Here is a 57,671-nt window from a genome sequence, read left to right as displayed (position 1 = left end):
GACGGCAGCCACTCCATGAGCAGCTCCACGAAGCGATCGGGGTACTGCTGATGAAGGTAATGTGTGGCTCCGGGCCACACTTCGATGGCGGAGCCGTGCGGCCAGTTCATCGTCCGTGCGAAATCCGCGGCGTACTCGGTCGAGTACAGGCTGAGGCACGGCTTCGTCAGCTTCGGCAGGAAGGCGCTGGTCGCGGCGCGTGCACCGATGCTTCCGGGCGCCAGGTACATCGACTCGTACAGGCCGGCCAGCACGGGTCCCGGCGTACGCGCCATCTGTGCCCGGACCACCTCATGGAGGGCATTGCCGGCGAGGGCCTGGTCGACGAACTCCAGGCCGGCCTCGGTGCCCCGTCGCCGAAGCTCCGCGAGTACGTCGGGACAGCGCGCGACCTCGGCGTCATCGGCGCCGTACGCCGGGTCGATGACGCAGATCGCTCGCACCAGCTCGGGAAACCGGACCGCGAGCCGGGCGACGACCTGCCCACCCATCGAGTGGCCGACGGCAACCACCGGTCCCCCACCGGCGGCGACCGCCGCGAGGTCGTCCACCAGCCGGTCGATCGTGAGATCGCCGACGGCCGCCGCCTCGCCATGGCCCGCCAGATCCGGCACCAGTACGTCGGCCCATGGCGCCACCAGCTCGTCGATGTCGCCCCATGACCGGCGATCTGCTCCCCAGCCGTGGACGAACAGAAGCCGGGGCCTGGTCATCGGCGCCGGCTTCTTCGGGCGGCCGCGGTGGACTCCCGGATGACAAGCGACGGCGTCGCGACCGACGTCGGAATCTCGCGGTCACCGGCCAGCAGGCGGGCGAGCGCGTCGAAGGAGCGGGCTCCGAGGTCATTGAAGTCCTGGCGGACCGTGGTGAGCGCCGGGCGCAGCATCTCGACGAAGGGCTGGTCGTCGAAACCTGCGACCGAGACATCCTCCGGCACCTGGACACCGTGGTCGAACAAAGCACGCAGAACTCCGGCGGCGATGTCGTCGCTGCCGCACAGCACGGCCGTCACATCGCGTCGTTCGGCGATCTGCCGGCCCCACGCGTAACCACTGCGGGGTTCCCACTCCGCGTGCATGATCTCGGGGATCTGCGCCCCGGCGGCCTTCAGGGCGGCTCGCCATCCCTCGGTCCGGCCGGAGTGCTTGCCCATCGTCGGACCCGCGACATGATGCACCGTGCGGTGCCCGAGCCCCAGCAGGTACGACGTGACCTCGCGACCACCCGCACGCTCGTCGATCAACGCGTACGCCCGGGGACCGGTCCGGCGCGAACCACCTCCGGCGACCACGGTCGGAACGGAGGCGGGCATCGCCTCGATCGCGGCCAGTCCGGGCCGGTCGAACTCGAGAATGATGGTGCCGGCCACCGGCTGGACCAGCAGCTGGTCGATCGCCGCCGACACCACCTCGGGATCGGCCGAGTCGATGACCGCGATCCCGACGTCCATCGACACCTTCCGCGCCGCGTGCTCGATCCCCTCGATGGTCCGCGCGTACCCGTAGCTCGACGTCGCTCCGGCGATCACCGAGACCAGCGACCGCCGGCCGGAGACCAGCATCCGGGCCGCGCCGTTCGGCCGGTAGCCGATCTTGTCGATGGCGCGCCGGACCCGCTGCTCCACCTCCGCGCTGACCGGCTTGGCGCCGGTCAGGACCCGCGAGACCGTCGGCACCGACACCCCTGCAAGCCGCGCGACGTCGCCGAGCACAGGTGCGCGCTTGCTCCGAGAATTCGTCGCCATGCAGGGATGATAGCGATTTCCTTCGCGCTCGCTGACCACCGCCTGGCAACCGCCGGTCCGAACTGTGAGGCGGTAACACCATGAATGCTCCGATCTTCCAGTGGGGCACCGACGCTCTGCGACTGCACATCACGCACGGCGAACACGAGCCACCACGCCTGCTCGCGGTGACGACCGCCGACGACCCGGACCTCGATCCGGCCGCCTACCGACGTGCCGCACTTCCGGTCGTCGAGCTGGCCGTGGCCGGCAGCGGCAGGCACGGTACGTCGGGTAAGCGCCACGTCGACGGACTGGCTGGGCAACGTCTCCGGCTGGTCACCTGGCAGCAACACGTGGAGGCCGGGGTCCACCGGCTGCGTCTCGATCTGGCCGATCACGAGCACGGTCTCGAGGTGAAGGTCCACTACTCGATCGCCGATGACGCGCCTGCTCTGCACACCTGGGTGGAGGTCGGTACGACGGAGAGCGTCGTACTGGACTATGTCTCCAGTCTGACCTTGTCGGGCCTCGGTCTGGGGCGACGGTGGGAGGACGAGTTCGCGCTGTGGCAGGCCGCGAATCCTTGGAGCGGTGAGTTCCGCTGGCGCCGAGCCACCCTGGCCGAGCTCGGCCTGTACGACGTGGGCATGGTCGCGTACGACCAGACCGGCTCGAAGAACCGCGTCTGTGCGACGAGCACCGGCAGCTGGTCCACCTCCGAGCGGTTGCCGATGGGCATCCTGGAGGACCTGCGCACCGGGCGGATGCTCGGCTGGCAGATCGAGCACAACGGTGCCTGGCACTACGAGCTCGGCGATCGCTACGACTCGGTATATCTGACCGCCTCGGGTCCTGCCGCCGCCGAGCACCAGTGGTCGCAGCGCCTGGAGCCCGGTGAGACCTTCCGGACCGCCCCGGCGACCGTTGTGATCGGCAACGATCTCGAAGAGGTGGCGACGGCGCTCACCGCCCATCGCCGGCGGATCCGCCGGCCGCACGCCGAGGCCCCGATCATCTACAACGACTTCCTCAACGGGCTGATGGCCGATCCGACCACCGCGCGCGAGCTGCCGCTGATCGCGGCCGCCGCGGACCTCGGTGCGGAGGTCTTCTGTATCGACGCCGGCTGGTACGACGACGAAGGCGGTGGCTGGTGGGATTCGGTCGGCGAGTGGAAGCCGTCGGTCAACCGCTTCCCGGACGGCGGTCTCGCCGCGGTGATCGACGAGATCCGTGCGGCCGGCCTGCGCCCCGGACTGTGGCTGGAGCCGGAGGTCGTCGGTGTCCGGAGTCCGATCGCTCGCTCACTGCCCGATGCGGCGTTCTTCCAGCGCGACGGACAGCGACTGACCGAGTGGGGTCGCCATTAGCTCGACCTTCGCCATCCGGCGGCCCGGGCGCATCTGGACCAGGTGGTCGATCGGCTGGTGACGGAGTTCGGCCTTGCCTACCTGAAGCTCGACTACAACATCGACATCGGCGCCGGAACAGACCTGGCGGGCAGCGTCGGCGGCGGGTTGCTCGAGCACAACCGGGCCTTCCTGAGCTGGGTCGGCGAGGTGATGGACCGCCATCCGGGGCTGACGATCGAGGGCTGCTCGGCAGGTGGGAGCCGGCTGGACGGCGCCTCCGGTGCGACCTTCCCGATCCAGTCGCTGACCGACCAGCAGAACTTCCGGCTGATGCCGCCGATCGCCGCTGCGTCGTCCTTGGCCATCACCCCGGAACAGGCCGGCGTCTGGTCGTCCGTCGACGGTTCGATGACGGATGAGGAACTCGCGTTCTCGCTCATCACCAGCCTCTTGTTCCGGGTCCATCTGGCCGGCCGGATCGATACGCTGTCAACCGCTCAGCGCAGCGTAGTACGTGCGGCCCTGCTGACCTATCGCGGACTGCGCACCACCCTCTCGACCGGTACGCCGTGGTGGCCGCTCGGACTCCCCGGCTGGCGCGACGAGTGGGTGGCGGTCGGCCGCCGTACCGATGCCGAACTGCTGCTGGCCGTCTGGCGGCGCGACGGCGACGCCAAGGTCACCATTCCCCTCGACGCGGCGCGGGAGGTCGAGGTCCGGTACCCGAGCTGGGGCGGCGAACTCGCCGAGGTCGTGACGGATGCCCAGGGACAGCACGCGCTCGAGATCGCCCTTCCCGCAAGTCACTCTGCCCGGCTGATCCGCCTTCACTGATCGGAGTTTCATCGTGCCCAACCCAGCGAGATGGCTGGCCGCCCTGTCGGTCCTGGCCGGCCTCATCATCGCCTCCCCCACCGCCGATGCCGTGCAGCAGGTCACCTATCCGGCGGTGGTGCTGAACGAGGTCACCAGTAGTGCCGGATTCGTCCATCCGGGCATCGGCGTCAGTGCGCAGAACCTGGTGAACGCGCGTCAGCAGGTGCTCGCCGGCGTCGAGCCCTGGGCGTCGTACTACGCGGCGATGGTCGAAACCAGGTTCGCATCGCGGACCGTTCGCTCTGCCAACCAGGGTGCCCAGCTCGATTTCCCCGCCAATGACGCGTTCAACTCGCAGGCGATCCAGTCGAAGTTCATCGAGGACGCGTTCGCCGCCTACACCCAGGCCATTCTGTACGTCATCACCGGCGACCCCGTGTACCGGGAGAACGCCCTGCGGATCATCCGGATCTGGAGCCATCTGGATCCGGCGAAGTTCGCGGTCTATCCGGATGCGCGGATCCACAGCCCGATCCCGTTGATGCGTCTGCTGACGGCCGCCGAGCTCATCCGCTACTCGAGCGTCAACCCGGGTGAGTCCGGCTACGACATCGCGTGGCACGACTCCGATACCACCAACCTCAGCACGAACCTCGTCGTACCGCTGACGGACACCTTCCTGCACCACAACGACTACTTCATGAACCAGCAGGCCTTCGCGAACGTCGGCGCGCTGGCCGGTTACATCTTCACCGACAATCTCCCGCGGTACCGCGAAGGGGTCGAGTGGTTCACGGTCAACTCCACCGCCCCGAACCCGCACACCAACGGCGCACTGGCGTCGTACTTCCGCCGGATCGACAAGCGCGATCCGCTGAACCACTTCGGTTATTCGTTCGTGCAGGTGCAGGAGATGGGGCGCGACCAGGCCCACGCGTGGGACGGCGTCAACGCGTTGACCACAACGGCCCGGATGCTCACCGTGCAGGGCACCCGGCTCGACCCGGCGCACGGGACCGTGTCGACCAGCCGCAACGCAGTGTCGCCGTACCGGTTCGGAGACAACCGGCTGCTCGCCGGTAACGAGGCGTTCTTCGCCTATATGCGGGGCAAGGACATTCCCTGGATCGACACCACGGGCGGACCCGGGAAGCTGTCCGAGGCCTATCGTGGCCGCCAGTTCGAGCCGAGCGACGAGCTGTACGACATCTACAAGTACAGCCTGGGAGTCGACGTCGAACGACAGGCTCCGAACGTCGCGGCGATGCACCTACAGGCTGATGGACCCAAGTTCTTCTGGGGGACGTCGGCGTACAACTTCTGGAACAGCAATCCCGACTACAACCCGGACTACTGGCTCTCCCTCCCGGCGGCCGTCGGCGGACACTCGCGGCCGGTCCAGGCTGACCCGTTGATCCAGGTCGAGGACCGTAGTCTCGCGCTCGACCACCGCTCGGCAGTGCTCCACGAGCCGGACCTCGGCTTCGTGCGAATGCATGCCTCGGGCAACAAGGGCACCACGATCGCCGTCCGGACCCTCCTGTACGACAACCGGAACGGCTACAGCCCGGTCGGGCTCCGGATCCGCACCAAGGGCCGAGCGACTCTGCAGATCAGGAAGGATCGTTCCCTCGCGCCGTACCACTCCTTGACGCTGCCGGACACCCACGGCGAGTGGCGCTACCTGACCTACGACATGGACTACGCCGTCCTCCCGGGCAGCAGCGGCGGCGAGAACCTCGCGTACTTCACAGTCGTCGGCTCGCCGAAGGTCGACGTCGACCTCGATCACGTCGACCTCCAGGCCAGGATCCGGCTCAGCCCGCCGGTGTTCGCCGACGGCCGCCGGGTCACGATCATCGGTGTCGCCGGCGCCCAGCTCGAGCGATCGTTGGCCGCGACCGACAAGCCGGGCGAGACCGTGAGCTATGAAGCGCAGTCGGCTCCCGCCGGTGCGACGTTCGACACCGCGACTGGCGCGCTGCAGTGGACGCCCACCGCCCAGCAGGTCCGGACCCACGCCACCTTCGTGGTGGCATCCGACGGTACGACGAACGCAGTGCTCGACGTCACCCTCGTGATCGCGCCGGACCGTCGGCGCGCGGTCACGGCTGCCCTTGAGGGGTTCAATCCAGATGAGACTTACGTCAAGGCGACTTTCGACGAGCTCAGTAGCACCAGGACCGCGGTCGAGGCCTCGATCGAGACGGCCGACGACCAGACCTTCCTCGCAAGCCTCAGCACGCTACAGAAGGCGGTGTCGAAGCTACGGATCCTCAACCCGCACCTGACGGATGGCTCCCTGGACTATCCACTGCTGGTCAGCTCGTCCCTGCCCGCCACCGCGGTCGCGAATCTGATCGACGACGACATCAACAGCTTCTCGGGCGATCTCCGGGCGCCGTTCATGCTCGACTTCGGTGCCGGCTTCGCGGTTCGGGCGGATGCCTTCGGTCTGCAGGCCCGGTACAACTTCGGAAATCGGTCCCAGGGCGCGAACGTCTACGGCTCGAACGACGGTACGACCTGGGCGCTGCTGAGCTCACGGGAGACCACCGACACCACCGCCCAGGGCTTCGCGATGGAGACGATCCCCGTCCGCGACGGCCTCCAGGACAAGACCTTCCGGTTCTTCAAGGTGCAGGTCGACCATCCCGGCGTACCCACCGATCCGGCGTACCCGGGTCTTTCGTCCTTCAGTGAGCTGAGGATCCACGGCGTCCGCCTCGAAACGGCGCAAGCGATCTCGGCGGCAACGCTCTCCACGAGTAATCCCGACTCTGCGAAGGCGATCAACGGAGACACCGTCACCCTCGCCCTCGTGGCCACGCAGCCGCTCAGCACCGTCAGTGTCGCGATCGAAGGCGTCGATGCAAAGGTCACCAGCAACGACAGCCGGCACTGGCGGGCCGAAGCAGTGCTCCCTGAGAACGTCGACTACGGGCGCCCGCTGCGATTCGCCGCCGACTACACGACCGGCGACGGCCGTCCGGGCGCGACTGTCTACCAGACCACCAACGGGTCGACGCTCGAGCTGTGGAACAACCACGTTCAGATCGTCGCGATCGACCGGTCCTGGGTGAACGCGTCCACACCCGCGTGGCCCGGCACCGGAACCACGGCCGACAACGGCTGGCGAATGTTCGACGGCAACCTCGCTACCGCCACCGACACCACCAGCGCGAACGGATGGGTGACGGTTGCTCCCAGCAACGGGTCCCGGCTGGAACTCGACGCGATCCGGGTGCGACCCCGCGCGGCGTACCCTGCGCGGGCCAACGGCACCACGGTGCAAGGCTCGAGCGACGGCGGTGTCACCTGGCAGACGCTGGCCACGATCAACGCAGTGACCTCCGACCAGCAGTGGTACACATTCCCGCTTCCACAGCACATGTCGGTTCCGCTGGTCCGCATCCTCGATGATCACGGCGGCAACACCAATCTCGCCGAGGTGCAGTTCCTGCAGTTCCAGGAGCTACCTCGGTAGACCGTCCGATAGCACCTCCCCACCGAAGGAGACGCCACATGAAGGAGATCAAGCGACGCACGATTCTGACCACAGCCGCCGGGCTGGCCGCCACCGGCATGGCGGCCACGGCCGGCCTCGGCCCGCTCGGCCGGCCGGCAGACGCGGCACCGGCCATGTTCACCCATCCGGGTAGCCTGCACAACTGGGGCGACCTGAACCGAGCCAAGGTACGCGTTGCCGCCGGCAACGATCCGTGGCTGGCCGGCTGGAAGCGTCTGACCGCCAACTCGCACGCGCAATCGTCCTGGCGACCGAACCCACAGGCCACCATCATCCGTGGTGGCACCGGCGAGAACTACGGCATTCTCTACAACGACGTGCACGCCGCCTACCAGAACGCACTGCGCTGGTGGGTCCAAGGTTCGAGCGCGCACGGCGATTGTGCGCGCGACATCCTCAACGCGTGGTCAGCGTCGCTCACCACGGTGACAGGTAACGCAGACCGGTTCCTGGCGGCCGGCATCTACGGTTATCAGTTCGCAGCAGTCGCCGAACTCATGCGCGGCTACTCAGGCTTCGACCTGGCCCGGTTCAAGACGATGATGAACAGGGTCTTCTATCCGCTGAACAACCAGTTTCTGCTCAATCACAACGACGCCTGCATCACCAACTACTGGTCCAACTGGGACCTGTGCAACATGAACTCCATCCTCGCGATCGGGATCCTGTGCGACGACGCCGCGAAGTACGACCAAGCGGTGAACTATTTCAAGACCGGCGCCGGGAACGGCTCGATCCGGCACGCGATCCCGTTCGTGTACGCCGGTCAGGGCCTCGCGCAGTACCAGGAGTCCGGGCGCGATCAAGGCCACACCATGATGGGCATCGGGCAACTGGGCGCCTTCTGCGAGATGGCATGGAATCAAGGCGAAGACCTCTACGGCTACGACGACAACCGGTTCCTGAAGGCCGCGGAGTACGTCGCCAAGTACAACCTCGGTCAGGACGTCCCGTTCACCAAATACACCTGGGGCAGCGGCCAGAACTGCGCCTACAACGAACACACGGTGATCTCCACCGCGAGTCGCGGCCAACTCAGGCCGGTCTGGGAGATCCTGCACTTCCACTACACCCGGCGCAAGAACCTCACCACGCCGTACATCTCCGCCATGGCCGCGAAGCTTCGCCCCGAAGGAGGCGGCGGCGACTACGGCTCCACCAGCGGCGGTTTCGACCAGACCGGCTTCGGCACCCTCACCTACGCGAAGTAGCTGTCGTGCTCGGCCTGGCCAGGGTCAGGCCGAGCATGGAGACGATGGCGCCGGCGGTGAGGAGGGTGGCCATCGGTACGGCGGTGTGTTCGCCGCCTAGTCCGGCGATCGGTGCGATGGTTCCGGCGGCGACCCATTGGACGAAGCCCAGTACGGCGGATCCGGTGCCGGGGCGATCGGAGACGGCTGCGGACGCCAGAGCACCGCCGTTGGGGATCATCAGGCCTTGGGCAGTCATCAGGACGAAGAAGCACCCGAGCGCGAGGATCAGTGGTGTGCCGAGCCACACTGCACCGGCCAGCATCGCGACTCCCGCGGCGAGAGCGGCGAGCTGGCCGGTCAGGATGAGCTTGCGGGTGGAGACCCTTCCAGCGAGCCGGGCCGCGATCAGCGCCGCGACGGTCATCCCGGTGGCGTTGGCGGCGAAGTCGACGGAATACGCGATCGGAGAGAGCCCGTTCATGGATTGCAGGACGAACGCGGATGTGGCGACGTACGCGAACAGCGCACCCATCGCGGCCCCGGCGACCACCAGGTAGCCGACGTACTCCCGGTTGGCCAGAACGATCCGCCCGACGGCGAGAAAGTTGCCCAGCCCGCCGGCGTGCCGGCGTTCGCGCGGGAGCGATTCGGGCACGGCGACCAGGACCGCCACCGTCATCGCAAGACCGAGCAATGCGACGAGCCAGAACGAGACCCGCCAGTGCGACAGTTGCAAGATGAGTCCACCGAGCAGCGGACCGACGATCGGCGCGATGCCACCGACCGCGGCGATGACGTTCAGTACCCGGACCAGCCGTACGCCGGTGGCCAGGTCGACGATGATCGCCCGCCCGATCACCATCGCCCAGCCGCCGGCAAAGCCCTGGACGAGCCGGGCCACCGTCATCACCGCGATGGTCGGCGCGAGCGCGCACACGATCGAGGCCGCGGTCACGACCATGAGTGCCGCGAGCAACGGGATCCTGCGGCCGCGTTGATCCGAGACCGGTCCGCCGATCAACTGGCCGAGCGCCATACCGACGAAGAACGTGGTCAGCGTGAGCTGGACTTGCGTCGCAGTACTGGACAGGTCGGCTGCGACCTGGGGGAACGCAGGGACGTACATGTCGGTGGCCAGCGGCGCGATCGCGGTCAAGAACACCACGGTCGCGACCAGCCCGACGGTCAGCCGTGCCTGCGCCAGCGACCGGGCGACGTCGGCCGGCAGTGGTACCTATTGCATCAAGCCTTCTCAGGTCGCGGAGGAATCAGGACTGGAGCTGAACTTTGATGGACCCGTCCATGCTGGCGATGCGCTCAGCGGCGTCACCTTCCAGGCGGCCCAGGACGACGATGCCGTCGTAGTACGACTGGTCGCCGTAGTACAGAACGAGATTGTTGCCTGGGGCGTAGTACCCGACGTCGCCGACGTCGGGGTCCGCGCCGGCCGGCTGACCGTCCAGGGACAACGGAGCGGGAAGTGGACCTGTCTTCTCTACGGCACCGTGATCGCTCATCTCGACGGTGAGCGGAAGTTGCGCGGCCAGATCGCGAGCGGCGGCGCTGTCGTCGAGCGTGGCCTGGAAGTGCTGATCGCCGATCGTGATGCGAAGTCTCATTCGGTCCTCTTCGGTGGTACGCGGGTGCTGTGAGCTGGGCCGGACGGATTGCTGACCGCCGGATGGCGAGCCCGACTGCTGGTCGGCGTAAGCGCCGTTTCCGCAGGCCGCCGATAGCAGCACGACAGCCGAGATCAGTACGACGGTGACACTGCGAATCACCTTCGTGGGCTCCTTCTGATCGGGAATCCCTCCACATTTCGAGTGAACCCGCCGGCTTGCTGAGGAAGAAGTCACTGTGGATGGGTGTACTGACAGGGCACCCCACGCCTACGACGATGTCGAGATCTTCGCGGTGCAACAGCTACGGACTGACGATCGACCACATCGGCGGTCGAGATCGTGCTGGCCGAGGGTCGTTCCACCGGATCGACGCCGACCACGAGCCCGACCTGTTCTGAGCGGTCCACGGCGCCGGCGGGAACAGCAGTGACCGAGAAGATGATCAAGTCCGGCAAGACTTGATGATGCAGTTCCGCTCGGCGGGCGGCGCGGTCAACAACGTACCGGCGGAAGCTACGGCGTACGCGCATCGCAGCCACAACTCTCCGTCGTCAGCGCTACCTTCCCGGACTGGACGTCGTACCAGGACCAGCTGTGGAGCGAGCTTTACCCGCACCTCGACGGCATGTACGTGAGCTTCGAAACCGCCACCGCCCTGGACGTGACCACGGAGGACATCGCCACGGCGGTGGCGTCGGTGATCCGGCCGCAGCAGCGGCTGGTGTCCCTGGTGCTGGACGGGATGCGCGAGCGTGGCTGGGGCAGGATCCTCGCGGTTTCGGCCACGAACATCGTGGAGCCGCTGCCCGCGTTGACGCTGTCGAACATCGCTCGCCCCGCGCTCGCCGGCTACCTCAAAAGCCTCGCAACGCAGGTCGCACCGGACGGCGTCACCGTGAACCTCCTGCTGGCCGGCGGTTCCGGACCGCCCGCCGGGAGACCGTCGAAGCGACCAAGGCCGCCCGGACCGGCCGGCCCGCCGCCGAGATCCAGGCCGACGAAGCCGCCGAGGTCCCGATGCGCCGCTTCGGCACCGTCCCCGAGTTCGCCGCCATAGGCGCCTTCCTCTGCAGCGACCTCTCCTCCTACCTCACCGGCACCGCTATTCCCCTGCGACGGCGGCCTACTCCACACCCTCTAAAGCTACGAACCCCAGGTCGGCGCTGAGGTGCATGCCGTTCCAGTACGGATCGCTGCCGGCGCTGTTGCACGTGGTGATCTCGCCACCGACCTGGCTCGACGCCGGGCCCGTCAGGCCGTGCGTCGGCGGTAGGCCGCGATTCGGGTCCGGTTCTGGCAGGTGACGGAGCAGAAGCGGCGATGGGCCCGCGCCGAGACGTCGACGTAGACATCGGCGCAGTTGTCTGCCGCGCAGAGTCCGATCCGGCTCGAGTCATGCTCAGCGAGTTGCTTTCGCAGGGCCAACGCTGCCGCGGCGAGTACTCCGTCGCGTGCGTCGTCGACGTACCAAGCGGCTCTGGATCGGCTTCCGGTCAACTCAACCGTCGGACGAACGCCGGTCCGCTCAAGGAGGCCGGCAAGCGCACGGATACGGTGGAGCGGATCGGGATCCGCGAACACCGGGAACAACGCGTCCGCTGCTCGTTGCAAGGTCTTCGAATCGGCGGCAGCCCACGCCGGCAGCAGCTCGTCCGGAGCCGCGGGGAAGTCGTCACGACGTCCGGCCTCGCGCGGGACCGTGCCCCAGCCATTCACCACCACCACTACGGCAGCGATGTCCAGCCGATCAATGACCACGATGCCAATGTAACGCCATCGCCTCCCCCGCGGTCCCACCGCAGGTTGCCGACGTCCCACTCGCACCTGTAACGTCGTGAACGAGTTCGTGGCGTTACAGCGACGAAAGGGTGAGCTTCGAAATGCGAGCCGGCTATCGGGAATGGATGGGTCTGGCGGTCCTGGCGCTGCCGTGCATGGTGGTGTCGATGGACGCCACGGTGCTGAACCTGGCGATTCCGGAGCTCACTGCCGACCTTCTGCCGAGCGGCTCGGAGCAGCTGTGGATCGTCGACAGCTACGCGTTCCTGGTCGCCGGTCTCCTGATGACGATGGGCATGATGGGCGACCGGGTCGGGCGACGCCGGATGCTGCTCGTCGGCGCAGCGATGTTCGCAGCCGCCTCAAGCCTGGGCGCGTTCGCCACCAGTCCCGGTCAGCTGATCGCCTCGCGCATCGTTCTCGGTGCCGCCGGCGCGATGCTGGCACCGTCCACACTCTCCCTGATCCGGACCATGTTCGCCGATCCGGATCAACGCAGAGTGGCGCTGGGCATCTGGACCGGAAGCTTTGCGTTGGGCGGTCTGGCCGGTCCGCTGGTGGGCGGTCTCCTCCTCGAGCGGTTCTGGTGGGGCTCGGTCTTCCTGGTCGCCGTACCGGTGATGCTCCTTCTCCTCGGGGCCGGCCCCTTCCTGCTGCCGGAGTACCGCGGCGCCGAAGCGCGGCGAGTGGACATCACCAGCGCCGCTCTTTCCCTGGCCGCCGTACTGGCGTTCGTCTATGGCCTGAAGAGGATTGCGGAGAACGGCCTACAACCGGCGTACGGCGCTGCGGTGGTGCTGGGAGTTGGAGCGGCAGTCTGGTTCGTCCGTCGGCAGCGACGACTGACCCATCCCGTGGTTGACCTCGGACTCCTTCGCGCAAGCTCCTTCAGTGCGCCGCTACTGATCCTCGGCGCGATCTTCTTCGTCCTTTACGGCACCCAGTTCATCACTGCCCAGTACCTCCAACTGGTCGCAGGGCTGACTCCGCTGACGGCGGGTCTGCTGACCCTGCCGGGGACAGTCGCCTATTTGGTGGGATCGCTGGCAGCTCCTGCGGTGACCCGGCGGCTCAGTACTGCGCAGGGGATGGTCGGCAGTCTGCTGATAGCGGCCGGCGGGTTCGGGCTGTTGACCCAGATGGGGCCCGACCGGCTCTGGGTCGTGGTCACCGGCTTCGTGGTCCTGTCCATCGGCTTGGCGGGTGTGTATCTGATCTCTACCGACCTGACGGTCTCCGCTGCGCCTTCTGCACAAGGGGGCACGACGTCCGCGTTGCTCGAGACAAGCGCAAACCTCGGTGGTGCGCTGGGCATCGCGGGCCTCGGCAGTACGACGCTGCTCGCCTACCGGCACGCCATGCCGGGATCCAACCCGTACGACCTTCCTCCCGACGTCTGGGAAGCAGCGCGCCGCACGATCGGTGGCGCCGCCGCAGCGGCCGACCGCGCCCCCGACGCGGCTGGCCGTCAACTGCTGAGTGCCGCACACCAAGCATTCACCCGCGGCTATCGCCTGGCAGAACTGGTCGGCACGACCCTGCTGCTCCTCACGGCCGCCGCGGCCGCCCTCGCCCTCCGCAACCGCCGCACCGGCTGATGGCGAGGGCGGCCAGTTGCTCGTAGTGCGCCCGCGGCAGCCGCCGCTGGCTCCGATCCGGGGCGTCCGTCTGCCAGTCGAGTACCTGGACGGCCACGTGGTTCGCGCCTGCCTGGTGGTGTTCGGCAATTCGCCTCGCAATGGCGTCCGGATCACCCCAGGCCACCACTGCGTCGATCAGCCGGTCACTGCCGCCGCCAGCCAGGTCCTCGTCCGTGAACCCGAGCCGCCGAAGGTTCCCCGAGTAGCCGCGCTTGGTCAGGTAGAACTCCAAGGCCTGCCGCGCGATGGCCCGTGCCGTGGCGGGGTCCGGCTCCAGTACCACCTTCACCTCGGGAGCAAGCAACGGCCGGTCGCCGAGGATCTCGCGAGCCTGCGCCGTGTGCTCCGCAGTACCGAGGAAGGGGTGGGCTCCGCGCGATCGAGCCGCCGCCAGACCCAGCATGCGGGGCCCGACCGCCGCCACGATCCGGGCGTGGTCGGCGACTCCTGCCGCATCCAGCCGATCCAGGTACCGGGTCAGCTCACGATACGGCGAGAGCGCCCACTGTGCCGTCTCTCGGGGCCCGTTCCCCAGCCCGAGCAGGAACCTGCCCGGGTGGTCGCCTTCGACCTGCCGGTAGACGGTCGCGACGTCGTCGGCCGCGTGTACCCAGATATTGACGATCCCGGTCGCCACGGTGAGCCGCTCGGTCGCTGCCAGCAGTCGGGCCGCGGTCTGGAGCATCCCCGGCCCGTTCGCGACCCATAGCGTCCCGAAGCCCAGCTCCTCCAGGTCGGCGGCCGTATCGGGCAGCTGATCACTCTCCTGCTCCTACAGCCACCAAGGCGCCCAGACCCCTACTGTCCCCAACTCGTGCTCCGGCATGGCTGAATGCTAGGCATCGAAGACCTCCAGGTCAGTATCCACTTTCCGGACAGTGGCCGTTCGGTACGCCGGGCCGTGGTTCTCACGGCTACCGGGGGGCGAGGAGATCGAGTAGGAGGGACAGCGGTGCCCAGCCGCCGCGGCCCCGACGGGTGACGGCGTACGCGCGCATCCGTGGCTCGGGGTCGCGCAAGCGGCGGAGAGAGACGCCTGTCGTTTTCGGGTAAGCAGCGGGGAGGAGTGCGACGCCGAGGCCGGCGATGATCATCTCCTGGACAAGTTGAAGGCTGTCTGCCCGTTGGCTGATGCGCGGTTCGAACCCGGCCAACGCCGCGACGGTGCGAATGACTTGTCCATCGGCGGTATTGCGGGAGTTGACGATCCAATCGGACTCGGCGGAGGCGGCGAAGACGTCAGCCGCCTTAGCGGTCGTACGCCGTGAGCGCGACGGTACGGCGAGGCTCCAACTGGTCTCCCAGAGGGGGGTTGCCTCGAAGGCTGGATCGACCGAGGCCGGCGCGAGGTTGTAGTCGTAGGTCAACACCAGGTCGACCTGGTCACGCTCCAGCAAGGCGAGTGCCTCGGGCGGTTCCTGTTCCTGGATCTCCAGGCGGACATCGGGATGCCCGGCCGCGAGCTGAGGCACGACGGGAAGCAAAGAGTCCCGGATCGCTGTGTGGAACGCCGCGATGCGGACTGTCCCCGTGGGCTCGGCCGTGGGATCGAGGTCGGCACGGGCCGCTTCGTGCGCCGCGATGATGTGCACCGCGTGTCCCGCCAGACGGCGGCCTGCCGGAGTAAGCCTGACGCGCCGACCGTCGGGCTCGAGGAGTGGTGTCCCGACGTCTTTGGCAAGTGCAGCGATCTGCTGTGAAACGGTCGAGGTGGTGACCCCGAGCGTCTCGGCGACCAAGTGCATAGAGCCCAATCGGGAGAGTGCCAGGAGCAGTTCGAGACGTCGTACGTCCACCGCCTTATTGTTCATCCATCACGAACGATAAGTCCACCGTTCTCACGTGGACGTGAATGGAAAGCGGCGCTTCACTGAGGACATGCGCTCAGGTGACAGTCGAACCGGAATGACGTTCGCGGTTCTGTCGATGACGATGGTCCAGCTCGGCCTGGTCGCCTCCATCGGACTTTTCGACCGACTTGGTGCAGAGGGTGCTGCCTGGCTGAGACTCGTGTGGGCAGGCTTGATCTTCCTCGTGGTCTGTCGCCCCAGAGCCAGCTCGTTCGATCGCGCGTCGTTCCTGGCCGCGGCCGGCCTGGGTGTGGTGACCGCTGGGGTGACCCTGCTCTTCATGGCCGCGGCGGCTCGGCTGCCGCTCGGCACCGCCAGCGCGCTGGAATTCCTCGGCCCCTTGGCGGTTGCCGTACTTCGCGGTCGCGGGCAACTTGTCTGGCCCGGGTTGGCGTTCGTCGGAGTGCTCTTGCTCACGCAGCCGTGGCACGGTTCGATCAGTGGCGTCGGGGTCCTCTTTGCCCTGGGGGCCGCTTGCTGCTGGGCGGCGTACATCATCCTCACCCAGCATGTCGGCAGCAAGGTGAGCGGTCTGCAAGGCATGGCCGTCTCGCTGCCGGTCGCCGCAGTGATCGCCACGATGGTCGCCGGGCCGAGCACTGTCCCGCACCTGACCTGGCAGCTCGTCGGCATCGGCTTCGGTCTCGCGCTCCTGCTGCCGGTGATCCCGTTCAGCCTCGAATATCTCGCCCTTCGACGGCTGCCCGCGGGCGTCTTCGGCACTCTCATGAGTCTCGAGCCGGCGCTGGCCCTCCTGATCGGCTGGATCCTGCTCGCCCAGTCACCGAGTGTCCTCCAGACGGTTGGCATCGCCTCGGTCGTCACCGCCGGCATCGGAGCCGAGAGAGCCGCGCCCGCAACCGTTTCGATCTACACCTGAGGCGATCAACACCATCGAAAACCATCGCTTTTCTCGATGCGCCGATCGACCCTAGGGTCGGAAGCATGACGCAGCCGACACCGAACAGCCGGCTGAGTGAAGGGAAGACCCGATGACCACGATGACCACCGACGAGTGGCGTACCTTCGTCACCGCGGGCACCAGGCTCGCCCACCTCTGCATCACCCGCGCCGACGGCCGGCCGCACGTGACCCCGGTCTGCTTCGTACTCGACGGCGACGAACTCGCCTTCGCCCTCTCGCCGGGCAGCGTCAAAGGCAAGAGCATGGCGCGCGACCCCCGCGTCGCGGTCTGCATGAGCGACGAGCAGCAGCCCTACAGCTTCGTCACCCTGGAAGGCGAAGCCCGGATCTCCGCCGAGCCGGACCGGATCAAGCACGTCGCCACCGCGATCGCCAACCGCTACTACCCCGACCAGCCCGCGGCCGAGCTCGCCGAGTCATTCCTCCATGGAGGCTTCACCGCGGTACACATCGCCATCACCAACGTGATAGCCCGCTCCAACCTCGGCTGACACCTCGATCGCAATCGCGTTGACGCGCCCTTATAGATAAGCTATTTGAGCTCGGCCGAGGTCTTTCAGACCAGACAATTGACCACAGCGATGAGGAGGGGCTTTCCGATCAAGAAAGTCCTCTGAAGACCGGATGATCGTCTCCCGGTCAGCCGAACAGCCGGGACAGCTCGGTGGTCACCGTTTTCTCGGCCTTCTTGATCTCGGCTGCGGGATCCGCGCCCTTGCGGATCACGTTCGTCGTCAGGTCGTTGAAGGCGGTGATCATCTTCGGGGTCCACGCCGGCAGGTCGACGATGCCGTGGTCCCGGTTCAGCTTGACAACTTCGGCGGCCGCACCCTGCTGGAGCTTGGTCGCTCTCGCGGCCAGTGACTTCCGCGGCGGGATGTGGAAGCCGTAGTTCAGGTTCCAGTCCTCCTGGAACTCGAGGTTGTCCACCCAAAGGAATTTCACGAGAGCCTTGGCGTCGTCGATGTTCGGGCTCTTCGCGGAGACGAACTGTGTCCAGCCGCCGGACGGCAGCGCGGGCCGTCCCTGTACGTCGAGCTTCGGGTAGGCGAAGACACCGAAGTCGTCACCGAGCGCCTTCTGGATCGCCGGCATCGCCCACAGACCGCACCACTGGATCGCGGTCAACCCCTGGATGAACGCGCTCGGATCGGCCCAGTCGGTCGGTGCGCCCAGTAGCAACGACTTGCTGGTGTAGAGCTCGCGCAGCTTGGCGAATGCCTGCGCCGCACGGGCGCCGGTGAACCCGGGTTCGTTGTCCTCCCCAAGGTAGGCGCCACCGGACGACCACAGAGCCGGACCGCCGATGATCACGCCACCGTCGTTTCCGACGAAGATCCCCTTCACCTTGTCCGTGGTCAGCGCCTTACCCGCCGCGATCAGGTCATCGACGGTCTCCGGCGGCTTGATGCCGGCTTTGTCATACCTCAGGTCGTTCGGATTGAAGTCCGCTCCTGCGTCCCCGAGGATGTCGAACATGCTCTTGCGGTGCCGACGTTCAGCTGGCTCTCGAAGATGTCCGGACCGCTACTCGATAGCAGCCGGAGGCGAGCTTGCTGCCGTAGTCACCAGGGATCCACTGCACAGCAACGTTCGCGGCGGCGTAGGCCTTGGCGTACTTCAGCGCAGCTTCTCTCGTACCGTTCTCGCCGTACTGGTGATACCACTGCGCTAGCTTCACATTCGATGTGCCGCCGTCACCTCCACCCGACGGCCGGCCTGTATTGCTACCGCAGGAAGTCAGTGCGAGAAGAGCGGCCAGGCCGCCGGTTCGCTTGAGCAGATCGCGCCGGGACATCTCAGACATGACACCTCCAGGAGTCACATCACACCATTTACTTCACAGCCTCAAGTATTGAGGATCCTGGAGACCGTACAACGCATCCGCGCACCAGAACAGAGCTCTCCGGCGACCGGTTCCGCGACGGCGGCATGTACCGCTCGGCACACCCATCAAGTGCAGTCATTTGACGTATGCGATGCCGCTCCCATCCTCCGTCTTGCCCATTTAGGCTTCGTTGCCATGAGCATCTCTGCTGCGGTTGAGGTCAGTGACGGTGTGTTCGCCTACATCCAGCCGGACGGCAGTTGGTGGATCAACAACGCCGGCTTCCTGGTCGGGAAGCGTGGTGTGGTCAGCATCGACACCTGCGCCACCGAAGCCCGCACCCGCGACTACCAGGCGACGATCGCGAAGTACACCGACCAGCCGGTGCGCACCATCGTCAACACCCACCACCACGGCGACCACACCTTCGGCAACGGCCTCTTCACCGGCGCGACCATCGTCGCCCACGAACGACTCCGCGCGGAGATGGCAGCCTTCGGCCCGCCGGTCCCGCTCCCGTTCTGGACCCCGATCGAATGGGGAAACCTCGACCTCACCCTCCCCGACCTCACCTTCACCGACCGCATCACTGTGTGGAGCGACGACCTGGCCTGCGAGGTCCGGTACGTCGGTCAGCCGGCCCACACGACGAACGACTCCATCGTCTGGATCCCCGAACGCTCGGTCCTCTTCACCGGCGACCTCCTCTTCAACGGCGGCACCCCCTTCCTGCTGATGGGCTCGATCGCCGGCTCCATCGACGTCCTCGAGAACGTCCTCAAACCACTGGGCGCTCAAACCATCGTCCCCGGCCACGGCGACATCGCCGGCCCGGACCTCATCGACGACGTCCTCGGCTACCTCCGCTTCATCCAAGAAACAGCCCGTACTGCGAAGTCGACCGGCCTCACGCCGCTAGAAGCAGCCCGCAACACCGACCTCGGCCAGTACGCCGACCTGCTGGACCCCGAGCGCCTGGTCGGCAATCTCCACCGCGCCTACTCCGAACTCGACGGCGCCCCCAACGGCACCCCCATCGACGTCATCGCCGCCCTCACCGACATGGTTGCCTACAACAACGGCAAACCCCTGACCTCCCACGCCTGATCCCCTCTCGGGCCTACCACCATCGCGCCAGCCTCACGCTGGAACCGGCGATCGTTGCGACATAGCAGCCGTGACGTGGCACCGGGCTACGGTCTACGGTCATTCGACGGATACCCGGGGCGGTCCGTCCAAGGTCAGTCTGGTGCTCGGACACGACCACTATGCGGTGGAATTCGGCCACCACAGTCGCCAGTTCCCCGGCCGCTAAGGAGAAGACCATGACAGACCTCCTCGACAAGACGCTGCAGGCCTACGGCGGTTACGACCGGTGGAAGGAGCTGACGTCGGTCACCGCGCACAAGCGCTTCGGCGGTGCCATCTGGGACATCAAGCAGGTCCCCGGCATCGTCGACGACGGCGACATCACAGTGTGGATCAAGGAGCAACGCACCTCGCTGTGGCCGTTCACCGGGCGCACCCTGAAAAGCGCCTACACGCCGCTTCGGGTCGGCATCGAAACCACCGGCGGCGACGTCGTCGAAGCACTCGACGACCCTCGCTCCTCGTTCGCCGGGCACACCCTCGAAACGCCCTGGACGCCACTACAGTTGGCGTACTTCACCGGATACGCCATGTGGACCTACACCGCCGAACCGTTCAACCTCACCTTCCCCGGCGTCTACACGGAGGAAGGTGAGCGGTGGTCCGAGAACGGCCGGCGCTGGCGACGGCTGAACGTGAGTTATCCCGACACCGTCGCCACCCACAGCCCGCACCAGGTGCTCTACATCGACGACGACGGGCTCATCCAGCGCCGCGACTACCAGGTCGACATCGCCGGCGGCTCACCCGGCGCCCACTACGTCTCGGACTTCGAAGAGATCGACGGCATCGTCGTACCACGCACCCGGATGATCTACGTCCGCGACGAAGACAACCACCCGATCCCCGAGCAACTCGTCGTGTCCATCGAGCTGACCGACCTCAAGCTCGCCTGAACCCCAAGTCGCTCCGCCTCCTCCGAACGGCCCAGGACAAGGCGGAGCGACCAGAGCGCGGCCCGGTACTACTCAGCCAGGAAGTTGTTCACCTGGGTGACGAAAGCTGTCGCGTGCTGGAAGAGGAAACCGTGCCCTGCGTCGCTGTAGAGCACGAGGACGGCGTTGTCGAGGTGCTGGACGGCGACATAGGAGGCCAGGGCGGGCAGCATCACGTCCAGTACGCCGTTGGCATAGAGAACGGGCTGCTTGATGCTCTCAAGGTCTGCCTGCGTCTGTTCGAACGGGATCGACTGGAGCTTCGCTACCGCGACAAGCTGACCCTTGCCCGCGGCATCCGAGACCGCACGAACCCCGGAGGCGAGCCTCGGAGCGACGTTGGTGAGGTGATCCCGGCCGGCCGCACGTCCGCGATCGGTCTCGGGGAAGAACAGGTACAGCACGTCCTCGTCTTCTCCGCCGCCCGGCTTGGCCATGATCTGGCGGACCTTGTCGCTCATGGCCGGTGCGCCAGGCACAGGGCTGCCCGGGCTGCTGCCCGCCACGATCAGTTTGCGGACCAGACCCGGACTGCGCCGGGTGACGTACTGCGCCACGATGCCACCCAGGGACCAACCAAGCAGGTCCACCTGATCCAGTCCCAGTGCCTGGATGAACTCGATGGCTCCGTCAGCGAACTGCTCGACCGAATCGCCCGGCTCGCCGGTGGTGTGGCCGATACCGATGTTGTCGAACACGATGACGTCGTGATTGACCGCCAGCTGATCGAGGAACTCCGGGTCCCACCAGTCGATGGTGCCGCGGAAGCGGTTGAGCAAAACCAACGGGATCCCACTTCGGGGGCCGATCCGGCGGTAGGTGAACCGGGCCGATGGCCCTGTGACAGTGAGATTTTCGGCCGAGTTGGCCAGGGACGCGGTCATGGTAGGAATCTCTCTCCAGACGAGCAACCGGCGGCGAGAAGGTCCACAGATTTGCGCCAGGACGCTGCGGACCTCCTCGCCCACTCACCTGAACCGGGCGAGCAGAACCAACTGTCGCTCGCCCTGCGCACCGCGGCATCCGTCAAATGACGCAGGATTCGCAAGACCCTTCTACTGGCCGAGGAACTTGCGCACGTGCTCACCGAAGGCGACCGGATACTGGTTCAGGAATCCGTGGCCCGAGTCGGGGTAGATCCGAAGTTGGGCGCCGGGAATCCTGTCGGCCAGCAGGTTGCTGTTGCTCGTCCGCATCATCGTGTCGTTGTCGCCGCAGGCCACGAGAGTCGGCTGGGTGATCGCCGCCAGCCGCTCCAGCTTCGACGAGTCCGGTATCGCCCACTCCATCAACGCCTGCAACTGGGCATCCCGAACCTCGAGCGTGGTGGCACTGTCCTGGTCGCCGGTCCGCGCGCCGGCTCTGGCCAGGTACGCCCACGCCGACTTGACGCTGTCCGTCGAACCGGAGAAGAAGAGCGAGATGAACGTCTCTGCGGTCGGGTTGTCGAGACACGAGGTGTCAAAGAGGTCGTCGGACCAGTTGTGGAAATCCGGACCGCCACGAGGCGCGGTACCCGCTAGCACGAGTCTTCGCACCAGGCGCGGCCGAAGCAGCGCCAACTCCTGGGCGATATGACCGCCCAGCGAAAACCCGAGCACGTCGATCTGGCGAAGGCCGAGCGCCGCGGTGAACGCGATCGTGTCCCGGGCCATGTCCGTGACGTTGTCGCGGACCCTTCCGGTCGACTCGCCAACGCCCCGCAGATCGACGGCGATCACTTCGCGATCAGCGGCCAGTACGTCGAGCAGCGCCGGGTCCCACGAATCCAAGTTGCCGCGGAAATGCTGGAGCAGCACCAGCGGCGGCACCGTCTCGGACCCAGTGCCACCGAACCGACGATAGACAAAAGTCTCCCCATCGACCGCAACCGTCCGGTTCCGCGCCCCCGCGGCACCTTCATCATCGCCGTTCGTCATCGAACCTCCACCCCTTCCCAGCATCGAGTTCCGTCGATGCCCAAGCTCACACCTGGCCAACAGCGAAGGAATACGTCGAATGACTGCCGCCGACATCCGAGCCCTCGCCAAGGTTCGTGCTCAGCACGGAAATCCTCCGGAATTCCCCACATCTGTGGGACGAGGAGCAGCAGATCGCCGACCCGGTCGCTCGGCTGCAGGCGTTGAGGGCCGGCGGCGTGGACAGCCGTCCGACCGGGACCGCCTGGGAGGTCTGGAGAGTGCACCGCCCCGGGCACTTCTCCAGACCTCCCCGCCGGACCGCCCTTGCCGAACGGGTCGGTGCTCACCGTCCCTCAAGGGAGGTGGTTCCCCCAGTTGCCGCGATGGACGACTTCGGCCGCACTTCGGCGACCTCGTCCCAGTGATGGCGACTGACCGTCCGGCGCGCGATAGCCCAACGACACAACACCGAGCAGCTCATAGCCCGACGGCACACCGAACTCCTCGAGCAACGGCGCCAGCACCTCCACCCGCGGCCCGAAGAAGCAAGCACCAAGACCCTCGTCAACCGCGGTCTGGAGCATCAACAGAATCGCCATCCCGGTATCCACATACCAGTACGGCGCCGTCCAGTGCGCCTCGGCACGATCGTCCCAGCCCTTGTCCGGCTTGGCGTACCGATCCAGATACGCCTCCTTGTGAGCGAAGGCGAGGATCAGCAAGGGCGCCCGCCGGATGGCGGTCAGTACCTTCGCGTACTCCGGGTCGTCGTCGGTCGCGATCCGCCAGTACCGCTCCCGTTCGTCACCTTGGAGCGTCAGGAACGCCCACCCTTGAGCGAACCCCGCGGACGGCGCCCGCAGACCGTTCGCGAGGATGCGCTCCCTGATGTCGGGCGGCACCGGTCGGTCCGGATCGTAGTTGCGCACCATCCGGCGGCGCCGGACCACCTCGCCGAATTCCATCGGGTTCCTAGAACATCCCGTTGGAGTTGGTGGATTCCGCCGGAACCTGCTGGATGACGTCCCAGTGCTCGACCACCTTGCCGTTCTCGACCCGGAAGAAGTCGGCCAGCGCCTGTCCCGGCTGGCCCGGTACGAGCACCATCTCGGAGTGGGTGACCACGATGTCCGCCTCGGCGACGACGCGCTTCACCTCGAGCTTGGCATCGGGAAAGGCGCCCTTGATCCGATTGACGAAGCCGATGAAGGCCTCAGCCCCGTCGGCCACCTGGGGGTTGTGCTGGACATAGCTCTCCCCCAGATACTCGGCCACCGACTTCTCCGGATCACCGGCGAAGGCGCCGGTGTAGAAGTCGAGGACGATCTCCTTGTTACGTTCAAGATCTGTCATGAAGGTTCCTTCGGGTCGAGGTCACACCGTGGGTGGCGGACCGATGATTTCGATGCCATAGGCACCGGCCATCGCGGCCAGCGCAGCAGGATCGGGTGGCAGATCGGGTGGCGCCGACGCCGTGGACCACGGTGTCCCGGCCTCGACGGCGAAGCGGTCGAAACCGGCCGGGGTGTGCAGGGTCAGAAACCTGGCCTGCGGACTGGTTACGACGAACGCATGCGGCAGCCGACGCGGCAGGAAGGCGACCCCACCGGCCCCGACCGCACGCGCCTGACCGTCGATCTCGACACGGAGCTCGCCGTCGAGAACCAGGAATGTCTCCTCGTCGAGGTCATGGCGATGCAGCGGGCTGTTGTAGCCGCGCTCACCTTCGTGCTCGAGGACGGCCAGTTGGCCTGCCGTCGAATCTGCACCGGCACGGATCCGGATCAGCGCACCGAGAAACCACACGGCCCGTTGCTCGTCCGGCATCAGAATGGCCGGCTTGCCCACATCCTTGGCTGTCATGGCTTCATTAGGCAGCTCGGGAAGTATGTCTGTCCAAGACCAAAATTCGTCATTACTATAGCCTCCATGCATATATCGCCGGACTCAGGTGTGGATCTACGGCTGCTGCAGGCGCTGGTAGCCATCGCCGACGAGGCCGGCGTCAGCGCTGCCGCGGAACGACTCCGCATCGCCCAGCCTTCGCTGAGCCGGCAGTTGCGCCTCCTCGAGAGGCGCCTCGGGCTGCCGTTGTTCGAACGCGCCGGGCGGCGGCTGCGGGTGACCGCGGCGGCCGAACCGGTGGTGGAATCGGCTCGACGGGCACTCGACGCTGCGGACGAGGTCCTCCGTACGGCGAAACGCGCGGCCGACGGCCAGCTCGGCAGGCTGGCCATCGGCGTACTACCCAGCTGCTCCCCCGTCCTGCTCGTGGACGCGTTGGCCTCATTCCGCGAGCACCACCCGCAGGTCGAGACGACCATCACCGAACTGGTCGACGAGGACCAATGGCGAGCCTTGCGGGAAGGAACGATCGATGTCGCGCTCAATCTGATCGAGCCGCCCCCGAGCGATCTGCCGCACCAGATCCTGACCGCCGAGCAGGTGTGTCTGGTCGTCCGTGACGACCACAGGCTGGCCGGCAAGGAGTCGGTCCGCATCTCGGACCTGGCCGGCGAGACCGTCACCTTCTTCAACCGGTCCGACCAACCCGTCGGGCACCGCTGGCTCACCTGGGCACTGCGCACCGCCGGCGTACGGACCACGCTGCAGGAAGCCACCCTGACAAATATCGTCGCCGCCGTCGCCGCCGGCCTCACGGTGTCGGTGATGATGCGTTCCTTCGAATCCATTCTGCGACCGCCCGGCGTCCAGTACATCCCCGTCGAAGGCTGGGCCATCGACCTGATCATGTCTCACCGCCCAGGCCAGGAATCCCCTACAGTGCAGGCCTTCCAGCGCGAAATGGCACTGGCGGTCGACCGCACGCGGCCGACCTGACGAGGTGGCCGGTTGCCGAACGCCGCGGCCACTTCGAAGACGCCACGAACGATCAGCCAGATGCCCAGGATCCAGGTAAGCGTCACCGCCGTCAGTCCCGGACTGGCGATCGCCAGGAAGGCCGCAACGACCGCGATCACACCGATCACCACCAACCAGTTCCGATCCATCGACAACCTCCCGAGACGAGCGACACTTCGGATCCACTGTGTCTGTGCCGGAACGACGCGTCATCCGTCGAATGACGCATCGTGGGTCAGGCTGCGTCACCAATCAATTCGCGGGCTACAACGGTGCCGTGGTTGCGGGCGTCGGCGTGCGCCTTGGACTCCGATTCCTTGGCGGCTTCGATCAGCTGTTCCATGCCCGGCGTCACCGGCGCAAGGGTCAGTTCGGCAACCGAGCTGCGGATGTTCATCCCCAGTACGTCGCCGAAGATCCGCTCCAGGTACGCCGTAGCGTGGTCCCATCCGTACTTCGGGGTCCCGGGCGCGTAGCCGCCACCACGCGAGAGTACGAAGATGGCCGGACGTCCTGCCACCGGGCTGGGGCCGTGCACCAATTCACGGTCGACCATCAACAGGTCGATCCAGGTCTTGATGTGCTGTGGGATTCCGTAGTTGTACATCGGTGCCGCGAGCAACAAAGCATCCGCTTCCCGGAACTCTGCCTGCAGTTCCGCAGCGATCGCCTTGGCCTCCTGCAGCGGCACGCCGTCATCGAGAATGGACTCCACGCCCAGCTCGGTGGTGACGAGGATCGGCCACGCGGTGGCAGGCAATGGGTGCCGGCCGAGATCACGCCGTACCACGACGCCGTCCGGGTGCTCCGCCAGCCAGGCAGCTTCGGCGCTGTCGGCCAAGGCTCGACTGACTGATCCGTCCAGGCGAATGCTGGCGTCCACCCGTAGCAAGGTGCTCATTCGTGCTGTCTCCATCGACTCGGCGGGCGCACGCTCATTGAGCTGCTCCCGAGATAATCTGTGAGACAGAATATTTGCTGAGCCGATCGCTGGGACGCATCTGTCAAATGACGTACTTTGACGGCCGCGGTCAGCTTCGTGGTGGCTGAGCGTGGCTGAGCGCCGCCTGCAACTGGGTCCGGTTGGTGATGCCGAGCTTCGGAAAGATCCGGTGCAGATGCGTGCCCACGGTGCGATGCGACACATACATCCGGTCGGCGATCTCGCGGTTGGTCAGTCCTTCGGCCGCCAGCAGGGCAATATGTCGCTCCTGGGCGGTGAGAGCACCGGTGGCATCGGGCGCGCCGTCCGGTTGCTCCGGCACCTTCGCCGGACGGGCGGTGCTGCCGCCCGCGGCACGGAGTTCGGCGGCGGCGCGGCCGGTCCACAGATGCGCGCCGGCCCGGTCGAAGGTGCGCAGAGCCGCTTCAAGATGTTCGCGAGCGTCGACGATCCGTCGGCGCCGACGGAGCCACTCGCCGTACATCAGCTGCGTGCGGGCCAGCTCCAGCGCGCCCGGATTACGCTCAGCGCCCTCCACTGCCAGTTCGAAGTACTTCTCGGCCTCGGGGCCCGCAGCGGTCAGGGCGAGGCTCCGCTGGACGAGGTTGTCCAGATACGGGCCGGCGAACCTTGTCGCCGACTCGGACACTGCTGCCAGCGCCGCCATGGAGCGTTCGGGATGCCCCGTACGGACGGCGGCCTCCGTCAGGTCGGCAATCGCCAGCAACCTGACCGTGGGATGGGTCTGCGTGGCGCGTAAGGCGTCCCAGGCATCTTCGTAGCGATGCTGGTTGAGTGCGAGCACGCCCTCCGCCCAGCTCACTCTGGCCTTCAGCGCCGGATGGTCCTCGCCGCCGGCCAGCGATCGGCTCTGAGCGATCGCGGCAACAGCCCGGGCGTCGTCACCGCTCCAGGAGTACGCGCGCGCCGCTGTGATCGCGGCATCGGCCGCGACAACTCGCAAACCGAGATCACTGCTGATCTGCCGTGCCAGCTCGGCGTCGGCCAAGCCGTCCCGCAACTCACCGAGGAAGACCCTGGCCCAGGCCCGCTCCTGAAGGGCCCAGGACTCGTCTCCCGGCGCTCCGGTGCGGCGGAAATAGTCGACGCCGAGACTCCAGCAGCTCAGTGCCGCCGCGAAGTCCTGCAGTGTGTCCGCCATCAGCCCGACGCCGATGATCATCTGCGGGCGGCTCGGCCAGCGTTCGACCTCGGTGGACAGCAGGCCGTCCGCTACGACGCGGAGCAGTTCGGTAAGCCGGGGACGCGTCTGAACGGCATACTCCTCCGGAAAGAGCAGGACACGTCCGACCTGTGCGATCGCCTCGCCGCCTGCACAGGACGCCAGCTCAATGGCGTGACGTAGCCGTTGCCGCAAGTCGTCCGGCAGTCCGGACACGCAATGGGCGGTGGCGGCTGTGGCCAGCACACGCAATCGCTGCATCGGGTTGTCGCTACCGCTAGGCCCACCGAGACGCTCGGCAAGCGCGAGCAAGTCCTCCGCCGACCGGCCAGGGACCAGAGCCGTTCGGGTCAAAGCCACTTCCGTCAGGGCGAGATGTGCGACGACGTCAGGGCTTCCCGCCAGCGAATCAGCCTCTCGGACGAGCATTGCACCTTCTGCCACATCGCCGGCCTGGCGGGCGATCTCCGCCGCCATAGCGAGCCGGCGCGCACGCTCGGCCGTCCCGGAGGTAATCACGGCGGACCGCCGTAAGGCGGCCACTGCTTCGGTGAGGGCGCCCCGAGCCCGTGCTCTGGCCGAACTGCACTCGAGGGCCGCCGCCACGGAATCGTCGTGATCCGTCACCGCTGCGGCCGCGTGCCAAGCCGAGCGGTCCGGGTCATCGGCCGCCTCGGCCAGGGTCCGATGGGCCGCCGTACGCTCGGCGAAAGTGGCTCCGCCGTACACCGCCGACCGCACCAGCGGATGCCGCAGGACGATCCGGCCGTTGACCACGCCCGCAAGGCGAGCCCGTTCGATCGGCGCAAGGTCTTCCGGGCCCAGCCCTTCCCGCTCACCGGCGGCCAGCAGTTGGCCGACCGATGCTTCCGGCGCAGCCGCGATCAGCAGCAACAGTCGACGGCTACGCTCCGGCAGCTGGGAATTCCCGGACAGGAAGGCCTGCTCCAAGCGCCGTGTTGTTGGCAGCCATTGCTCTCCCGAGGTGCCGACGGTATTCGGGGCGCTCGATCGCGCCCGGCCGAGTTCGATCAGGGCGAGCGGATTTCCCGCGGCTTGCGCCAGCACCAGCTGCAGTTCCCGATCATCAATCCCCGGCTGCTCCGCGCGCAGGAGATCCATGGACGTGGCCTGGTTCAACGGGCCGAGCAGGAGCCTCGGCATCCCGACGGAACGGATCACAGCGGCCGACCCGCCCTCGGGGGCCTCCAGACCACCGACGGCCGAATCGGTACGCATAGTGATCGCCAGCAACAACCGCACGGTGGACAGCCGCCGGGCAGCGAAGGCGATCGCCTGTGCGGTCGAGGTATCCAGCCACTGGGCGTCTTCCACCACGACCAGCGCAGGCTGCTCAGCGGCGTACTCCTCCAGCAGGCTGAGCGTCGCCAGCCAGATCATCAGCCGGTTCGGCTGCGACCCTTCGCTGCGGCCGAGCGCCACCTCCAGGGCTTGGCGCTGGCCGATCGGGAGGGCCGGCAGGCGGTCGAGCAACGGATGGATCAGCTCGTGCAAACCGGCGAATCCGAACGGCGTCTCGCCCTCCACACCGACGCACCGCAGCACCCGGAAGTCCTGCTCCTCAGCCACGGCTGCGACCACATTGACGAGCGTGCTCTTGCCGATGCCGGCATCACCCTCGATCAGGACCGCTTGACCGGCTGTCGCTACCGAGGCGAGCAGTTCCGCGCAACGAGCCAGCTCGTCGCCGCGGCCGACCAGAGCCGTCGGACCGTCGCCGAAGGCCGGCAGATTTGTCTGCACCTGGTGAGTCTAACTTCGCCCGTCGCCTGTTCGGGCAAGCCTGATTGCCTCAACGGCCGCCCGATCCGCCCCGCAGCGATCACCCGTGTCAGATTGGCCCCGGACACGAAGGGTGCCCATGGGCAGCGAGGGCGACAATTTCTCGGACGGAACGTCGTTCCCGGAACTCGGAACGAGCACTGAAGACGTACTGGCGGTCGCGAGTCCGCGGCTCGACGACGATCAACTCGCCCGGGCGGCCGGATACGGCGTACGGCGTACTGTCAGCGCCGGCGAGTTGCTGTACCAGGTCGGCGAGGCCAGCGCCGATCTGGTCGTCTGCGAGACGGCAACCTTGGCCTCGTACCGCACGACAGAGTCGGAATCCGACCCGTTCCTGGTCTACCGGCCGGGAGAATTCACCGGCGAACTGAGCGTGCTGACCCGGGCGACGCGCAACCTCGCCGTACTCCACCCGCATCGTCGGCGACGCACGCTCGGGACAGGGCCTGGACCTGCGCGTCTTCCTTTCCCGGATGGGTCTGCCGTATCTGTGGCTGGACAGCACATCAGCCGAAAAGGCGTCGTCGTCGGTGGCCAAGCCGCTACCAGCGCCCGGATCGAGAACTACCTGGGCTTCCCGTTCGGCCTCAGCGGCCTCGACCTGACCACCCGGGCGGTTGTGCAGGCACTCAAGTTCGACGCGAACATCGTCAGCCCCTGCCCCGTCGCGAGCCTGTCCACGACCAGCGACGGGTTGTTGATCACCTTGACCGACGGTACCCAGATCAAGGCCGGAACTGCTCTGATCGCCACCGGTGCCGCCTACCGATCGCTGCCGATCGAGCGCTGGGACGAGTTCGTCGGCAATGGCATCTACCACGCAGCGACAGACATCGAGGCGCAGAGCATCGCGGGCGAGGCCGTGACAGTGGTCGGCGGCGCGAACTCGGCCGGCCAGGCCGCCCTGCACCTCGCCCGGTACGCCGACCACGTGACGCTGGTCGTGCGCGGAACCGACCTCGGCGCCGAGGCCTGTTCAGCTTCATCGTCGCGGTCGCCGCGACCGACTGGCTGGCGGGCCCCGCCGTCGACGCGAACGGCTTCATCCTGACCGATAGCCAGCTGGCCGACGTGCATCCAGGTGCCGAATGGGCCGGGATCGATTCGGGTCCGCTGCCGTTCGAGACCATCAGGCGCTGGCTCGCCGGCGCATCCGGCGGTGACTACGGTCGTTTGACGTATGCCCAACCGGGGGTATGCGCGGCAGGCTGGTGCCAGTCGCGCACACAGGGAGGTCATGGATGACTCAGGTCGTTGCCTCGGCGCCGCATTCGACGGTACCGAAGCCACCGATCGCCGTGTCGTTGCGGGCCACCGACCCACTGACCCTCGCAGGCCTGAACGTTCTGCTGAGGAACCGTCCCGAGCTACAGGTCACCGACGACGAGGCTCAGGCCGCCGACGTTCATGTCATCGCGGCACACCGGCTGGACAGCCGCACAGTACCCATGTTGCGGAAGACGGCCGCCGCCGGCAGCCGTCCCGGCGTACTCCTGCTGGACGAGATCAACGAGGCGCAACTGCTGCTTGCCGTGGAGTGCAGCGTCCAGGCGGTGCTGCCCCGATCCGCCGCAAACGCCGAACAGCTGACCCAGGCCGTCGTAGCCGTCGCGACCGGTGACGGTTTGTTGCCGCCGGTCTGACCCCTCGCGAGGTCGAGCTGATCCGGCTGATGGCGGACGGACTGGACACCAAAGAGATCGCCCAGCAACTGCACTGTTCGGAGCGCACCGTCAAAGGGACGCTCCACCACGTAACTCGACGACTTCGGCTGCGTAACCGATCGCACATCGTCGCCCACGCCATGCGGTACGGCGTGATCTGAAAATGCACAGAGAGGAAAGCTGGATCATGGGTTCTACGGTGAGCATCGACAAGACCGAGGGCTACCGGTGGACTGTCACCTTCGACAGCCCACCGACCAACCTGGTCACCCCGGCTCTTGTCCAATATCTGCACGAGGCCGTCGAAGCGATGGCTGCCGAGCCCGACCTCAAGGTCGTGGTCTTCGACAGCGCCAACGACGACTTCTGGCTGAACCATTTCGACCTCGCCCAGGTGCCGAACTTCCCCACCGACACCGAGGGCCGCGCGCTCTGGACCACAGTCGTCCTGCGGCTCGCCGAGCTGCCGTTCGTCACCATCGCGAAGATCCGCGGCAGGGCCCGCGGCGGCGGCGACGAGTTCCTGCTCGCCTGCGACCTTCGCTACGCCAGCCGCGAGCGGGCGATCGTCGGCCAGATCGAGGTCGGCACCGGCATCCTTCCGGGCGGCGGCGCCACCGAGCGACTGCCCCGGCTGATCGGCCGCGACCGTGCTCTGGAAGCCATCCTGACCAGCTACGACTACTCCGCGGACGTCGCCGAACGATACGGCTGGGTGACCAAGTCGCTGCCCGACACCGAGCTCGACGACTACGTGGACGCACTGACCACGCGGCTCGGCGCCTTCGACAAGACCGCGCTGGCCGGCGCGATGCGGCAGGTCAACCGCGCCACCCAGCTGCCCGGAGACGACCTCCACTCGGCGTACGGCGAATTCCTCGAATCGATGACCTGGCCGGGATTCCGGCAACGTCTCGACGGCCTTCGCCGGGCCAGCCAGGAACTCGGCCCGAACCTCGAGCTGCACCTGGGCGACCACCTCGCCGACCTCGCCTGACCCACCCCTACCGCTTTGGAGCCAACCCCATGACCTCCCTGGAAGGCGCCGTCGTACTCGTCACCGGCGGCACCCGCGGCCTCGGCAAGGCAGTCGTCGACGACCTGCTGACCCGCGGCGTCACCAAGGTCTACGCGACCGCACGCAAGCCCGGGCCCAGCACCGACCGCCGCGTCATCCCGCTGCAACTGGAGACCACAGACCAAGCATCGGTCGACGCCCTGCCAGCTGCGGCACCCGACGTGACCGTCCTGGTCAACAACGCAGGCATCGACACCTCGAGCCGCAGCTACCTGGACACCCCGATCGAGGACCTGCGTCGAACCATGGACGTCAACTACTTCGGCACCCTGGCCGTAACGCGCGCCGTCGTACCAGTGATCGAGCACAACGGCGGCGGCCACATCTTGACCATGCTGTCCGCCATGTCCTGGGCGGCGTACGGCGGCGGCTACTCGGCATCGAAGGCCGCCCTGTGGCTCCAGACGAACGGCCTACGACTGGAGCTGCTGGACCGCGGGATCGGCGTCACCGGCCTGTACATGGGCTACGTCGACACCGACATGACCGCCGGAGTCTCCTCCCCCAAGACCGCACCGGCCGACATCGCCCAAATGGCCCTGGACGGTGTCGAAGCAGACGACTTCGAGGTCCTGGCAGACGCCACCGCCCAACGCGCCAAGGCCGGCCTGTCACTAGACCTCACCGCTCTCTACCCCCAACTGAAGCAGTAACCCCAATCTATTGCCGCGCGTGACCGGCCAAGGATCTCAGTCATCTGACGCACGCGGCGAGCCGGCCTGAGCACGAAGGATCACGGAATGCGCATCGTCACCCAGGACACGCTCGGCGGTCCGGAAGTCCTGAGGGTCACCGAGGCGCCGCGCCCGGAGCCCGGCCCGACCGAGGTCCTGGTCCGGGTCAAGGCGGCCGGTATCAACCCGGTCGACCTGAAGGTCCGCCGAAGCGGCGGATTCGGCGCTCAACCACCCTTCACAATCGGATGGGACGTCGCGGGCGTCGTCGAGAAGACCGGATACGGCGCCACTGGCCTACGCGAAGGCGACGAGGTACTCGGCATGCCGTGGTTCCCCCGGCCGGCGAGAGCCTACGCGGAGTACGTCACCGCGCCGTCGCGACATTTCGTCCGCAAGCCCGCCGGTATGTCGTTCACCGAGGCAGCCGCGTTACCGCTGGCCGGCCTCACCGGATGGCAGAGCCTGTTCGACATCGCCGACCTCCAGCCAGGACAACGCGTTCTCGTCGGTGCCCACAGCGACCTGCGGTGGCTGCCTTCGATCAAACAAGGCGGTCAGCTCAAGGTACGAGTCGCGCACACCTTCGCGCTCGGCCAGGTGGTCGACGCACACCAACTGATCGAATCCGGTCGCGCTCACGGAAAGGTCGTACTGATCGTCGACCCGGATTGACTAGCACCCAGGTCGGCTGGCTGCCGACCGATCCGCTTCCTGCCGGCGGCGGCTCGTGTTGTCGCTGTGAACCACGACTATGAGGAGAAGCGCATTGGGTACCACCAGTTTTGGTGCAGTGTCGGCCGTCAAGCAGCGCTCGGGCCATTCGTTCGATGTGGAGATCAGCCCGCTGTGGACTGCGGGGGGCCGACCCAATGGTGGGTACCTGCTCGCGACGGCAGCACGGGCCGCGGTGGCATTGGGCGGCCTCCACGCCGATGTCATCGCCGCGAACGCGCAGTACCCAAGGTCGCCGGAGCCGGGATCCGCCGAGGTCGTGCTCGAACCGCTCCACACGGGTCGGACGTCGAGCCATGTACGAGCAACTCTTCGTCAGAACGGCAACCTCTGCGTTGAGGCCTCGTTCATCCTCGGAAGTGTCACCGCTGGCGTAACCGCCGACTGGCAAGCGGGTTTACCCGATGACACTGCGACCGATCGACTGGGTGGAATCCGGGTACCTCCGGTCACCCCGACCGGCGTCACCGCTGCCATCATGAACGAGGTCGATCTCCGCCTCCATCCTGCCACGGCACTGATCGACGGCCCGACCGGCCGCGGCGAAGTACGTGGCTGGCTGTCACTGCCGTCCGACGAACCTTTCGATCCGATCTCCCTGCTGTTCGCTGTCGATGCCCTGCCCCCCGCCACTTTCGATATTGTCCCCACGTCCTTCGTCCCGACGCTGACACTGACCGCATATGTCCGGGCGATTCCCGCGCCGGGCCCGGTCCGCGTGCTGCAGCGGGCGAACCTCATCGCGGACGGCCTGGTCGATCAGGCCTGTTTCGTGTGGGACATCAACGGCCAACTGGTTGCCCAAGCCACCCAGCTCTCCGGCATCCGGCTCGGGTGATCAGCCGACGTCAGCCGACGGCCTCTCGGCGGGCCTGACCTTGACCCGAGTCGAAGCCCTAGCCCTACTCGCCGCCTACGCGCTGACCATGCCCCTGCTGCTCTCAACCTGACTGGTGCGGTCCACAACCGCTGCGCGAGCGACGGCCCGGGCCACGAGCACGCCAACCGCTACCTCGCTGCATCTGCGGCAATTGGCCACCGACCAGGTGTTGACATCCTGGTGAACCACGCCGATATTTGCAAACGTTTGCACACTACTCCCCCGCGCTCGCCGCCCCTGGCCGCGGTGGCAACAGCGATCGTCAGTGAGGCTTGACATGACCCTTCAACGACGACATTTCCTTGCGCTCGGTGCCGCCGGTGCGGCCGCCGCTACCTTGAGCCGGCCGGATTCTGCGGCCGCCGCCGGTCTGGCCTCGACCGAGATCCGGTATCTGACCGGTGCCGATCGCGACACCCCGGTCGACTGGGACTTCATGGTCAGTAGCGGCCGGCGTAGCGGTGTCTGGTCGAGCATCCCGACGCCATCGCAATGGGAGTGCGAGGGCTTCGGCACCTACCGCTGGGGCTGGAACCTGGCACCGGAGGAGATCGGCCATTACCGGCACAGCTTCACGGTGCCCGGAAGCTGGAAGGACCGGCGGACCTACCTGGTCTTCGAGGGTTCGATGACCGACACCGAGGTGTGGCTGAACGGCGAGAGCGCCGGCCCGAAACACCAAGGTGGCTTCTACCGGTTCCGCTATGACGTCACCGGCAAACTGCTGCCAGGAGCGTCCAATCTGCTGGAAGTGACCGTCGCCCGGGAGTCTGCCGACGAGTCGATCAACCGCGCCGAGCGGATGGGCGACTACTGGAACTTCAGTGGTATCTATCGACCCGTCTACCTGCAGTCCGAGCCGATGGAAGCCGTCGACAGGCTCGCTGTGGATGCCCGGGCCGACGGGTCGTTCGCCGTCGATACCTACCTGACCGGCGTGACAACGGCAGATCGGGTGATCGCGCAGATCCGCCGCCTGGACGGCACCCCGGTCGGCAGTCGGTTCAGCGCAAGCATCGATGGCCAGGAGAAGGTCACAGTACGGACGACGATCGACCGACCGGACCTGTGGAGTGCCGAGACGCCGAATCTCTACCAGGTGGAGGTCACGTTGGCGTCGAAGGCCGACTGGCTGCACACGACCAGCGCCCGGTTCGGGTTCCGCACGATCGAGGTACGGGCCGGCGACGGCGTGTACGTCAACGGCGCCAAGATCGTCTTCAAAGGCGTCTGCCGACACACCAGCTGGCCGACCTCGGGCCGGACGAGCAGCAAGAAGCTCACCCGCGACGACATCTCGCTGATCAAGGAGATGAACATGAACGCGGTGCGGATGTCGCACTATCCACCGGACACCCACTTCCTGGACCGCTGCGACGAGGTCGGCCTGTACGTGCTCGACGAACTCGGCGGCTGGCAGAAGAAGTACGACGAAGGCGTGGCGGCCCCGCTGGTCAAGTCGATGGTCACCCGCGACGTCAACCATCCCTCGATCGTCTTCTGGGACAACGGCAACGAAGGCGGCTGGAACACCGCTCTGGACGACGACTTCGCGCTCTACGACCCGCAGCAGCGCAAGGTTCTGCACCCTTGGGCCAACTTCAGCGACATCAACACCGACCACTACGAGACCTACGACAGCACCCGTCGCATCCTCGAGGGCACCACGATCTTCATGCCGACGGAGTACTTGCACGGCCTGTACGACGGTGGCCACGGCGCCGGCCTGGACGACTACTGGAAGCTGTTGGGCGAACGGCCACTCAGCGCGGGCGGCTTCCTCTGGTCGTTCGCCGACGAAGGCGTGGTCCGCGAAGACCTCGACGGCAGGATGGATGTCAACGGCAACCAAGCTCCGGACGGCATCATCGGCCCCTTCCGGGAGAAGGAGGCCAGCTTCTTCACCATCAAGGACATCTGGTCGCCGATCCAGACGACCCTGCCGCCTGAATTGCCCACCGACTTCACCGGCGACCTGCCGATAGTCAACCGATACGCCTTCACCAACACGTCAGACTGTCGTTTCGAGTGGTCGCTGATCGACTACGCAGGCCCGGCGGACCGTCGTACCGGTCACACGGTTCGCGTCGCGGGGGCGGCGAAGCGGTTGGATCTGGCCGCTGGCCACGCTGGAGTCCTGCCACTGCGGCTGCCTTCGAACTGGCGACGCCACGATGCGCTGGCCGTGGCTGTCACCGATCCGACCGGACGGCAGATCGCCCGGTGGGTATGGCCCACCAAGAGCGCGGCCGATCATGCCCGGGCCCTGGTGCGACCCGGCCGCGGTAGCGTCGATGCCGTCGCGACCGAGGACGGCATCACGCTGCGAGCCGGCAAGACCGGCGTCACCATCGACGCCCACACCGCAAGACTGACCGGCGTAACCTACGGCGGGTTGCCGATCTCGCTGTCGAACGGTCCCGCTCCGGCGACCGGCACGGCGGCCCTGCGCAGCCTGAGTCATGGCGCCGAAGGGAGGGCGTACGTCGTTCGCGCGGAGTACGACGGTGGCCTGGCGTCGGTTCAGTGGCGACTCCAGCCGAGCGGTTGGCTGCAACTGGACTACAGCTACGACCTAACCGGAAGTCATGACTACTTCGGCGTCAACTTCGACTATCCGCAGGCGAAGGTCGAGGGTGTGAAGTGGCTCGGCCGCGGACCGTACCGGGTCTGGCAGAACCGGATGCGCGGCGTCGTCACCGACGTCTGGGCAAAAGACTTCAACGACACCGCCACCGGCGCCGAAGGCTGGACCTATCCGGAATTCAAGGGCTACCACGCCGACCTGCACTGGGCCGTCCTGCGAACCGTCGAAGGACCGATCACGGTCGTCACCGAGGACAACGGTCTCTTCCTGCGCCTGTTCACGCCGAAGAACGGCGTCGATCCGCGCAACACCGCCGTACCGTTCCCGGCCGGTGACCTGTCCTTCCTGGACGCGATTCCGGCGATCGGCACCAAATTCGACCCTGCGGTCGCCCTGGGTCCGCAGAGTCAGCCCGCCGTCGCCACCGGTCCTTACCACCACACTCTCCACTTCAAGTTCGGCCGGTGACCGGGCCAGGCGACGGTAGGGTGGCCGGGCAGAGCCGTGGACGAAGAGTGGAGGACATCGGTGCCCGCACGAGGACGGGTCCGTCTCGTCGACGTCGCACGAGAGGCCGGCACTTCGATCTCCACCGTGTCGCGGGCTCTGAACGGCTCTCCCCTGATCTCGACCGAGGTGACGGAGCGGGTGCGTGCCGTCGCCGGCCGAATCGGCTACCGAGCCGACACCGTCGCCCAGGAACTGAAGCTTGGCCGCGTTCGAACAATTGGCGTGACGGTGCCCGACCTTGCCAATCCCTTTTTTCCGGAGTTCTTGAAAGGCCTGTCGGCAGCTGCGAGAGATGCTGGACACCGGGTCCTGATCGGCGAGAGCGAAGAGGACCCGGTGCGGGAACTCCGGCTGGCGACCGAGCTGGCCGATCACTCGGCCGGGCTGGTGCTCTGCAGTCCACGGCTGCGCCCGGCCGGCCTGCGGCAGGTGCTCGACCTGCAACTGCCGGTCGTCTGCGTCAACCGGCCGGTGCCGGGCGCCGGGCAGATATCGATCGACTACGCGGCAGGCACCCGGTTGCTGCTCAGCCACCTCACAGAGCTGGGCCATCGACGAATCGCCTATATCGGCGGCCCGCCGGCTTCCTGGGCGGACGGCCTGCGCCGGCGCACACTCCGCAAGCTGGCACCGGCGTCCGGCATCGAACTGACGGAGATCCAAGGCGGCTGGTCCGGTGACCACGGGTTCGCGTCCGGCCCGGAAGTGCTGCTCAGCAAGGCTACGGCGGTTATCACGTTCAACGACCTGGTCGCGGTCGGATTGATGAGCTGGTTCGTCGACAACGGCATCGAGGTACCGGCGGAGTGCTCCGTGGCGTCGTACGACGACATTCCACAAGCCGCCTACATGCGACCGCCGCTGACCTCCCTGAGCAACCAGCGAATCATCCTCGGCCGCCTCGCCTGGGCTCACCTGGCCAGCTGCCTCGGCGACGGCACCCGCCCACGAACTACCTTGCTGACCCCCGAACTGGTCATCCGCGGCAGCACGGCGCCCCCGGTCCGTGACCGAGCCTGAAATCCTTTTCAGACCTTCATACGGCGTCCGGCGGTCGGCTTGGCCAGGCCGGTGGTCTGCCGGACCATCAGTTCGGTCGGCAGCTCGCGGATCCGGCTGACCGCGCGAGACTGGTCGTCGAGTAGCTCGAGCAGCAGCTTCACCGCCGCGCGACCGGCAATCTCCTTGGGCAGGCTGAGGCTGGTCAGCGGCGGCTCCACGATGCCCGACATCGGAATGTCGTCGATGCCGACCACACTGAGGTCGGCCGGCACGTTCACGCCGCGCAGCCGCAGTCCGCTGATGGTGCCGAGCGCGACCAGGTCGTTGTAACCGATGACCGCGGTGACTCCCGAGATGATGACTCCCTCCGCCGCTTCCAGGCCACCGGCGAACGTCGGAGCGAAGCTGCCCAGCTGCACGAGCTCGATCGCGCTGTCCTGACAGACAGTCTTGAGAGCTGTCAGCCGCTGCCGGTTGGACCAGCTGGTACGCGGACCGCCGACGAATCCGATCCGCCGATGGCCGAGTCCCGTCAGGTGCTGAATGATCTGGCGGATGCCGTCCAGATTGTCGACCACGACGGCGGGCACTGATCCATGCAGGCGATTCAGCAGAACGACGGGAACCAGGGCCGCGGCTTCTTGGAGCTCGGCCACCTTCAGCCGGGGCGAACAGAGCACGATGCCGTCCACCTGCTTGGCGAGGTCATGCACCAGGCAGAGCTCGGCGGAGGCGTCCTCATCGGTGTCGACGACGAAGACCTGGTACTCGGCCTCTCTTGCTGCCTGCTGAATGCCTTTGACCACCAAGGGGAAGAACGGGTTCGCGAGGTCGGGGAGGATCAGGCCGAAGTTGCCGGTCCGCCCGGTGATCAGGCCACGGGCCGCTCGGTTGGGCCGGTAGCCCAGATGTTCGGCGACCCGGATGACCCGCTCGCGCGTGGCCGGCTCGACGATCTCCGGTGAGGACAGCGCACGCGAGACCGTCGCGGGCGAGACGCCGGCGACCTGCGCCACGTCGCGAATGGTGACTGCCATCGGGCTCCCTGCCTGAAAACGTTTGTCCGAGGTTAGCAGGCTGTCGCCGAGCCATTGCTGAAACGCCCGGCTCATGAAACCCTTTTCACCGGAGTCGGCCCACCTCCGGGAGAGCCGATCAGGTTGTCCCCGAGCAGGAGGGTGCAGGCCATGGGTGAGCACACACGGAGACGGTGGCCATCGGAGCTGGTCCGGCGCCGCCGACGAAGCCTTCCACTGCTGGCCGCGTTGGCCATCGTCGCAGGCCTCCTCCCTGGCCTCGCTTCCGGCCAGGCGGCGGCGTCGGCGCCCACCGCGGCAGCTGCCGGGCTTGCCGGGCAGACGGGAAGCCCTTCGATGGTCTCCTTCGCCGACCACCCCGGCTGGTTCGCCCTGGTCCGGGGCGCGGCTGCGGCCCCGCTCGTGGTCAGCAGCTCGGATTACGAAGGCGTCGTCCGGACAGCCGGCGATCTGCGGACCGACATCGATCGGGTCACCGGTACGCTGCCGCAACTGCTGAACGCCGTACCCAGGAGCGACCGGATCGTTGTCGTCGGCACCATCGGCAAGAGCCCGCTGATCGACCAGTTGGTGCAGTCGCGCAAGCTCGATGTGCGGGGCATCCAGGGCCGGTGGGAGACGTCGGTGCAGACGACGATCCGCGATCCCTTCCCGGGCGTCCGGGAGGCCTTCGTCATCGCCGGCAGCGACCAGCGCGGCACGATCTACGGCAGCTACGAGCTGTCGAAGCAGATCGGTGTTTCGCCGTGGCACTTCTGGAACGACGTACCGGCTGTCCACCACGACGTCATCAGCCTGCAGCCGGGCCGGCATAGCCAGGGCACACCCGCGGTCAAGTATCGCGGCTTCTTCATCAACGACGAGGCTCCCAACCTGGCTTCCTGGGCGCGGCAGTACTTCGGACCAGGGCTCGCCCCCGGACAGCCGCAGGGGTTCAACAGCAAGTTCTACGCGCAGGTCTTCGAGGTGATGCTGCGGCTCAAGGCGAACTATCTCTGGCCCGCTGTCTGGGGCCGCGCCTTCGCCGAGGACGACCCGAAGAACCACGAGCTCGCTACCAGGTACGGCGTCGTCATGGGCACCTCGCACGAGGCGCCGATGATGCGTGGGATCGAGGAGTGGAACCGGCACGCGAAGGCGGCGGTCCGCGACGCGGCCGGCAACATCGTCGAACCCGGGTACGACCCGTACGGCGGCACCGGCGAGTGGAGCTTCGTCCGCAACCGGGCCGCGATCGTGCAGTACTGGCGGGACGGCATCCGCCGGATGCGCAACCAGGCCTTCGATGGTGTGGTGACGCTCGGCATGCGGGGCAACGGGGACACGGCGCTGCCGGACGGCAGCGGCCGGGAACTGATGGAAGAGATCATCGCGGTGCAGCGCGGCATTCTCGCCGACGAACTCGGAGCCGGCACCCAGCCCACCGGCCTTCCCCAGGTTTTCACGCTGTACAAGGAGGTTCAGCGCTACTGGGACCAGGGGCTGCGGCCGCCGGACGATGTCACGGTCGTCTTCGCCGACGACAACTGGGGCAACATGCGCAAGGTCCCGGACCGCGCTCTCGCACCACGCAGTGGCGGCTACGGTCTCTACTACCACTTCGACTATGTCGGTGCGAATCGCAACTACAAGTGGGTCGACACAGTCAACCTGGCGAACACCTGGGAGCAGCTGAACACGTCGTACCAGTACGGCATCGATCGTCTCTGGGTGGTCAACGTCGGCGACCTGAAGAACGAGGAGATGCCGACGCAGTTCTTCCTGGACTATGCGTGGAGCCCGTCTGCCTGGCCGCTGGACAAGCTCGGGACCTGGGAGCGACAGTACGCGGCCCAGAACTTCGGACAGGCACTCGCCGGGCCGATAGCGGACCTCCTGCACGACTACAGCCTGCTTCAGTCCCGTCGTAAGCCTGAATTGCTCAACCGGCGGCAACGGCTGGATCCGGCCAAGGATCCCAGTACGTCGGCCGCAATCGTCACCGACGACAAAGCAAGTCCGTTCAGTGCCGGCAACTACCAGGAGCTGACCAGAGTCACCAACGAATGGCAGGCACTCGCCGCCAGGGCCGAACAGCTGCGAAACAGGATCCCGAGCGGTTGGGACGATGCCTACTTCCAGCTGGTGTATTACCAAGTGGTGGCCTCGGCCAACCTCTACGAGCTCCGTGAGGCTCAGTGGACGAACCTTCGCTATGCACAACAAGGCAGATCCGCCACCAACGACTACGCCGAGGTGGCAGAGGCCCGGTTCGCCACCGACCGGCAGCTCAGCACGTGGTACAACACAAATGTTGCCGGCGGCAAGTGGATCGACTTCCAGCGGCAAACCAAGCTCGGTTACGGGGACAAGGAGCGCTACGGGCCCAACGCCAGCTGGCAGGAACCACCGGATCCCGACCAGATCTACCCTGCGTTGCAGCGGATCCAGGTACCGCAGACGGCGGAGATGGGCGTCACGATCGACGGTGCGGCCGGCCGGTCGGACACGTCCGCGGAGCCCTGGTGGCCGAACTCGACCCAACCGGCGGTGCTGCCGGAGTTCAGTCCGTACCAGACGGCGCCGCGTCAATACATCGAGGTGTTCAACCGCGGCACCTCACCGTTCGGCTACGAGATCACTCCGGGTGTGAGCTGGTTGCATGTCACCCGGGCGAGAGGCACGGTGGACAAGGAGATTCGGGCCGAGCTCTTCATCGACTGGAAGGCGGCACCCAGGGGTACGACGACCGTTCCGATCGTCGTCAAGGGTTCCGAAGGGACCCAGGTCACCGTTCAGGCAGTTGTCGACAATCCCGCTCTCCAGCAATCGGCCGGCCACATCGAGTCCCAGGGCACGGTGTCCATCCGTGCCGACCACTTCACCCGCAAGGTGTCCGACGCGACGGCCGGCTGGGAGACGCTCGACGGCATCGGCCGGACCGGACCCGGAGTCACGCCCTGGCCGGTGACCGCGCCGAGCCGGATCCCAGGAGGTGACGGCGCCCGGCTGGAGTACACCGCAACGCTGACGACAGCGGGACCGGTGCAGATCACGGCGTACGTCTCGCCACGCAACAGCGCCCTGTCGTCCAACGGCCTGCGGTACGGCGTTTCCGTCGACGACGCTGCCCCTCAGCTCGTCACCTTCACCAAGGGATCGGACGACACCACGATGAACGGCGTGTGGGGTCGTTCCACCTCCGACAACGTCAACCGTACGGCGACCACCCATGTCATCGACAGGCCGGGAATTCACACGATCAAGTTCTGGATGGTCGATCCGACCGTCGTGCTGCAGAACCTGGTCATCGACACCGGCGGCGAGCGGTGGAGCTATCTCGGCCCACCGGAAAGCCTGCGCAGGTAGCAGCCCGGCCGCCCGACAGTGCACTGAGGAGTCCGCCCCATGTATCGATCCTCGCTCACCAGAATCATCACGACAGTCGCCACCGCGGTCGCCGTCGTCCTGACGACGCAAGGCCTCGCAGGCCGGAATCAGGCTGCGCCCGGCCCAGAGCCGTCGCGCCCGCACTGGGTCAGCACCTGGACGTCCATGCCGCAGTTGACCGAACCCGGCAATCTGCCGCCTGCTCCCTTCACCCAGCCGGATCGCGTCCTGGCCGACAGCACCTTGCGGCAGACCATCCGGGTCTCGGTCGGCGGACGTCAGCTCCGGCTGAGGTTCTCGAACGCTTTCGGTACGACAGCGCTGCCGATCAGCGCGGCGTCCCTGGCCCTGCCGGCCGGCGGGCAGGCCGGAGTGAGTGCGATCCAGCCCGGTACTGCTCACCCGGTGACCTTCAACGGGAGGACGGCGGCCACGGTGCCGACCGGTGCCCAGATCGTCTCCGATCCGGTCAGCATCGACCCTGAGGCAAGGTCGAATCTCACCGTCACGATCTATCTGGCCGCCGGCCAGGCGTCGAACAACATCACCTCGCATCCCGGCTCGCGGACGACGTCGTACCTGGTCAAGGGGAACCAGGTGGATGCCACCGACCTGTCCGATCCGACGCCGGTCAACCACTGGTACTTCCTCAGCGGCGCGGAAACAGTGTCTGCACGGGACGCCGCGGGCGTGGTCATGCTCGGCGACTCCCTCACCGACGGCCGCGGCTCCACCACCAACCAGAACAACCGCTGGCCCGACCAATTGCTCGATCGGCTGCAGTCCCGGCCGAACACCGCCGGCATCGCGATCCTCAACCAGGCCGCCGGCGGCAACCGGGTGCTCAACAACGGTCTGGGACCCAATGTCTTGTCCCGGGTCGACCGCGATGTCCTGGCCCAGACCAGAGTCGACTGGCTGATCGTGTTCGTCGGCATCAATGACATCGGCAGCGCCGCGACCACCGAGGCAGGGCGGCAGCAGGTCGTCGACGACCTGATCGCGGCGTACCAGCAGATCATTGTTCGCGCGCACGCGCACGACCTCAGGGTGTATGGCGCAACGCTGCTCCCGTTCGGCGGCAACGGGTACGACGATGTGGGCGGCTATCACGAGGCCGCCCGGGTGGCCGTCAATGAGTGGATCCGCACCAGCGGGCAATTCGACGCCGTCGTGGACTTCGAGGCCGCCGTACGCGATCCCGCCAACCCTCGCATGCTGCTGCCTGCGTTCGACGACGGGGACCACCTGCACCTCACTCCGGCCGGCTACAAGGCCCTCGCCGACGCCGTCCCGGCTCGGCTCTTCCACTGATTCGCTCCGGCAAACCGCCCCTGCATGGAGGTTCATCACATGAAGTTGATCCGAACTGTTGTATCCATACTCCTGGCCGCGGCCGCAGTAGCGGCTGCTGGTGGGACCGCTACCGCAGCACTGCCAGCCAGCTTCCAGTGGCGTTCCAGTGGGGTGCTCGTGAGCCCCAAATCCGACGCCACGCACTCGATTCGAGCGGTCAAGGATCCGTCCGTCGTCTATCACAACGGCCGGTGGCATGTCTTCGTCAGTACGACGAACAGCAACGGCGCCTACAACCTTGCCTACCTCAACTTCACCGACTGGTCGCAGGCGAGCTCGGCGCAGCAGTACTACCTGGATCAGAGCGCGATCGGTACCGGTTACCGCGCCGCACCGCAGGTGTTCTACTTCGCACCGAAGAAGCTGTGGTACCTCGTGTACCAGACCGGTGCCGGCGGGTCGTACTCGACGACGACCGATATGAGCAACCCGAAGTCATGGAGTGCGCCGAAGAACTTCTACGCGAGCATGCCGCAGATCATTCGTGACAACCAGGGCAACGGGAACTGGCTCGACTTCTGGACCATCTGCAACACCAGCAAATGCTACCTGTTCTCGTCCGACAACAACGGGCACCTGTACCGGTCCGAGACCTCCGTGGCGAACTTCCCCAACGGCTTCACCAACACAGTCATCGCCCTGCGCGACAGCAACAGGTACAAGCTGTGGGAAGCCTCCAACGTCTACAGGGTGACCGAAACCAACCAGTACCTGCTGGTGGTGGAAGCAATCGGCTCGGCCGGCAAGCGGTACTTCCGCTCCTGGACCGGACCGTCGATCACCGGACCGTGGACCGCGCTGGCCGACACGGAGGCCAACCCGTTCGCCCGCTCGAACAATGTCACGTTCAGCGGTATCGCCTGGACGCGCGACATCAGCCACGGCGAGATGATCCGGAGCGGCACCGACCAGACGATGACGATCAGTCAGTGCGGCCTGCGCTATCTCTACCAGGGCATGGATCCCGGAGCCACCGATCCCTACAGCAAGTTGCCGTGGCGGCTCGGCCTGCTCACCCAGACCAACTCGACGTGCTGAGGAGTCCTGATGCGCAAACTGACCTGTGTGTACCTGGCGATCGCCATGACGGGCGTGCTGACGACGGGCGCGATGGCGCCCGCGTACGCCGCCGCCACTGTCACTGTCAACGGATCGACGAAGTACCAGACCGTTGATGGCTTCGGGTTCTCGCAGCACTTCGGCCGGTCGAACCTGATCCGGAACCTGTCCGACACGAAGGAAAAGGCAGTGCTGGACCTGCTGCTGTCGCGCTACACCGGGGCCGGACTGTCGATGCTCCGGCTGGGCATCAGTTCGGGCGGAAGCTCGATCCAGCCCACCAACCCGGGCGGCCCGAACGCCACCCCACGCTACGTCTGGGACGGCGACGACGACGGTCAGGTCTGGCTGGCCAAGGAGGCCCGGTCGTACGGCCTCAGCCACTTCTACGCCGACGCCTGGAGTACGCCCGGCTACATGAAGAACAACGGCGACGAGGCGAACGGCGGCCAGCTGTGCGGTCTTTCGGGGACTTCGTGCAGCAGCGGTGACTGGCGCCGGGCGTATGCGAACTACCTCGTGCAGTACACGAAGTTCTACGCGCAGGAGGGAATCAAGATCAACGACCTCGCGTTCACGAACGAGCCGAACTACACCACGTCGTACGCGTCGATGCGCTTCACGCCTGCTCAGGCGGTCGAGTACACGAAGATTCTCGGTCCGATCGCACACAACGCCGGGCTGAAGGTCGCGTGCTGCGACGCGGTGAGCTGGCCCGGGCAGAAGAACTACACCAACGCGATCGAGGCCGACAGCACCGCTCGCGCGCAGGTGGACATCCACACCGGCCACAGCTACGGCGGACAGCCGACGGAACCGCTGGCGACCTCGAAACCCACCTGGATGTCCGAATGGTCGCCCAGCGGGACAACGTGGAACGAGGCCTGGGACGACGGCAGCGGGTACGACGGCTTCACCGTGGCGAACGCCATCAACACCGCCTTCACCGCCGGCGGCGTCAGCGGCTACCTCTACTGGTACGGCGCCTCGGCGGGCGCGACCCGCGGGTTCATCCAGATCGAGGGCGACAACTACCGCGTCTCGAAGCGGTTGTGGGCGATGGCCAACTACAGCCGCTTCATCCGGCCCGGGGCCGGCCGGATCGGAGCCACGACCTCAGCCGCCAGCCTCAAGACGTCCGCCTTCCGCAACACCGACGGCTCGGTGGTAGTAGTCGCGCTCAACACGGCGACCAGCTCCAACCAGTTGTCGTTCTCAGTGGCGAATGTGGGATTCACCGCCGGCAGCGTGACGCCGTACCTGACGAACGGGTCGAACAACACTGCAGCCCAGTCCCCGATCAGCCTGACCAACAGCGCGTTCCAAGCGACCGTGCCGGCCCGGTCACTGGTGACGTACGTGGTGAAGCGCCCATGACGATGCTGAGGTCGGCGACCAGCACCCCGCCAGCGAGATCCAGCATGAGTCCAAGTGGAGACTTCATGTACAGCCCGTGCTCGGTCGACGGATGGTCAAGAGCATCCTGCCGTCCGAGATCGCTGTCTGGCTGACCGAGAGTATCTCGGTCACCACGATCCCGGGTTCACAGTTCTTACAGACAAGGTTATTTCAGCTCGGCCGAGGTCTTTCCGAGCAACCGACGGGCGACGATGAGTTGCTGGATTTGTTGGGTGCCTTCGAAGATGTCGAGGATTTTGGAATCTCGGGCCCATTTTTCCAGGAGTTCGTGTTCGCTGTAGCCGAGGGAGCCGGCTAGTTCTACGCAGCGGAGGGTGATGTCATTGCCTACCCGGCCGGCCTTTGCCTTGGCCATCGACGCCTGCAGGGAGTTGGGTTTGCTGTTGTCGGCCATCCAGGCGGCCTGGAGGGTGAGCAGGTACGCCGCCTCCCAGTCGGCCTCCATTTGCAGGTAGGACGCGGCGGCCGCCGTCTGCAGGTGGACCGGGCGGTCGTAGTCGATCTGTACGCCGGCCTCGGAGAGCAAATCGCGGGTGACTTCGAGAGAAGCGCGGGCGCAGCCGACAGCCATGGCGGCGACTAGTGGACGGGTGTTGTCGAAGGTCTGCATGACGCCCGCAAACCCCTTGTCTGCATCGACTTCCGCGGAGCCCAGCAGGTTGGCAGCCGGCACCCGGCAGTTCTCGAAGCGGATCGTTGCCGTGTCCGACGAGCGGATCCCGAGCTTGTGCTCGAGCCGCTCGACCGTCATCCCCGGCGTGTCCTTGAACACCACGAACGACTTGATCGCCGCCCGCCCGAGAGATTTGTCCAGCGTCGCCCAGACCACCACGGCATCGCACCGACCGCCGGCCGTCACGAAGATCTTCTCGCCGTCGATGACGTAGTGATCGCCGTCGAGTCGCGCGGTCGTCTGGATGCTCGCCGAATCCGATCCACACCCCGGCTCGGTGATCGCCATCCCGGCCCACACACCCTCGAACCGTTTCAGCTGCTCGTCCGACGCCACCGAAGCGATCGCCGAGTTCCCGAGCCCCTGCCGCGGCATCGACAGCAACAACCCGACGTCGCCCCAGCACATCTCCATGATCGACAACACCGACGAGAGATTCGACCCGTTCTTCACCTTGGCGTCATCGTCGGCAGGTTCAGTACGCCGTACGCCGCCGGCCCCTGCTCCCTGGCCGGTCCCGGACGCACCCAACCCGTCGACCATCGCCGCGAGCATGTCGAGTTCCTTCGGATACGCGTGTTCGGCGAGGTCGTACTCGCGCGAGTTCGGCCGCAGCATCTCCGCCGCGACCTGGTGCGCCTGGTTGATGAAAGCGCGGAACTTCCGCGGCGTCTCCAGATTGATCATCAGACCAGCACCGCGCCTTCCATCACACCGACGGCCCGCAGATCGCGGTACCACCGCTCCACCGGATGTTCCTTCACGAACCCGTGCCCGCCGAGCAACTGCACCCCATCGGTCCCGATCTGCATCCCCTTCTCGGTACACAGCCGCCGGGCCAGCGCGACCTCACGCGCATACGGAAGCCCTTGCTCAGCACGCGATCCGGCGCGATACGTGACGAGGCGCATCCCTTCAAGCTCGATCCCGATGTTCGCGACCATGAACGCGACCGACTGGCGATGGCTGATCGGCTCGCCGAACGCGGTCCGCTCATTCACGTACGGCGTGACGTAGTCGAGCACCGACTTCGCAGCACCGAGGGCTAGTGCGCACCAGCTGAGTCGCGCGAGGCGCACGCATTCGGCGTAGTCGTCGAGTGTTCCGAGTTGTACTGCGGGGACGTCCTGGAGGATCACCCGGCTGAGCGATGCGGCCCGCAAGCCCATCGAGGGCTCGGCCTCGATCGTGACGCCGGGGTGGTCCGACTCGATCAGGAACAGCGCGGGGCCTTGATCTTCCAGCTGGGCGGCGATGACGAAGACCTCGGCCTCGGCGCCGCGCGGTACGAGGGACTTCACGCCGTTGAGGAGGTGACCGGTTCGTTGCCTCGTCGCGCGAGTCTTCAGCGTGAACGGGTCGAAGAGCGGCCTCGGTTCGACGATCGCGAGTGCGGCGGCGGGAACGGTTTCGCCGGTGAACGCCGGCAGGTACGTCGCTTGCTGGGACTCGTCGCCCCACAGAGAGATCGCCGTACTCACCGCGGCCGGGGCGAGACAGGCGACGGCCTGGCCCATGTCGCCGTGCGCCATCGCCTCGGCGACCAGCACGCCGGTCATCGTGGAGCGCTCACTGACGATCCCGCCGAGTTCCTCGGGGACCTCGATCAGGCTCAGCCCGAGCTCGGCGCTCTGCTGGAGCACCTTGGCGTCCGTCGTACAGGCGGTGTCGGCCTCGGCCGCGGCGGGGCGCAGCACTTCGGCGGCAAACTCCGTCACCAGCGCGACGACCATCTGCTGGTCCTCGGTCGGGGTGAGGTCGAACCTGCCGCTGCCCTTCGCGACCGGGAGGCGGGACGGTTTCGCCAGCTTGGTCGCGGCCGTGAACGTCCGGGAGAGCGCTCCCGCCGTCCGGAAGCCGGTCTTGGTCGCCTCGAACACCACCCGCTCGGCCTGCTTGCGCCAGCCGAGCCGGTCGATCACCCGCGACTTCGCCAGCCGGTTCAGCAGCGCGACGCCCAGCCCGATCGGATCCCGCCGGACCCGGCCCACCGCCGTGCTCTTGTTAACCATGCAGTAACTGTAAACCGAAGTTACAACCCAAGTCACGTGACGCAGGTCTCAAACCGAGGAGGAGATGGGGATCAGGAGGTGAGGTGGCGTGCGGCAGCTCGGATCGGGCGGGTCAGGAGGTGAGGTGGCGGTGCGGCAAGTCGGATCGGGCGGGTCAGGACGTGGGGAGGGCGGCGGCTTTGGATTCGAGGTAGCGCTGTTCCGGGAGGCTCGTCGTACGGCGTGCTGCGGTGAGGTAGTGCTCGCGTGCCTCCGCCGGCCGCCCGGCGCGCTCCAGCAGGTGGGCGCGAACGGCGTCGAGGCGATGGCTTTCCGTGATCAGCCGGTCGTCCTCGATCGTGGTCAGCAACTCCAGCCCCGCCTCCGGACCCGCCACCTGGGAGAGCGCAATCGCACGGTTCAGCGTGACCATCGGGTTCGGGGCGACCTTTTCCAGCAGCAGGTAGAGCGACAAGATCTGCGGCCAATCGGTCTCCTCCGCGCTCGGCGCCTCGGCGTGCACCGCGGCGATCGCAGCCTGCAGCTGATACGAACCAACCTCGCCCCGCGCGAGTGTTCGCAGTACGAGCGCAGCACCCTCCTCGATCGGCTCCCGCAACCAAAGACTCCGATCCTGCTCGTCAATCGGAACCAGACTGCCGTCCTCACGCGTCCGCGCCGCCCGCCGCGCATCGGTCAGCAGCATCAACGCGAGCAACCCCGCGACCTCGCCATCATCCGGCAGCAACTGATACAGCAACCGCGCCAGCCGAATCGCCTCAGCAGTCAGCTCGACCCGCTGCAACGCCGCACCAGAACTCGCCGTGTAACCCTCGTTGAAGATCAGATACAACACCTGCAGTACGACGCGCAGCCGATCCGCCCGCTCCTCCTCCGGCGGAAGCACGAACCGGCTCCCCGCCTGCTTGATGCTCTTCTTCGCCCGGCTGATCCGCGGCGCCATCGTTGCCTCAGGCACCATAAACGCCTTCGCGATCTCGGCCGTCGTCAACCCGCCAACCGCACGCAGCGTGAGCGCGACCTGCGACGCCGGCGTCACCGCCGGATGGCAACAAAGAAACAGCAACGTCAACGTATCGTCGGACTCCGGCGGCTGATCCACATCGGTGCCCGGGGCAACCAATTCCTCCACCCCGGCCATCGCGGCGACATTGTCCTCGCGCTTGCGCCGCGCACTCTCACTCCGGAACTCATCCGTCAGCTTCCGCGTCGCGACGGTGATCAACCAGCCGCGCGGATTAGCCGGTACGCCGTCCGCGGGCCACTGCGTCGCCGCCGCGAGCAGCGCCTCCTGCACAGCGTCCTCGCACAAATCGAACTGCCCATGCCGCCGCGCCAAAAACCCCAACACCTGCGGCGCCAACTCCCGCAGCAACTCCTCCACCCGCTCGCCCACCTCATCTCCTCCCACTCCCCCGACCCTACTTCCCCCGACCCGCCTCACCCGAGCACCCAACCGCCCCCACCAAGCCCAACCTTGTGCACCACCTGAGTGCCGACCCGCCCCCAAAACACTCAACTCGTGCACAAAGAGCCCGCACCCCGGGCGGAGCCGAGGCCGCTGAGTGCGACCAGCACTGGAGGTGGCGGAGGGCCGCGGTTGCCGGGGTACGGGAGGGTCAGCGGTGGAGGTGGCGGAGGGGCGCTGTTGTCGGGGTGTGGGCGGGTTAGCGTTGGAGGTGGCGGAGGGCGGCTGTTGCCGGGGTTCGGGTGAGGGGGCCCAGGGGGGAGGCGTCGCGGAGGGCGGTGCGGGCGGCCAGGTGGCCGCAGGCGCCGTGGACTCCGGGGCCCGGGTGGATGGCGGAGCTGCCGAGGTAGAGGCCGGCGACGACGGTACGCGGACTGCCGAGGCCGATCGTGGGGCGGAAGATGAGCTGCTGGTGTAGCTGCGAAGTCCCACCGCCGAGCGCACCCAGACCCAGCGCGGCGTTGGCCGCAGTGAGATCACTCGGCCGCTGCAAGTCACGATCAAGAACCAGGTCGAGGAACCCGGGCGCATGCCGCTCAAGCGCACGATCCATCCGTACGGCGAGTTTCTCCGCCGTCGCGTCGTCCGCGATCCCCCGCGGAAGATGCGAGTACGCCCACACCGCCTCGCTCCCGGCCGGGGAACGCGACGCATCCGCCTTGGTCGTCTGCCCGACAAGCAGGAACGGCGCCGTCGGCACCCGTCCCGTATCCAGATCCGCCGACGTATGCACCAACTCATCCGCCGCACCACCCAGATGCACCACACCCGCCGACCGCGCATCCTCCGCCAGCCACGGAATCGGCCCACTCAGCCGATAGTTCACCTTCACCGTCGGGTAGTCCCACTCGAATGCATCCAGATCGCGCCGCAACCCCGCCGGAACACTTGCCGCCGGCAACAACTCGCCGTACAAAGCAGGTGCCGACACATCCGCAATCACAGCCCGCCGTACGACGACGCGCTCACCCGACACGGTACGAACTCCACTGACCTTCCCACTCGACACCTCGATCGCCTCGACCGGAGTACCGGAAACCAGTAGCACGCCGGCCTGCTCAGCTCGGCGTACCAGCGCAGCCGAAAGCGCACCGGAACCACCAACAGCAACAGGGAAACCAACGTCCTGCGCCAGCATCGCAAGCAACCACCCCATCGTGCCGCTCACGCTGCCCGTCAACGATGCGTCGGCGTGAAACGCGTTCCCGGCCAAGAGAGCGCGCCCTCGCGGACCGGCGAACAGTTCCTGCCCCATCCGATGCATCGGCATCGCCATGAAACGAGCGAACCTCGCGAGCTCCCCCGCCGAACCAAGTCGCCGAGTGAGCCGCAGCCCCGCACCCACCGGCGGCCATGACGTCAGCAATGCGTCCAGCAAAGGCTCGCGGATCTTGACGTACTGCGAGTAGAGCCGAAGCCAGGCATCGCCGTCCGCCGGGTGATCCACAGCGATGGATTCCGCCGTCCGAGCGGGATCCTCGTGGATCGTTGCCGAGGTCTCCGGATCCAGCAGGTGCGTCAACGGCGACGGGGCGTGCCCCCAGCGCAGCCCGAATTTGTCGAGCTCGAGCGCCCGTAGTACGGGGGAAGCGACGCCGAGCGGATAGCTGGAGCTGAACCGGTCGCTGATCCAGCCGTCCTGCTCGACCGAACGCACCGCGCCACCGAACCCGTCGGCCGCCTCGATCACGACCACGTCCCAGCCTCTGTCGGCGAGGGTGATCGCGCTCACCAGCCCGTTCGGGCCAGAGCCGATCACCACAGCATCAACCACGCGCGGCAGCATGCGATCGACCCTAGCGGTTCCGCTCCCGGTGGGCCCGGAGGTTCGCCTGGTTTCCGCAGGTCTTGACGTCGTGCCAGGCGCCGCTGTTGTTCCGCGAACGGTCGTAGAACGCAACTTGGCAACGCTCGTTGCGGCACGTCTTCAACCGCCGCCAGGTATCACCCCGCTGCGCCACGAACACCAACGACAAAACCTTGGAGATCACGGACGCCGAGCCCGCACCGCCGCCCGGCTTCAGCTCGACCACACCGTCCGCGCCCAAATCGAGAGCAGCAACGCCACTCCAGGATGTTGAGCCACCCGAACCGCGCGTCAACCTCCGCAGCTCGTCGCGGAACGCGCGCAGCTGCACCAAGTCCGTCTCAGTCGGCCGTGCCGCATCAGCCGACCGGCCGACGCTCTGCCCCGCCGACTGGGCGGCGCCGGCGCCAGCCGATCCGGCCGCAGTCAGCCCCGCGGCGGCCAGCCATTCGCCCGCCGTCTCGACCTCGCCCAGGAGGTCCGGAAAGCGGCCGACGGAAGCGGTGTTGAGGAGGGCCTGGACGAGTGCGAGCTCGTCCGGAGCCTCCTCGACGTCGAAGCGGGCGGTGGGGCCGAGGTCAGGCATTCAGCAACGCCACGCCGCCGTACCAGAGCGGACTCGGGTTGATCCGGTCCGGATAGATCGCCATCATCGCGTCGAAGAACTCCTCAGGCGTCGACGAGTCCCCCAGCAGCTTCATCACGTCCCGAAGGTACTGCTTGGTCTGGTCCAGCACGCTCGGATCATCGGCGAACTCGACGTTCTTGTGCCCCGCCACCACCGCAGTCGGCCGCAACGCAGCAACCTGGTCCAAAGCGGAGATCCACTCCTCGAACCCACCGTCGCGACCCTCGACGATGTACTGATGTACGCCGTTGTAGGCGACGTCACCCGCCACCACGAGCCCGATCGACGGCACATGCAGAACCGTCGTCTTCTCGGTGTCCGTGTGCCCCACCTCGATCGCCTGCAAGACGTTGCCCTCCAGCAGGATCCCCTCGGCCGGAAACGGCTCGGCCAGCACCGGCGAGGCCGGGATCCGCCCCGGGAAGATCTTGTCCCAGAGCTGCTCGCGCCCCGGACCAGCCTGCTGGATCATCACCTCGATCGTGCCCGGAGTGGCGTAGGCCCGCGCGCCCGGGAAGCGCTTCACCAGCTCCGCGGTCCCGAACCAGTGGTCCCCATGCCCGTGCGTGGCGTAGATCGCGGTCAGCCGTTTGCCGGACTGCTCGATCCAGTCGCCGACCGCCTGGATGTGCTCGTCGATGAACGGCGGATCGACCAGTACGGCGTCCGTTGCGCCGTAGATCAGCGTCGTCGAGAGCGGGTTCCAGTACAGCGGGTCGCCGTTCGGCATCCGCTGCTCACCGGCGCGCAGCGCGCCAGGACTGACATGCACTTCATACGCCAAGGGAGTAGTCATGAAAGAATCGTAGCTTGTTTACTTCTTTCACGCCAAGAGAGTGTGAGCGGGGCCTCAGTTCTCGAGCTGACGCATCAGGTCGACGACCTCCCGGGCGCGACCGATCATCGCCGGGTCGATCATCCGGCCGTCGGGCAGCACGATCACTCCCCCCTCCGCGACGCCCGCCTTCTCGACCGCGGCCAGCAACGCAGCCGCATCGGCGACCTGCTCAGCCGACGGTGTGAAGCTCTCCACGATCGGCACCAGCTGCCGCGGGTGAATCGCGGTCCTCCCGACGAACCCGAGCGCGCGCCCCTCCAGGCAGGTCCTCCGCAGCCCGTCCTCGTCACTCACGTGCGGATACACCGACATCATCGGCGCCCCCAGCCCGGCCGCCCGCGACGCCGACACCAACCGCCCTCGCGCCCAGGCCAACCCCTCAGGACCATCGACACCGAGCGAACTCGCGAGATCGGCCTCCCCCAGCGCCACCGCGACCACCCGCGGATCCGCCGTCGCGATCTCGAAGGCCCGTTCCAACCCGATCGGCGACTCGATCAACGCGGTGATCCTTGCCGTCGGCACCTGCTCCAGCAGCCGGCGTACGTCGAGAGCGCTCTCCACTTTCGGCATCCGGATCCGGACTTCCGGCACCGCACTCAGTGCCGCCAGATCGTCCTCGATCCACGGCGTCCCCGGCGCGTTCACCCGGACCTCGAACAGTCCGCCCGAGCGCGCCGCGACCCACGCCACCGCCCACCCACGAGCGTCGGCCTTGTCATCCACCGGTACGGCGTCCTCCAGGTCGAACACCACCAGGTCCGGCCCCGCAGCAACAGCCTTCGCAAACCGATCCGGCCGATTAGCCGGCACATACAACGCACTCAACACCGCCAGCACCCACCCAATCTCGATCATCGGTCCCTTGTTCCCCGGCGTGTCGCCCATCACCGGTCCGCTCTTACGCTCCGAGGCAGCGGCCCCAGCGGTACGCCGTACCTCGAACCCTCGTCACCCCGCGCCGTCCGGTGCGCATCAAAGGACCGAACAACAGCGACACGCCGGGGAACAAGGGACCGATGATCGGTGGATGGTGGGGCACTTAGATCACGCCGCGGGATCGGAGGGCGGCTCGTTGGGCTGGGGTGATGCCGATCTCTGCTAGGACGGCGTCGGTGTCGGCGCCGTGCGGCCGACCGGCCCACCGGATCGAGCCGGGTGATTCCGACAAGCGGAAAAGCACGTTCTGCATCTGCACCGGCCCACCCAGTTCGTCGTCGTCCACCTCGACGATCGTGTTCAGCGCCGCGTACTGCGGGTCGCTCACGATCCCCCGAATGTCGTGCACCGGCCCCACCGCCGCCTCAGCCTTCTCGAACGCGAGCATCACCTCGTCCAGAGAGCGCTCCCCGATCCAGGAGCCGACGGCGTCGTCCAGCTCATCGGCATGCTCCGCCCGCTCCCGACCCGTCCCGAACCACGGCTGCGCCACCAGATCAGCACGGCCGACCAGCGTCACCACCCGCTCCGCGATGCTCTGCGAAGAGGTAGACACCGCGACCCATCGCCCGTCGCCGGTCCGATAGACATTGCGTGGCGCGTTGTTCGACGAGCGATTCCCCAACCTGGGTTGGACATACCCGGTCTGCTGGTACGCCGTGATGCCGCCACCCAGCATCATCAGGATCGGCTCGATGATCGCCATGTCGATCACCTGGCCGGCGCCGGACCGATCACGCTCGCGGAGCGCAACCAGGACGGCGTACGCGGTGGCGAGTGCCGTGATCCCGTCGGCGAGGCCGAACGGCGGCAGCGTCGGCGGACCATCGGGCTCACCGGTGACGGCGGCGAACCCGCTCATCGCCTCGGCCAGCGAACCGAAGCCGGGCCGCCGCGACCACGGACCGACCTGACCGAACGCCGTCACCCGCGCGATCACCAGCCGGGGGTTGGCCTCGAGCAGGACGTCCGGCCCGAGTCCCCAGCGCTCCAACGTTCCCGGGCGGAAGTTCTCCACCAAGACGTCGTGAGCGCGGACCAGGTCGAGGAAGACCTCGCGGCCCTGGGAAAGGTCGAGAGTCGCCAGGCGCTTGTTCCGGCCGAGGGTCTTGAACCACAGGCCGACCCCGTTCTTGCTGGTGCCATGACCCCGAGCGGCGTCCGGGCGGGACGGGTGCTCGATCTTCGTCACGTCCGCACCGAAGTCGCCGAGGAAGGTCGCCGCCAGTGGTCCCGCGAACAGCGTCGCCGCCTCCAGCACCTTGACCCCTTGCAAAGGCGCAGGTCTCATCGCAACCGACTCATCCCGCACATCCTCATCCCCGCCTTGTCCCCGAATTGTCGTTCCGGCCCGCTCAGCCGGCGCAGCGGAAGCCGATCGTCTCCGACCGGTCGAGCCCGCCTCCGGTAAGCACCAACTTGAAGCTCACTTCCGGTTCCTGCGGCCCACCATCGGCGTACCAGTCGGAGCCTTCGGCAACGAACCACGAACCACCCTTGAGGATGCAGAACCGGCTGCGCCCGTCGCTGTGCTCGCTCTCGGTCAGGTTCCACACCAGTGGCTCGGCGCGCGTGAAGCCGTCCAGCCCGGCAGCCACCTGCCACTCGTCCTCGGTCGGCAGCCGGCCACCGCGCCACTCGGCATAGGCCCGCGCATCCGGCAGATCGACGTACGTCACCGGCTGCTCCTCGGTCCCCGGCGCCGGAGCACCATCGACCCAGTGCGCCAGGAACCGGTTGGCGATGAACGGGCGATAGCCGGTCGCCGCCAGGAACGCCGCGTACTCCGCGTTGGTCACCTCCCGGATCGCCACCGAGATCCCGGAGAGCGTGATCTCCCGTGTCCTCGTCTGCTGATCGTGCAGGCGTGGGGGCAGCGGCTTCCACTCCTCCACGTACGGCGCTTCGTCGTAGAACCCGGTCTCGCGGCGCCGGTACCGGACCGTCAGAGAGCGCTCACCGGCCGGCACCTCGACGACCGGCCCGATGTCAGCGGCACCCGAGACCTCAGGTACCGCGACCCGCTGAGCCGGCGCCATCGGGAAAGCAGAGTCCTTCAGATGCGGACGCTCCATCGTTCCGAGCCGACGAGCGGTCGCCCGACAGGTCGCGCCGGCGGTCGCGCCAACCCGGACGACGCCGGTGACGCCACGCCCCGGTACGACGAGGTGCACCCCGTCGTCGTCCGCGGTGATCGGCACGCCCGAGGTCACGTCGTACCAGTCGCCGACCTGATCCTCGGACCGCAGCACGATGCCCTCGAAGTCTTCGTCGTCGCGATTGATCAGCGTCCAGACCGTCACGTCGGCAAGCTCGAACCGCGATCCGAAGACGCCGTGCTCGCGTGCCTTGTCCGGCACCTCCGGGGTCAGCGGAATCCAGTCACCGCCGATGAGAATCGGCGAGAACGCTCTCTGTGCCGCCACCATCCGGCGCAGCGTCGCCCGGTCGCGCGCGTTCCAGCCGACCCAGGCGGAGAAGACCGACTCCCAGACGAGCATGCCGACGCCGTTCACCCAGGCGGACTGCAGCTCGTCACTGTGATCACGGTTCCACCGACGGGTGTGGTGCATCATGTGCCGGCGCTCGAACAAGTGCGCCCGCAGTACGCCGGGCGCCCGGGTGTCGGCGAACCACTGCGCCCAGGACAGCGCGTGATCGCCGATCCTTGCCATCGGCAACCGTGACTCACCCTCGAACGCGATCTCCGGCTTCACCCTCTGCAGCGCCCGGGTGAAGGCCGGATCGCCTTCCTTCAAGGTATCCAGGAAGACGCCGTCGGCATCCAGTTCGCCAACCAGGGCAGCGAATTCCTCCGCGTCGGAACGAGTCATCCGGCGCGTGCCGACATCCCATGGGTTGTAGTCGAGGAACACCTTCAACCCGAGCTCGTGCAGT

At 66.9% G+C, this 57,671-nt stretch carries 52 protein-coding genes and 1 pseudogene (3 of these 53 running past the window's edge); 26 read left to right on the top strand and 27 right to left on the bottom strand.

The features are described from left to right. Positions 1-19, top strand: partial view of a beta-L-arabinofuranosidase domain-containing protein gene (locus tag ABZ004_RS15330; protein WP_355680468.1) — the 3' portion only. 1,700 nt of this gene lie to the left of the window's left edge; only the last 19 of its 1,719 coding nucleotides appear in the window; its start codon lies beyond the left edge, outside the window; it ends in the stop codon at positions 17-19. On the opposite strand, the gene ABZ004_RS15325 is transcribed toward ABZ004_RS15330, so the two are convergent. Further along, on the bottom strand, positions 1-713 hold the 5' portion of the coding sequence (locus ABZ004_RS15325) for an alpha/beta hydrolase (protein ID WP_355680467.1). Its footprint begins 4 nt before the window's first position; only the first 713 of its 717 coding nucleotides appear in the window; it begins with the start codon at positions 711-713; its stop codon lies beyond the left edge, outside the window. The genes ABZ004_RS15330 and ABZ004_RS15325 overlap by 23 nt on opposite strands. After that, on the bottom strand, positions 710-1,744 hold the full coding sequence (locus tag ABZ004_RS15320) for a substrate-binding domain-containing protein (protein WP_355680466.1): 1,035 nt from the start codon (positions 1,742-1,744) through the stop codon (positions 710-712). Before ABZ004_RS15320 ends, ABZ004_RS15325 begins: the two co-directional genes overlap by 4 nt. Positions 1,745-1,824: 80 nt before the next feature. Between ABZ004_RS15320 and ABZ004_RS15315 the strand changes: the two are divergent. The 3 genes and pseudogenes from ABZ004_RS15315 (at position 1,825) to ABZ004_RS15305 (ending at position 8,634) form a co-directional block, all read left to right on the top strand. Then, positions 1,825-3,912 (top strand): annotated as a pseudogene (locus ABZ004_RS15315) (glycoside hydrolase family 36 protein). Positions 3,913-3,925: 13 nt separating this feature from the next. Next, positions 3,926-7,381 (top strand): putative Ig domain-containing protein, encoded by a 3,456-nt coding sequence (locus ABZ004_RS15310; protein WP_355680465.1) that lies wholly within the window; start codon positions 3,926-3,928, stop codon positions 7,379-7,381. Between the two features lie 38 nt (positions 7,382-7,419). Further along, positions 7,420-8,634 (top strand): alginate lyase family protein, encoded by a 1,215-nt coding sequence (locus ABZ004_RS15305; RefSeq protein WP_355680464.1) that lies wholly within the window; start codon positions 7,420-7,422, stop codon positions 8,632-8,634. On the opposite strand, the gene ABZ004_RS15300 is transcribed toward ABZ004_RS15305, so the two are convergent. Together ABZ004_RS15300 and ABZ004_RS15295 are read right to left on the bottom strand one after the other, a co-directional pair. After that, a complete protein-coding gene (locus tag ABZ004_RS15300) occupies positions 8,618-9,778 on the bottom strand; it encodes a multidrug effflux MFS transporter (RefSeq protein ID WP_355680484.1) in 1,161 nt (386 codons plus the stop codon). The two genes, ABZ004_RS15305 and ABZ004_RS15300, sit on opposite strands and share 17 nt — an antisense overlap. 106 nt (positions 9,779-9,884) lie before the next feature. After that, complete coding sequence (locus ABZ004_RS15295; protein WP_355680463.1) at positions 9,885-10,235, bottom strand: cyclophilin-like fold protein; 351 nt, start codon at positions 10,233-10,235, stop codon at positions 9,885-9,887. Positions 10,236-10,477: 242 nt separating this feature from the next. On the opposite strand from ABZ004_RS15295, the gene ABZ004_RS15290 reads away from it, so the two are divergent. From ABZ004_RS15290 to ABZ004_RS15280, 3 genes are all read left to right on the top strand, one after another. Continuing rightward, on the top strand, positions 10,478-10,636 hold the full coding sequence (locus ABZ004_RS15290; RefSeq protein ID WP_355680462.1) for a hypothetical protein: 159 nt from the start codon (positions 10,478-10,480) through the stop codon (positions 10,634-10,636). Between the two features lie 233 nt (positions 10,637-10,869). Next, the gene (locus ABZ004_RS15285) at positions 10,870-11,295 is read left to right on the top strand and encodes an SDR family oxidoreductase (protein ID WP_355680461.1); all 426 of its coding nucleotides are present in this window, start codon (positions 10,870-10,872) and stop codon (positions 11,293-11,295) included. Further along, positions 11,226-11,405 (top strand): SDR family oxidoreductase, encoded by a 180-nt coding sequence (locus ABZ004_RS15280; RefSeq protein WP_355680483.1) that lies wholly within the window; start codon positions 11,226-11,228, stop codon positions 11,403-11,405. The genes ABZ004_RS15285 and ABZ004_RS15280 overlap by 70 nt, the downstream gene beginning before the upstream one ends. Positions 11,406-11,489: 84 nt before the next feature. Here the strand turns inward: ABZ004_RS15280 and ABZ004_RS15275 are convergent, their stop codons facing one another. Further along, positions 11,490-11,996 (bottom strand): CGNR zinc finger domain-containing protein, encoded by a 507-nt coding sequence (locus ABZ004_RS15275; protein ID WP_355680460.1) that lies wholly within the window; start codon positions 11,994-11,996, stop codon positions 11,490-11,492. Between the two features lie 110 nt (positions 11,997-12,106). Between ABZ004_RS15275 and ABZ004_RS15270 the strand changes: the two genes are divergently transcribed. Next, positions 12,107-13,615, top strand: coding sequence for an MFS transporter (locus ABZ004_RS15270; protein ID WP_355680459.1), 1,509 nt, complete (start codon positions 12,107-12,109; stop codon positions 13,613-13,615). Here the strand turns inward: ABZ004_RS15270 and ABZ004_RS15265 are convergent. Both ABZ004_RS15265 and ABZ004_RS15260 read right to left on the bottom strand, forming a co-directional pair. Continuing rightward, on the bottom strand, positions 13,566-14,411 hold the full coding sequence (locus tag ABZ004_RS15265) for a TIGR03620 family F420-dependent LLM class oxidoreductase (protein ID WP_355680482.1): 846 nt from the start codon (positions 14,409-14,411) through the stop codon (positions 13,566-13,568). The genes ABZ004_RS15270 and ABZ004_RS15265 overlap by 50 nt on opposite strands. A gap of 160 nt (positions 14,412-14,571) precedes the next feature. Continuing rightward, positions 14,572-15,453, bottom strand: a complete 882-nt coding sequence (locus tag ABZ004_RS15260; RefSeq protein WP_355680458.1) for a LysR family transcriptional regulator — start codon at positions 15,451-15,453, stop codon at positions 14,572-14,574. Positions 15,454-15,562: 109 nt separating this feature from the next. Between ABZ004_RS15260 and ABZ004_RS15255 the strand changes: the two genes are divergently transcribed. Continuing rightward, the gene (locus tag ABZ004_RS15255) at positions 15,563-16,387 is read left to right on the top strand and encodes an EamA family transporter (protein WP_355680457.1); all 825 of its coding nucleotides are present in this window, start codon (positions 15,563-15,565) and stop codon (positions 16,385-16,387) included. Between the two features lie 112 nt (positions 16,388-16,499). Further along, positions 16,500-16,922, top strand: coding sequence for a PPOX class F420-dependent oxidoreductase (locus ABZ004_RS15250; protein ID WP_355680456.1), 423 nt, complete (start codon positions 16,500-16,502; stop codon positions 16,920-16,922). Between the two features lie 148 nt (positions 16,923-17,070). On the opposite strand, the gene ABZ004_RS15245 is transcribed toward ABZ004_RS15250, so the two are convergent. After that, a complete protein-coding gene (locus ABZ004_RS15245) occupies positions 17,071-17,910 on the bottom strand; it encodes an extracellular solute-binding protein (protein ID WP_355680455.1) in 840 nt (279 codons plus the stop codon). A 19-nt stretch (positions 17,911-17,929) separates the two neighbouring features. Then, on the bottom strand, positions 17,930-18,238 hold the full coding sequence (locus ABZ004_RS15240) for a twin-arginine translocation signal domain-containing protein (protein WP_355680454.1): 309 nt from the start codon (positions 18,236-18,238) through the stop codon (positions 17,930-17,932). 216 nt (positions 18,239-18,454) lie between these two features. Here ABZ004_RS15240 and ABZ004_RS15235 point away from each other — a divergent pair, with 216 nt between their 5' ends. Both ABZ004_RS15235 and ABZ004_RS15230 read left to right on the top strand, forming a co-directional pair. After that, the gene (locus ABZ004_RS15235) at positions 18,455-19,366 is read left to right on the top strand and encodes an MBL fold metallo-hydrolase (protein ID WP_355680453.1); all 912 of its coding nucleotides are present in this window, start codon (positions 18,455-18,457) and stop codon (positions 19,364-19,366) included. A 218-nt stretch (positions 19,367-19,584) separates the two neighbouring features. Continuing rightward, entirely contained in the window at positions 19,585-20,304 is a 720-nt protein-coding gene (locus ABZ004_RS15230; RefSeq protein ID WP_355680452.1) for a hypothetical protein, read from the top strand. A gap of 68 nt (positions 20,305-20,372) precedes the next feature. On the opposite strand, the gene ABZ004_RS15225 is transcribed toward ABZ004_RS15230, so the two are convergent. From ABZ004_RS15225 to ABZ004_RS15205, 5 genes are all read right to left on the bottom strand, one after another. Further along, positions 20,373-21,227, bottom strand: a complete 855-nt coding sequence (locus ABZ004_RS15225) for an alpha/beta hydrolase (protein WP_355680451.1) — start codon at positions 21,225-21,227, stop codon at positions 20,373-20,375. A 171-nt stretch (positions 21,228-21,398) separates the two neighbouring features. After that, positions 21,399-22,262, bottom strand: a complete 864-nt coding sequence (locus tag ABZ004_RS15220; protein WP_355680450.1) for an alpha/beta hydrolase — start codon at positions 22,260-22,262, stop codon at positions 21,399-21,401. 335 nt (positions 22,263-22,597) lie between these two features. After that, positions 22,598-23,209, bottom strand: a complete 612-nt coding sequence (locus ABZ004_RS15215; protein WP_355680449.1) for a nitroreductase family protein — start codon at positions 23,207-23,209, stop codon at positions 22,598-22,600. Between the two features lie 7 nt (positions 23,210-23,216). Continuing rightward, the gene (locus tag ABZ004_RS15210; RefSeq protein ID WP_355680448.1) at positions 23,217-23,597 is read right to left on the bottom strand and encodes an ester cyclase; all 381 of its coding nucleotides are present in this window, start codon (positions 23,595-23,597) and stop codon (positions 23,217-23,219) included. A gap of 21 nt (positions 23,598-23,618) precedes the next feature. After that, positions 23,619-24,107, bottom strand: coding sequence for a cupin domain-containing protein (locus tag ABZ004_RS15205; RefSeq protein ID WP_355680447.1), 489 nt, complete (start codon positions 24,105-24,107; stop codon positions 23,619-23,621). A gap of 66 nt (positions 24,108-24,173) precedes the next feature. Between ABZ004_RS15205 and ABZ004_RS15200 the strand changes: the two genes are divergently transcribed. Further along, positions 24,174-25,085 (top strand): LysR substrate-binding domain-containing protein, encoded by a 912-nt coding sequence (locus ABZ004_RS15200; RefSeq protein ID WP_355680446.1) that lies wholly within the window; start codon positions 24,174-24,176, stop codon positions 25,083-25,085. Here ABZ004_RS15200 and ABZ004_RS15195 read toward each other — a convergent pair. From ABZ004_RS15195 to ABZ004_RS15185, 3 genes are all read right to left on the bottom strand, one after another. Beyond that, positions 25,001-25,255 (bottom strand): DUF308 domain-containing protein, encoded by a 255-nt coding sequence (locus ABZ004_RS15195; RefSeq protein ID WP_355680445.1) that lies wholly within the window; start codon positions 25,253-25,255, stop codon positions 25,001-25,003. The genes ABZ004_RS15200 and ABZ004_RS15195 overlap by 85 nt on opposite strands. Positions 25,256-25,341: 86 nt before the next feature. After that, positions 25,342-26,007 carry an NAD(P)H-dependent oxidoreductase gene (locus ABZ004_RS15190; RefSeq protein WP_355680444.1) on the bottom strand — a complete coding sequence of 222 codons (666 nt, stop codon included), beginning with the start codon at positions 26,005-26,007 and terminating at the stop codon, positions 25,342-25,344. 130 nt (positions 26,008-26,137) lie between these two features. Further along, positions 26,138-28,996, bottom strand: a complete 2,859-nt coding sequence (locus tag ABZ004_RS15185; RefSeq protein ID WP_355680443.1) for a LuxR family transcriptional regulator — start codon at positions 28,994-28,996, stop codon at positions 26,138-26,140. 118 nt (positions 28,997-29,114) lie between these two features. Between ABZ004_RS15185 and ABZ004_RS15180 the strand changes: the two genes are divergently transcribed. The 9 genes from ABZ004_RS15180 (at position 29,115) to ABZ004_RS15140 (ending at position 38,186) form a co-directional block, all read left to right on the top strand. Then, on the top strand, positions 29,115-30,089 hold the full coding sequence (locus ABZ004_RS15180; RefSeq protein WP_355680442.1) for an NAD(P)-binding domain-containing protein: 975 nt from the start codon (positions 29,115-29,117) through the stop codon (positions 30,087-30,089). Between the two features lie 190 nt (positions 30,090-30,279). Then, a complete protein-coding gene (locus ABZ004_RS15175) occupies positions 30,280-30,681 on the top strand; it encodes a hypothetical protein (protein ID WP_355680441.1) in 402 nt (133 codons plus the stop codon). Next, positions 30,678-30,863, top strand: a complete 186-nt coding sequence (locus ABZ004_RS15170; protein ID WP_355680481.1) for a helix-turn-helix transcriptional regulator — start codon at positions 30,678-30,680, stop codon at positions 30,861-30,863. The genes ABZ004_RS15175 and ABZ004_RS15170 overlap by 4 nt, the downstream gene beginning before the upstream one ends. A 26-nt stretch (positions 30,864-30,889) precedes the next feature. Continuing rightward, positions 30,890-31,699: an enoyl-CoA hydratase/isomerase family protein gene (locus tag ABZ004_RS15165; RefSeq protein WP_355680440.1), complete on the top strand. Its 810-nt coding sequence runs from the start codon at positions 30,890-30,892 to the stop codon at positions 31,697-31,699. Between the two features lie 29 nt (positions 31,700-31,728). Further along, positions 31,729-32,433, top strand: a complete 705-nt coding sequence (locus ABZ004_RS15160) for an SDR family oxidoreductase (RefSeq protein ID WP_355680439.1) — start codon at positions 31,729-31,731, stop codon at positions 32,431-32,433. Positions 32,434-32,520: 87 nt separating this feature from the next. Then, the gene (locus ABZ004_RS15155; protein ID WP_355680438.1) at positions 32,521-33,129 is read left to right on the top strand and encodes an alcohol dehydrogenase catalytic domain-containing protein; all 609 of its coding nucleotides are present in this window, start codon (positions 32,521-32,523) and stop codon (positions 33,127-33,129) included. A 94-nt stretch (positions 33,130-33,223) separates the two neighbouring features. After that, positions 33,224-34,027, top strand: coding sequence for a thioesterase family protein (locus ABZ004_RS15150; RefSeq protein WP_355680437.1), 804 nt, complete (start codon positions 33,224-33,226; stop codon positions 34,025-34,027). A 319-nt stretch (positions 34,028-34,346) separates the two neighbouring features. Then, the gene (locus tag ABZ004_RS15145; RefSeq protein ID WP_355680436.1) at positions 34,347-37,124 is read left to right on the top strand and encodes a glycoside hydrolase family 2 TIM barrel-domain containing protein; all 2,778 of its coding nucleotides are present in this window, start codon (positions 34,347-34,349) and stop codon (positions 37,122-37,124) included. Positions 37,125-37,184: 60 nt separating this feature from the next. Then, positions 37,185-38,186 (top strand): LacI family DNA-binding transcriptional regulator, encoded by a 1,002-nt coding sequence (locus tag ABZ004_RS15140; RefSeq protein ID WP_355680435.1) that lies wholly within the window; start codon positions 37,185-37,187, stop codon positions 38,184-38,186. 8 nt (positions 38,187-38,194) lie between these two features. On the opposite strand, the gene ABZ004_RS15135 is transcribed toward ABZ004_RS15140, so the two are convergent. Beyond that, positions 38,195-39,205 carry a LacI family DNA-binding transcriptional regulator gene (locus ABZ004_RS15135; RefSeq protein WP_355680434.1) on the bottom strand — a complete coding sequence of 337 codons (1,011 nt, stop codon included), beginning with the start codon at positions 39,203-39,205 and terminating at the stop codon, positions 38,195-38,197. A gap of 150 nt (positions 39,206-39,355) precedes the next feature. Between ABZ004_RS15135 and ABZ004_RS15130 the strand changes: the two genes are divergently transcribed. From ABZ004_RS15130 to ABZ004_RS15115, 4 genes are read left to right on the top strand one after another with little or no spacing between them, the layout of a single operon-like run. Beyond that, positions 39,356-42,553: a glycosyl hydrolase 115 family protein gene (locus tag ABZ004_RS15130; protein WP_355680433.1), complete on the top strand. Its 3,198-nt coding sequence runs from the start codon at positions 39,356-39,358 to the stop codon at positions 42,551-42,553. A gap of 39 nt (positions 42,554-42,592) precedes the next feature. After that, positions 42,593-43,888: an SGNH/GDSL hydrolase family protein gene (locus ABZ004_RS15125; protein WP_355680432.1), complete on the top strand. Its 1,296-nt coding sequence runs from the start codon at positions 42,593-42,595 to the stop codon at positions 43,886-43,888. A gap of 39 nt (positions 43,889-43,927) precedes the next feature. Then, positions 43,928-44,968 carry a non-reducing end alpha-L-arabinofuranosidase family hydrolase gene (locus ABZ004_RS15120; RefSeq protein WP_355680431.1) on the top strand — a complete coding sequence of 347 codons (1,041 nt, stop codon included), beginning with the start codon at positions 43,928-43,930 and terminating at the stop codon, positions 44,966-44,968. A 9-nt stretch (positions 44,969-44,977) separates the two neighbouring features. Beyond that, positions 44,978-46,366: a glycoside hydrolase family 30 beta sandwich domain-containing protein gene (locus ABZ004_RS15115; protein ID WP_355680430.1), complete on the top strand. Its 1,389-nt coding sequence runs from the start codon at positions 44,978-44,980 to the stop codon at positions 46,364-46,366. Positions 46,367-46,553: 187 nt separating this feature from the next. On the opposite strand, the gene ABZ004_RS15110 is transcribed toward ABZ004_RS15115, so the two are convergent. From ABZ004_RS15110 to ABZ004_RS15070, 9 genes are all read right to left on the bottom strand, one after another. Then, positions 46,554-47,768 carry an acyl-CoA dehydrogenase family protein gene (locus ABZ004_RS15110; protein WP_355680429.1) on the bottom strand — a complete coding sequence of 405 codons (1,215 nt, stop codon included), beginning with the start codon at positions 47,766-47,768 and terminating at the stop codon, positions 46,554-46,556. Next, a complete protein-coding gene (locus tag ABZ004_RS15105) occupies positions 47,768-49,093 on the bottom strand; it encodes an acyl-CoA dehydrogenase family protein (protein ID WP_355680428.1) in 1,326 nt (441 codons plus the stop codon). Before ABZ004_RS15105 ends, ABZ004_RS15110 begins: the two co-directional genes overlap by 1 nt. A 154-nt stretch (positions 49,094-49,247) precedes the next feature. Next, on the bottom strand, positions 49,248-50,489 hold the full coding sequence (locus ABZ004_RS15100; protein ID WP_355680427.1) for a sigma-70 family RNA polymerase sigma factor: 1,242 nt from the start codon (positions 50,487-50,489) through the stop codon (positions 49,248-49,250). 271 nt (positions 50,490-50,760) lie between these two features. Continuing rightward, on the bottom strand, positions 50,761-52,347 hold the full coding sequence (locus ABZ004_RS15095) for an NAD(P)/FAD-dependent oxidoreductase (RefSeq protein WP_355680426.1): 1,587 nt from the start codon (positions 52,345-52,347) through the stop codon (positions 50,761-50,763). A 10-nt stretch (positions 52,348-52,357) separates the two neighbouring features. Then, positions 52,358-52,954, bottom strand: coding sequence for a CGNR zinc finger domain-containing protein (locus ABZ004_RS15090; RefSeq protein ID WP_355680425.1), 597 nt, complete (start codon positions 52,952-52,954; stop codon positions 52,358-52,360). Then, positions 52,947-53,792, bottom strand: a complete 846-nt coding sequence (locus ABZ004_RS15085) for an MBL fold metallo-hydrolase (protein ID WP_355680424.1) — start codon at positions 53,790-53,792, stop codon at positions 52,947-52,949. The genes ABZ004_RS15090 and ABZ004_RS15085 overlap by 8 nt, the downstream gene beginning before the upstream one ends. A 54-nt stretch (positions 53,793-53,846) precedes the next feature. Next, on the bottom strand, positions 53,847-54,692 hold the full coding sequence (locus tag ABZ004_RS15080; protein ID WP_355680423.1) for a CoA ester lyase: 846 nt from the start codon (positions 54,690-54,692) through the stop codon (positions 53,847-53,849). A 184-nt stretch (positions 54,693-54,876) separates the two neighbouring features. Beyond that, positions 54,877-56,064, bottom strand: a complete 1,188-nt coding sequence (locus ABZ004_RS15075; RefSeq protein WP_355680422.1) for a CoA transferase — start codon at positions 56,062-56,064, stop codon at positions 54,877-54,879. Between the two features lie 64 nt (positions 56,065-56,128). Continuing rightward, positions 56,129-57,671, bottom strand: the 3' portion of a protein-coding gene (locus tag ABZ004_RS15070; RefSeq protein WP_355680421.1) for an SUMF1/EgtB/PvdO family nonheme iron enzyme. Its footprint extends 446 nt past the window's final position; only the last 1,543 of its 1,989 coding nucleotides appear in the window; its start codon lies beyond the right edge, outside the window — the gene reads right to left on this strand; the stop codon is at positions 56,129-56,131.

Source organism: Kribbella sp. NPDC006257 (genome assembly GCF_040613535.1).
Classification (GTDB): Bacteria; Actinomycetota; Actinomycetes; order Propionibacteriales; family Kribbellaceae; genus Kribbella.
Note: the sequence above shows the minus strand (reverse complement) of the source record. Positions and strands in the feature narration are given on the sequence as shown.

Excerpts from the sequence above, each read along its gene's own strand:
- ABZ004_RS15250 (WP_355680456.1), top strand. The coding sequence starts at position 16,500 with ATGACCACGATGACCACCGACGAGTGGCGTACCTTCGTCACCGCGGGC.
- ABZ004_RS15105 (WP_355680428.1), bottom strand. The coding sequence starts at position 49,093 with ATGGTTAACAAGAGCACGGCGGTGGGCCGGGTCCGGCGGGATCCGATC.
- ABZ004_RS15305 (WP_355680464.1), top strand. The coding sequence starts at position 7,420 with ATGAAGGAGATCAAGCGACGCACGATTCTGACCACAGCCGCCGGGCTG.
- ABZ004_RS15245 (WP_355680455.1), bottom strand. The coding sequence starts at position 17,910 with ATGTTCGACATCCTCGGGGACGCAGGAGCGGACTTCAATCCGAACGAC.
- ABZ004_RS15230 (WP_355680452.1), top strand. The coding sequence starts at position 19,585 with ATGACAGACCTCCTCGACAAGACGCTGCAGGCCTACGGCGGTTACGAC.
- ABZ004_RS15115 (WP_355680430.1), top strand. The coding sequence starts at position 44,978 with ATGCGCAAACTGACCTGTGTGTACCTGGCGATCGCCATGACGGGCGTG.
- ABZ004_RS15080 (WP_355680423.1), bottom strand. The coding sequence starts at position 54,692 with ATGATCGAGATTGGGTGGGTGCTGGCGGTGTTGAGTGCGTTGTATGTG.
- ABZ004_RS15085 (WP_355680424.1), bottom strand. The coding sequence starts at position 53,792 with ATGACTACTCCCTTGGCGTATGAAGTGCATGTCAGTCCTGGCGCGCTG.
- ABZ004_RS15255 (WP_355680457.1), top strand. The coding sequence starts at position 15,563 with ATGACGTTCGCGGTTCTGTCGATGACGATGGTCCAGCTCGGCCTGGTC.
- ABZ004_RS15155 (WP_355680438.1), top strand. The coding sequence starts at position 32,521 with ATGCGCATCGTCACCCAGGACACGCTCGGCGGTCCGGAAGTCCTGAGG.
- ABZ004_RS15295 (WP_355680463.1), bottom strand. The coding sequence starts at position 10,235 with ATGAGACTTCGCATCACGATCGGCGATCAGCACTTCCAGGCCACGCTC.
- ABZ004_RS15130 (WP_355680433.1), top strand. The coding sequence starts at position 39,356 with ATGGGTGAGCACACACGGAGACGGTGGCCATCGGAGCTGGTCCGGCGC.
- ABZ004_RS15180 (WP_355680442.1), top strand. The coding sequence starts at position 29,115 with ATGGGCAGCGAGGGCGACAATTTCTCGGACGGAACGTCGTTCCCGGAA.
- ABZ004_RS15110 (WP_355680429.1), bottom strand. The coding sequence starts at position 47,768 with ATGATCAATCTGGAGACGCCGCGGAAGTTCCGCGCTTTCATCAACCAG.
- ABZ004_RS15175 (WP_355680441.1), top strand. The coding sequence starts at position 30,280 with ATGACTCAGGTCGTTGCCTCGGCGCCGCATTCGACGGTACCGAAGCCA.
- ABZ004_RS15320 (WP_355680466.1), bottom strand. The coding sequence starts at position 1,744 with ATGGCGACGAATTCTCGGAGCAAGCGCGCACCTGTGCTCGGCGACGTC.
- ABZ004_RS15210 (WP_355680448.1), bottom strand. The coding sequence starts at position 23,597 with ATGACAGATCTTGAACGTAACAAGGAGATCGTCCTCGACTTCTACACC.
- ABZ004_RS15120 (WP_355680431.1), top strand. The coding sequence starts at position 43,928 with ATGAAGTTGATCCGAACTGTTGTATCCATACTCCTGGCCGCGGCCGCA.
- ABZ004_RS15220 (WP_355680450.1), bottom strand. The coding sequence starts at position 22,262 with ATGACGAACGGCGATGATGAAGGTGCCGCGGGGGCGCGGAACCGGACG.
- ABZ004_RS15200 (WP_355680446.1), top strand. The coding sequence starts at position 24,174 with ATGCATATATCGCCGGACTCAGGTGTGGATCTACGGCTGCTGCAGGCG.
- ABZ004_RS15075 (WP_355680422.1), bottom strand. The coding sequence starts at position 56,064 with ATGAGACCTGCGCCTTTGCAAGGGGTCAAGGTGCTGGAGGCGGCGACG.
- ABZ004_RS15135 (WP_355680434.1), bottom strand. The coding sequence starts at position 39,205 with ATGGCAGTCACCATTCGCGACGTGGCGCAGGTCGCCGGCGTCTCGCCC.
- ABZ004_RS15165 (WP_355680440.1), top strand. The coding sequence starts at position 30,890 with ATGGGTTCTACGGTGAGCATCGACAAGACCGAGGGCTACCGGTGGACT.
- ABZ004_RS15145 (WP_355680436.1), top strand. The coding sequence starts at position 34,347 with ATGACCCTTCAACGACGACATTTCCTTGCGCTCGGTGCCGCCGGTGCG.
- ABZ004_RS15290 (WP_355680462.1), top strand. The coding sequence starts at position 10,478 with ATGGGTGTACTGACAGGGCACCCCACGCCTACGACGATGTCGAGATCT.
- ABZ004_RS15195 (WP_355680445.1), bottom strand. The coding sequence starts at position 25,255 with ATGGATCGGAACTGGTTGGTGGTGATCGGTGTGATCGCGGTCGTTGCG.
- ABZ004_RS15205 (WP_355680447.1), bottom strand. The coding sequence starts at position 24,107 with ATGACAGCCAAGGATGTGGGCAAGCCGGCCATTCTGATGCCGGACGAG.
- ABZ004_RS15090 (WP_355680425.1), bottom strand. The coding sequence starts at position 52,954 with ATGCCTGACCTCGGCCCCACCGCCCGCTTCGACGTCGAGGAGGCTCCG.
- ABZ004_RS15125 (WP_355680432.1), top strand. The coding sequence starts at position 42,593 with ATGTATCGATCCTCGCTCACCAGAATCATCACGACAGTCGCCACCGCG.
- ABZ004_RS15160 (WP_355680439.1), top strand. The coding sequence starts at position 31,729 with ATGACCTCCCTGGAAGGCGCCGTCGTACTCGTCACCGGCGGCACCCGC.
- ABZ004_RS15215 (WP_355680449.1), bottom strand. The coding sequence starts at position 23,209 with ATGGAATTCGGCGAGGTGGTCCGGCGCCGCCGGATGGTGCGCAACTAC.
- ABZ004_RS15095 (WP_355680426.1), bottom strand. The coding sequence starts at position 52,347 with ATGCTGCCGCGCGTGGTTGATGCTGTGGTGATCGGCTCTGGCCCGAAC.
- ABZ004_RS15190 (WP_355680444.1), bottom strand. The coding sequence starts at position 26,007 with ATGAGCACCTTGCTACGGGTGGACGCCAGCATTCGCCTGGACGGATCA.
- ABZ004_RS15235 (WP_355680453.1), top strand. The coding sequence starts at position 18,455 with ATGAGCATCTCTGCTGCGGTTGAGGTCAGTGACGGTGTGTTCGCCTAC.
- ABZ004_RS15240 (WP_355680454.1), bottom strand. The coding sequence starts at position 18,238 with ATGTCTGAGATGTCCCGGCGCGATCTGCTCAAGCGAACCGGCGGCCTG.
- ABZ004_RS15225 (WP_355680451.1), bottom strand. The coding sequence starts at position 21,227 with ATGACCGCGTCCCTGGCCAACTCGGCCGAAAATCTCACTGTCACAGGG.